This is a genomic window from Vreelandella rituensis, assembly GCF_003336665.1.
GTDB classification, from domain to species: Bacteria; Pseudomonadota; Gammaproteobacteria; order Pseudomonadales; family Halomonadaceae; genus Vreelandella; species Vreelandella rituensis.
The window spans coordinates 1-43,509 of record NZ_QPIJ01000041.1; the positions used below are offsets into that span (position 1 = coordinate 1).

Consider the following 43,509-nt stretch of genomic DNA (forward strand, 5'->3'; position numbering starts at 1 on the left):
GCAAAGCCAGCGCGCTTGATCTGGATGCGATGCCTGTCTATGAAAAAGGACAGACGGAAAAATACCGGTTCAGCGGACGGCGAGTAAAACGAGGTCTCTACCGTGCCTCCCAAGGTCGGCTTATCAATGCCGACGTGAACGGTAGCGCGAATATCATGCGAAAAGTAATCGGTGATGCGTGGGTCACCGCCCATCTCAAAGCCGGTAAGGGCGTTGTGGACACGCCCATGTCAATTACGCACATTGATCACCAATTGACATTAGAAGCTCGCCAACGAGCGAGTGAAACCACGTCTAACGGCGCAGCCGCTTAGGCGGGGTAGTTCATAACTTAAACATAGAGTGAGAGAGTGTCTGATTACCCGCCAGTGCGCAAGATTCGGGTCGGCACTCAGGCCTTGATCGCTTAGGCTGGCAGTATCAGCACATGGACAATCCATAACGCGGCGGTGAGTGAGGCGAAAATGAACGATTATGCGCGTATCGAAAAAGCCATGGCCTATATGGTGGCCCATGCGGCAGCGCAGCCTCAGCTGGAAACGGTAGCTGCTCACGTTCATTTAAGTGCTTTTCACTTCCAGCGGCTGTTCTGTCGTTATGTGGGTATTAGCCCCAAACGCTTTTTGCAGGCGCTCACCTTGGAGCGGGGCAAGCAGCTGATGCAGTCATCCTCCTCGCAGCTGGATATCGCTCATACATTGGGGCTAAGCGGCGGTTCTAGGCTTTACGATCACTTTGTGCAGCTAGAGGCGGTCACTCCCGGCGAGTATAAGCGCCAGGGTGAGGGGGTGGAGGTCGCTTACGGCATTCATGAAACGCCGTTAGGCAGTATGTTCGTCGCGGTAACGCCCCGGGGTATCTGCCGGATGGGGTTTGTCGATGCGACCAGTGCCGAAGAGCTGTTAGCACGGCTCGCCAAACAGTGGCCGCAAAGTGCTCTGCACTACCGCCCTGAGGCTACCGGCTACGCGGTGGAGGCGCTGTTTGCAAAGCCAGGAGAGAGAGCCGCTTCTTTGTCGTTGCACGTGTCCGGCACGAATTTCCAAATAGCGGTGTGGCGTGCACTGCTGACGATTCCCGACGGTCAACTGGCCAGCTACTCCCGTATCGCCCAAGCGCTGGGTACACCTAAATCGTCGCGGGCGGTGGGTAATGCGGTGGGCGCTAACCCAATCGCGCTGTGGATTCCCTGCCATCGGGTGATCCAACAAAGCGGTGCATTGGGCGGCTACCGCTGGGGTGTGGCGAAAAAGCAGATGGTGCAAGCTTGGGAACTGGCGTATCACTCAATGCTGTTAGCTGAAGAAGAACCGCCCGCTAACGCTTGAGTACCCGTCTGGATATGGCGTTTAACTCATGCGGGCGCCGCCGGCCTATCTGTTCAGCCTTTGGTCCCTAAACAGCGTCGCTAGAGTATCTCTCGGGTCACATCGAGCATTCGACCGTCGACCGTTCGCTGAATTTTGTCTTCTATCTCGCTACACAGGGATTCGACCTTTTGTGGCGAGGTGGCGGCCACCACGAAGGTCCATTCGCTGGCGTCGAGTTTGTCATGGTCGCCACTTTCGCAAACGGCGATGGAGGGGTTGCGCCCGAAACGTTCGTGAAGCCCGCCGACACGTTGACGTTTTTCCTTGAGTGAACCGCATCCCGGCAGGGAAATTTTCATGGTGAGGATGCTGATATGCATAGGTGTTGCCCCTTTGAAGGATAAGTTGCGTGTCTCGATTACCCGATGCCAGTAGCCGCTGATTTTCCCGGCCGAAACCCGTTCAATGGATATGCTAGGCTTTGCCTTTTGGCAGGGCATGCCGTTATGCCATTGCGTACTGTTAAGCCCGTTATTGAAGGTAATCCCATGAAAGTGATACATGTCAAAGCCGTGAAACAACGTGAGGCTTGCCTGGCGCGTTTATGTGCCGAAGTTTATGGCCAGCAAGCGGGGTTGACGCCATTGGTGATCTTCGCGGGCACAAGGCGCGTATTGTTCGCCCAAGAAGCCGCCCGCTTGCTGGCGCTGGTGGATAACCAGGGTGCTCCCCAAGCGCTAGCATTACTGGTGCTGGATGAAGCGGGAGAGGGCATGACCGTGCGGCTTTCCTGTTCGTTGAATAATGACATTGAGGCGCGGCGGCGGCTGATCAAGGAACTCTCGCTCAAGGCACCGCTGCGTGTCGAGATCGACGACCCGTATGATGAAGCTTTCTACCAATCCTGTGGCTTGACGCGTTGGTTTGATGGCCCGGATAACCAGCGAATTGGTCTCGGCGCGAAGCATCCTGCAAGCGATGCCAGCGAATTGACCAATACCTTGAGTATCGATGAACAGGCCATCCTGCGGAGTTTCAAACACGACGCTAAGAGTTTCGAGGAAGATAAACAGCGGTTTGTCGAAGGGTTAGCAGCGTTTCCTGAGACACTTTAGGCGCTTATTCCTACTTTCTGCGACCAAAGAATGACGTATACGTAAAGCGCAGCAACGACCGGGCGGGTTTGGATAAAAGCCCGCTTTATATAGCTATATTTCTATAAAAAGCCGCTATTTAGCTGCTTTTGTCCATGTTTGATCCTCGCCTGCCCGGTTCTCGGCAGCAGTCTTCGGGTAGCGTTTGTCTAAAGGTCGAATGTCGTCTTTTTAGCTGACCGCGTAAAACAGCACTCACTCAACAAGAACAAAACAATGGAGGTACACCGATAAACAAACAGAATGTGTGAGGTAACGACGTGCTGCAGAAACGCAAATACGGGGAAGAGCATCCCTATTGGCCACTCGGCCCATTCAAGCTCCGCCTGCCGTTTATCCATTTCCGCTGGGAAATTCCTGAAACCATCCAGGCACTGGTGATGTTCGTCATCGGTCTGGGCATGATTCCGCTGCTGGAACAATATCTGGGTCTGCCTTATGAGGTGGCGCTGGCCTATGTCGTGGTTTGTGGGGTGGGCTTCATGCTGCCGCCCTTGCTGGGCGTGCCTTTCATTGCGGGATGGATCACCCCGGCTATCCCGGTGGTACTGCTGTTTGTCGGCCAGTTCGAACCCGGCCCAGAAGCGATTCGTGCCATGGTGGCGCTGCAATTGATGGTCACCGCTATCTTCCTGATCATGGCGGTCACTCGGTTGGGTTCCAAGCTGGTCAATAATGTGCCTGATTCGATCAAGGCCGGGATATTGCTGGGAGCAGGTATCGCCGCCATCAGTGGCGAAATCAGCGTGGGTGGACGTCTGCATACCACGCCGATTTCACTGGGCATTGGCGGGCTGGTGACGTTGTACGTACTGTTTTCGTTGTCGTTTCGCGACATGACCGAGAAGTATCGCTGGGCGCGCAATATTGCCTCTTATGGGATGGTGCCGGGAATGCTGGTGACCATGGCGATTGGCTGGGGCGTGGCGGAATACCCCTTGCCCACCGTCGAGTGGGGCTTCGAGGCACCGGATTTTGCGGGTATCTGGGCCTATCTGCCGTTCAGCATCGGCTTCCCCGGCGTCAGCCTGCTGGTGGCGGCGATTCCCACCGCCATCATTGCTTACATCATTGCTTTTGGCGACATCATCGTCGGCCAGACATTGTTGAAACGTGTCGATCATTTGCGCCCGGATGAAAAGATTGAAGTGAATATCGACCGGGTCCACCTGATCACCGGGCTGCGCAACCTCATGCACTCTCTACTGGCGCCGTATCCCGGCCTGGCCGGTCCGTTGTTCACCGGGGCCATGGCGACGGTTGCCGAGCGTTATCGCTATGGTCGCAAGGCAATGGATACCATCTATTCGGGTGCGTCGGTCTTCTGGATCGTGGGCTTTCTGGCGCTGTTCATGCTGCCGTTGGTGACGTTGTTCCGCCCGGTACTGCCTATTGCGCTTTCCATCACCTTGTTGATTACCGGCTATCTATGCATTGCGGTAGCGGTCGAGCAGATCAAGAATGCCACCGCCATGGGCGTGGCGGGTATCATGGGCGTGGTGCTGGCCACTCATGGCGCAGCCTGGGGGCTGGGTGTCGGGCTGGCGCTGTATTTCTTGATCGAGCATCGCACCCGAGCCAACCAGGCGGGAGCGGCCCTGGATGAAGAGCCGATCCATGTCGAGGATGACATGGCGGTTGAAGAAAGTTCCGAAGGAAATGCGCAAGACGCGCGTTGATCTCAACCACAGTCAGGTCCGATATTGCCCCCGCTCGAATACCGAGCGGGGGCAATTTTTTAGTCAGCGCTCCAAGCCCCCGGCTTACTCAAGAAAGCGCCTCGACAAGACGGCTAAGTTCATCGCTGAGTTCCACCGGATAATCGGTTGCGCCCTCCTCAAGTTCTTTCATCGCATCGGGCATGTCCTTCAATGCAGCCTGGACCCGTTCTCGAGCGCTATCCGCCAAGGCCATGGCCTCATCGTCGAGGCGGCCATTGTTGACCAACTGCACCAGCAGGGCTTCGCCATCGGTCCGCTTTTCATCTCGGCAGGCAATGATATCCCCGGCATAGCGGCCCCGGGCATCGCGTCTCCGGTAGACCTGCTTACGCCCCGGCAGATTGATCTTGCCGCTGGAATGCTTGACCCGAGGACGTTCGGCGTATTCCACCAACTTGTAGGAAAGGTCGATCACCGGGGCATCCGCAGCAACCCCCATTTGCGTGCCGACACCGAAGGCATCGATGGGCGCACGGTCCTTGAGTAGTGCCTGAATCTTGTATTCATCGAGCCCGCTGCTGGCGATGATCTTTATCGTCTGATAACCGGCTTCATCCAGCATGGCCCTTGAACGATGCGCCAGATCGCCCAGATCACCGGAATCAAGACGCACGCCACTGACCTTGAGTTCGGGTTCTTCATCCATCAGTTCGATGACCATCTGCACACCTTTCAAGGTGTCGTGGGTATCCACCAGCAAAACGGTTTCAGGGTATTGCCTAGCGAAGGTGCGAAAGGCTTCGCGTTCATCATCGTGAGCGAGAATATAGCTATGTGCCATGGTGCCGTTCAGTGCCAGGCCATGGCGCAGCCCACCCAGTACATTGCTGGTGGCGGCGATACCGGCGGTGCGATAGGCACGCACCCCGCGCATGGCCGCATCCACGCCGTGCATGCGGCGCATGCCGAAATCCACCACCGGGCGATCGTCGGCGGCCATGGCGATGCGCACCGCTTTGGACGCCAGCACGGTTTCCGGTTGCACCAGGTTCATGATCAGGCTTTCCAGCAATTGGGCCTCCGCAATGGGCGCGTCCACTTCTAGAAAGGGTTCGTTCTCAAACACCGGCGTGCCTTCCGGCAGGGTCCAGATATCGCCACTGAAACGAAATGCTTCCAGCCATTCGAGAAAGCCATCATCGAATTTTCCGGTACCAGCGAGACGTTCCAGGTTTGCTTGGCTGAAACGCAATTGACTGACCAACGCTGCGGCATGTTGTTGGCCGCAGGCCAGCATGAAGCGTCGCGAGGGCGGAAGCTTGCGAAAGAACAGGCTGAACGTGGCCCATTCCTGCATGGACTCCTTCCAGTAGGCCTGGACCATGGTCAGCTGATAAAGGTCTGTCAGTAACAGGAGGTCATTGTCTTCGACCTGGGCGGGAACCGGTTCGCTCATGCTTGTACCTCAATGCCGATATCCTGAAGCTCGCGTGTGCAGTTGTCCCGGGCCTCGGGGGCCACCGGTTCGGTGAGTTCCGCCAGCAGAAGCACCTCGAAGCCTTCTTTGTGTGCATCCTTGGCGGTAGCTTGCACACAGACATCCATGGCCAAGCCACACACAATCACGCGTTTGATGGTTTTTTCACGCAGATAATTGCCCAGTCCGGTGCCGTCGAAGGCGGAATAGGCATCGGCATCGAAGGCGGTGGCCTTGCTGACGCGGATAACGTCGGAAGGGACGGCGAGGCCGGGATGAAAGGCGGCACCGGGCGTATCCTGAACGCAGTGGGGCGGCCATTCTCCGCCACGATGCTCGAAGCTGACATGATCGACCGGATGCCAGTCGCGTGAAGCGAACACCATGGCGCCGGCCTTGCGCGCCTTCATGATCTCCGCGTTAATCCCGGGTACCAGCGCAGCGCCACCTTCTACCGCCAAGGCACCGCCTTCGCAGAAGTCGTTTTGCATGTCCACTACCAGCAAGGCGTCTTGAGGTGCATAGTCGACTTGCGTCGGCATGGAAGACCTCCATAGTGTTTTTAGAAACAAGTACTCCTCAGCGTATGACCTGAACCGGGTTTTGTGTAGGTGAGATAACGATTTCGAGCCTGAATTCAAGTAATAGGTGCCGCGTCTCGATTGAGTTGCGAAGCGGTTGTGAGGTAATTTTCAATCTACTTGCATGGCAAGGGAGCCGATATGAATCAGCAAACTGCGCCTGAGGCACCTCGGCTGAAAGGGGTTCCGGAAGCAATCGATCTGGTGTTATTCGGTGCTCTGGGCGACTTGTCTCAGCACAAGCTTCTCCCGGCCCTTTATCAGCTTGACCGTGAACAATTGCTCGACGCCGATACTCGGCTGTTGGGCTTGGCCCGTCAGGCATTGGTGCTCGAAGGCTTCCGGGCCAGGGTGGAAAGCGTGCTGAGAACCCACGTGAAAGCCGAGGAACTTGACCCCGCCACGCTACAGCGTTTTCTGGGGCGGCTTGCCTATGGCCGGCTCGACTTTACCCAATTGGAAGGTTATACGGCGGTACGTGACTGGCGAGGGCGAGATGCGGCACGGCCGCTGGTGATTTACCTGGCGGTCGGGGCGAGCCTTTACGGCGATATTTGCCACCATCTTCAGGCCAGCAACAGTGTGGATGACAATAGCCGAGTGGTGGTCGAAAAGCCGATCGGCCACGACCTGGCTTCCTCGGAAGCTATCAACGATGCCATCGCTGCGGTATTTCCGGAATCGCGCATCTATCGGATCGACCATTATCTGGGCAAGGAGACGGTACAGAACCTGATTGCGCTGCGTTTCGCCAACCCCTTGTTCGGCACCCAGTGGAACCAGAATCATATTTCCCACGTCGAGATAACCGTGGCTGAAAAAGTGGGTATTGAAGGCCGCTGGGGCTACTTCGACCAAGCCGGGCAGTTGCGCGATATGGTACAGAATCACCTTTTGCAGCTGTTGTGTCTTACCGCCATGGACCCGCCTTCCAGCCTTGATGCCGATGCCATCCGTGACGAAAAAGTGAAAGTGCTCAAGGCACTGAAGCCGGTAACGGGGGAGGCGCTAGGGCGCGATGTGGTGCGCGGCCAGTATATTGCCGGCTTCAGTGACGGTAAAAGCGTGCCGGGCTACCTGGAGGAAAAGGGCGCCAACACCGAAAGCCACACCGAAACCTTCGTGGCCATGAAAACCGAAGTGGTCAATTGGCGGTGGGCGGGAGTGCCGTTCTACTTGCGTACCGGAAAACGGATGCCGGAAAAGTTGTCTCAGATAGTGATCCATTTTCGCCAGCAACCGCACTACATCTTTGACCCCGACCAGCGCAACTTGGCGGCTAACAAGCTGATCATTCGGTTGCAGCCGGAAGAGGGTATCGCCCTGCAAATACTCACCAAAGACAGCGGCTTGGATAAGGGCATGCGCCTGCGAACCGGCCCGTTGAACCTGGATTTCAACGATGCCTTTCCCAAGTCGCGGATTCCGGATGCTTATGAACGACTATTGCTGGAAGTGATGAAAGGGCAACAGTATCTATTCGTGCGCCGTGACGAAGTCGCCCACGCCTGGCGCTGGTGTGACCAGTTGATCACTGGATGGGAATCGCGTGAAACGCCGCCCCAGTGCTATCCGGCGGGCTCCTGGGGGCCGGTGGCTTCGATAGTCATGATCACTCAGGACAGGCGTAGTTGGTACGAGGACTATTGAGGTCAACTACCTCGCCCTAAAGGACGAGGCTTGTGAAAGCAAGCCCGGTTGACCAGGGAAAGCGGTAGCCAACCCGCTACGTTTGCAATAGGTCGTCAAGACCCACCGCCGAATGCTTCGCTCAGTTCGGCGCTCTGGAAGGTCAGGGTCATGCTGGTGAAAGGTAAAGCGCCGAAGGTTCTGGTCGCTACCGCAAGGTAGGAGCCGGTTGCAGACATTCCCGAGGGGAGACAGGTTGAAAGACCTGCGTCACCAGGCCCGTAAGGGTTCTATTTAAGAAGGAGATCGCATGGCGGTGTTCGTATTGGGAAAGAACAAGCAGCCGTTGATGCCGTGTAGCGAAAAACGCGCACGGCTGTTGCTGGAGCGTGGTCGGGCGGTGGTGGTGAACCTGACGCCTTTCGTGATCCGCCTGCGGGATCGCTGCCTGAGTGACTGCGCCTTGCAGCCGACATTGCTGGGCATTGATCCGGGCAGCAAGGAAACCGGGCTGACGCTGATGCGGCTGGAAAACAACGCAACGGAAGAAAAGGCACCGGCAACCCGCCATGGGCTTTGCCTGTTTCAGTTAGTGCATCGGGGCTTCCAGATTCGCCAAGCCTTGGAGCAACGTGCCGGTTTTCGGCGTCGGCGTCGCAGCAAGAATCTGCGTTATCGTCAGCCGCGTTTTGATAACCGCACGCGCAAGAAGGGCTGGCTACCACCCAGCCTGCAACACCGAGTCGATACGACCATGGCCTGGGTGGACAAGCTGTGCCGTTGGGCACCGGTGACTCATCTGAACATGGAATTGGTGCGCTTCGATCTACAGAAGATGGAAAACCCGGAGATTTCCGGGGTCGAGTACCAGCAAGGCACCTTGCTTGGCTATGAGGTGCGTGAATACCTCCTGGAAAAATGGGGGCGTGAGTGTGCCTATTGCGGCACCGGTGATACACCGCTGGAGATCGAGCATGTGGTAGCGAAATCTCGGGACGGCTCTAGCCGGGTGAGCAATTTGACCATCGCCTGCCATGAGTGCAACCAGGCCAAGGACAACCAGTGGCTTACTGACTTCTTTGCTACCGACAAGGGGCTCAAGAAACGATTGAAGGCTAATGGCCTGTCGGCCACCGTTCGGCTTGAGCGCGTCCAGCGCCAGCTCAAGTTACCACTGCGGGACGCCACTGCTGTCAACGCCACGCGCTGGACGCTGTTTGGCACCATGAAAGCCACTGGCCTGCCGGTCGCCGTGGGCAGTGGTGGTCGCACCAAGTACAGCCGTCAGCGGCTGGGCATTCCCAAGACCCATGCCCTGGATGCCGCCTGTGTCGGCAAGTTCGACACCCTGAAAGGCTGGCGGGCACCCACCCAGGTCATCAAGGCCATGGGGCGCGGCAGTTATCAGCGCACGCGCCTCGACAAGTACGGCTTCCCACGGGGCTATTTGATGCGGCAGAAGCAAGTGCAGGGCTTTCAGACCGGCGATAGGGTCAGGGCGGTGGTGCCCAGCGGCAAGAAGGCCGGGACACATACAGGGCGCGTGGCGATTCGCAAGACCGGCAGTTTCAATATTCAGACCGAACAGGGCGCGGTCCAGGGTATCTCCTGGCGCCACTGCACCCTGCTGCAACGCGGTGATGGCTACGGCTATCACCCACTACCCACAATCCAATCATAAAGGAGACGCGGACAGGGAACCCCGAGTCGTGCTGCGCACGAGGCGCTATCCCTCCCGGCGCTAAAGCAACCGGGTTTCCCGCGCAAAACGATGAACTATCCAAAGAACGATGACCACCAGAATCATACTCATCAAAACCATGCTCATCAGAACCGTGTCAGGCAACAGCTTGCCGATCAGCTGGCGGAAGCCGTCGCCGAAGCGCTGAAGACCGATCTGGCCGAGCAGGAGCGCGTACTGTTGGTGGTCTCCGGCGGCTCGACACCGGTGATGTTCTTTCAGGCGCTGGCAAAAAAGAGTCTGCCTTGGGAGCGAGTTGACATCACCCTGGCGGATGAGCGCTGGGTCGATGAGCAGGGCAGTGAGAGTAACGCTCGCCTGGTCCGCGAGCAGCTTGTGCAAGATAAAGCCTCGCCAGCGCGCTTCGTGCCGCTGACCAGCGCGGTCGTAACGCCCGAACAGGGTGTGGCCGAGGTCAGCGGCCGACTAAGGGGCCTGGCCTGGCCCGCCAGTGCCGTGGTGTTGGGCATGGGCGGCGATGGACATACGGCATCATTATTCCCCGATAGCCGCGAGCTGGATCTGGCGCTTTCCAGCGACGAGCCGCTGGTGGCCGTTCGTACCCCCAGCCAGCCGCAGCCACGTATCACTTTAAGCGCTGATCGCCTGCATCAGGCGCGGCGTCATTTTCTGCATATCACGGGAGAGGACAAGCGCGCTGTGCTGGCGAGAGCTCTGGCGGGGGATGATGCCCGTAAGTTACCGATTCGCGCCTTTTTTGCTTGTCCGCTGGCCATTTACTGGGCGCCCTGACATTCTGGGATACGTTGCGCTCACACTTTTTTTGGAGATGCATGCCCATGACGCTCGACAAGCAATTACCCTCTACGCGTACCGCTGAGCTCGATAGCATTTGCCTGAAGGCTGAAGTGATTCCCGTGATAACCATCGAGCGTCTCGAAGACGCCGTTCCCATTGGCCGGGCACTGGTGGAAGGTGGCTTGAACGTACTGGAAATCACCTTGCGTACCGATTGTGCCCTGGAGGCGGTCAAGCGCTTGCGCGATGCGCTTCCCGGCGCCAGCATCGGGGTGGGAACGGTGCTCACCCCGGCCCAGTACCGTCAGGCCGAGGAGGCAGGCGCCGACTTCGTGGTGACCCCCGGCGCGACGCAAGCCCTTTACCAGTATGGGGTGGAAAGCCCGGTGCCGATGCTGCCCGGTGTGGCGACTGTCTCCGAATTGATGAGTGGCTGGCAGTACGGTTATCGCCGCTTCAAGTTCTTCCCTGCCGAATCCAGCGGAGGAGCCCGAGCGCTCAAGGCATTTGCGGCCCCGCTACCCGAGGTGCGCTTTTGTCCCACTGGGGGCATCAACATGACCAATGCCGAAGAATACTTGGCGCTGCCCAACGTCATGTGCGTGGGCGGCACCTGGCTAACCCCCAAGGCGTTGATCGAAGCCGAGGACTGGGCGGCGATTCGCGATCTGGCCCGCCAAGCCGCCGAGCGTTTTCACCATTGAGCGAAGTGGACGTTGCTCAAGCGTCCTCTTCATGCATCTGATCGGTCTGGCGGGCCAGGTCATCCGCCTCGAACCCTCCCAATACCCCGGCGCCCTGTTCGGCGCCCATGGCCATATGCCGAAAACCGCCGAACAGCTCCCGCCCCAGGCCGACATGGTAGTGCGCCAAGTTGGCCATGACGGGGCGGCGTTGGGCCCATTCGCCGGCAGGCACCTTGACGTTCAACTCACCCTTGTCGGCATTCAGGTGAATCACATCACCGTCGCGCAATTTGGCTAGCGGCCCACCGTTGACGGCTTCGGGGGTGACGTGAATCGCCGCCGGTACCTTGCCCGAAGCGCCGGACATGCGCCCATCGGTGACCAGCGCAACCTTGAACCCCCGGTCCTGCAATACCCCCAGAAAAGGTGTCAGGTTGTGCAGTTCCGGCATACCGTTGGCCTTGGGGCCTTGAAAACGCACTACCACGATGACATCACGGTCCAGGTCGCCGGCCTCGAACGCCGCCTTGAGCTGGTTCTGGTCGTCGAACAGCTTGATCGGGGCTTCCACGACATGGTGTTCCTGGGCAACAGCCGACAACTTGATCACCCCACGGCCCAGATTGCCGTTCAGCACAATGAGCCCGCCGGTGGCGGCGAACGGTTCGGCTACCGGGCGCAGTACCTGGGTATCCAGGCTTTGCGCCGGGCCTTCGCGCCAGGCGAGTTTGTCATTCTCAAGGAAGGGTTCCTGGGTATAGGCGGTCAGGTCGGTGCCGAATACCGTGGGGATGTCGCCATGGATCAACCCCGCGCCCAGCAGTTCGCGAATCAGCAGACTCATGCCCCCGGCGGCCTGAAAGTGGTTCACATCCGCCTGACCGTTGGGGTAGATGCGGGTCATGCTCGGCACCACGCTGGAAAGGGCGGTGAAATCGTCCCAATCGATAGTGAGCCCCGCAGCGGCGGCCATGGCGACCAGATGGAGGCTGTGATTGGTGGAACCCCCGGAGGCCAGCAGGCCGACCATGGCGTTGACGAGGGCGCGTTCGTCGATCTGGCGGTAGAAAGGCCGGTACTCGCCTCCCGGCTCGCTGTTACGAATCGCCTGCTCCGCAGCGTAGCGGGTCAGGGCCTCACGCAGAGCGGTGCCGGGGTTGATGAAGGAAGCCCCCGGCAGGTGCAAGCCCATCAACTCCATCATTAGCTGGTTGGAATTGGCGGTGCCGTAAAACGTACAGGTGCCGGGGCTATGATAAGACTCGGATTCCGCCTCGAGCAGTTCGTCGCGGCCCACCTTGCCTTCAGCGAAAAGCTGACGGATGCGCGCCTTTTCCTTGTTGGGCAAACCGCTTTCCATGGGGCCGCCGGGCACGAAGATTCCCGGCAGGTGGCCGAATCGGGCGGCAGCGATGAAGAGCCCCGGCACGATCTTGTCGCAGATTCCCAGGTAGAGCGCGGCATCGAACATGTTGTGCGAGAGCGCCACCGCCGTGGCCATGGCAATCACATCCCGCGAGAACAGCGAAAGCTCCATCCCGGGCTGGCCCTGAGTGACGCCGTCGCACATCGCCGGAACGCCACCGGCAAACTGGGCGGTGGAGCCCATGATCTGAGCCGCCTGCTTGATGATGTCGGGAAAATTCTTGTAGGGCTGGTGGGCCGAGAGCATGTCGTTATAGGCGGAAACGATGCCCAGGTTGGCACTGTTCATCATTTTCAACTGCTGCTTGTCGGTGTCACCGCAAGCGGCGAAACCATGCGCCAGGTTGCCACAAGAAAGCTCGCCGCGGTGTACACTCCTTTTGTGCTGGTCAGCCATGCGACGCTCATACAGAGCGCGACGCTCGCTTGAGCGTTGGCGAATACGCTGAGTGACCTCGGCGACGGTGGGGTTGAGAGAAGGCGTTGCGCTGACCATGGGACACCTCAAACGCTTAGGTGATGGGGTGGAAAATTCTTGAACAAGGTGGGGTCGTCGCTGATGGCACTGGTGACTCCCCAGCCCCAGCGTGGCGCGAAAGCACTGGGATCGTTAACGGTGTAGCAGATCAGCGGATATCCCGCCTCGCTGATTGCCTTAGCCTGGGGGCGTTTGAGGCGTGGCCAATGCACGTGAACACTAAAGGCATCCACCGCCTGGCACTGGACGTGCCAGTCTCCAGGCAGGCTGCCGAAAAGCGCCCCCAGAGCCAAGCGGGAAGTGTCGGCATGGTCTCGGGCATGCGCCAGGGCGCCTTGGTTGAACGACGACAGGATCAGGCGCTGAGGGGAGAGTGCCTGCATGGCCCGAGGAAGGACGCTGTCGACCAGAGCGATAGGGTCCCGGCCCTTGTTGACCTTCAATTCCAGGTTGACGCCCATATCGAGTTCCACCAGTAGCGCCAGCATGGCCTCCAGACTGGCCATGCGTTCACCGCTGAAATGATCTCCGAACCAGCTGCCGGTATCCAGCGTGCAGGCCTGGGGCCAATCGTAACGGCGCAAGCTTCCACGTCCGTCTGAACAGCGTGACACGCCCAGGTCGTGCCAGATCACCGGGGTGCCATCTCCAAGCAGCTGAACATCCAGCTCCACCCAAGCGATACCAGCCTGGTGAGCGGCACGCACCGCCGATAAGCTGTTTTCCGGCGCCTGGCGGGAAAGGCCGCGATGGGCGATCAAGCGCGGTAGCGAAATAGTCGGATGCTTCATGGAATGCTTTCGTGACCCCCCAGTAAAGAATACCCGCTGTAAAAATGCGCTGAAGATCAGCCTATCATGTGAGTCGACCGAGACGCTGGCTGAGTTATCTAGAAACGCGTAATACCTCTTCCTGAGTCGCGTAGCGCGAAGGGGGATACAAGCGCGGCGTCCGAGAGGACGCCTTGTATTCTTACGTAAATGATACTAGGCTGTAAGCCATGAAAATCGAACGCGCCTACAAGTACCGATTCTACCCGACGCCCGAGCAGGAAATCCTGCTGGCGCGGACGTTTGGGTGCGTGCGGTTTGTCTGGAACGCGGTGCTGCGACATCGCACCGATGCGTTCTAGCAACGCCAGGAAAAGATCGGTTACAACGACGCCAGCGCGTTCCTGACCCAGCTGAAAAAACAGCCTGACACCGCGTGCCTGGCTGAGGTCAGGTCGGTGCCCTTGCAGCAATGCCTGCGCCATCAACAATCGGCCTTCAAGCACTTCTTTGCCAAGCGCGCTCGGCACCCGAGATTCAAGTCAAAGAAGCAGCGACAGTCCGCCACCTTTGCCAGTTCGGCGTTTGCGTATCGCAACGGCCAGATCACGCTGGCCAAGTGCCAGGCACCGCTTAACATCCGCTGGAGCCGCGTGCTTCCGTCAGCCCCCAGCAGCAAGCGCTGCCATGGCTGCGGGTTTGTCGTCGAATCCTTGCCGCTCGATGTTCGCACCTGGGACTGCCCGGACTGCGGCACCCAAGGCATCGACCGCGACATCAATGCCGCCCGCAACATCCTAAAAGCCGGCACCGCGCTGTTAGCCGGTGCTGAGAGTTGAAGCACTACCGAGGGGCACTCGGGAAGTTACGCCTGTGGAGTTTGTGTAAGACCGGCAATGCCAAGGCATTGAGGCGACGGACAACGAAGCAGGAACCTGGGAGGTAACGACCAGGGAATCCCCCTCCACAAGTGCGTTAGCGCTGAAGGTGGGGGAGGATGTCAACGCCTTGATTTCTCGCGCCTCACGCGGTTGGATAGCCGCACGATCCAAAAACCATAAAGGACATCCCATGAGTCAACGTATCCAATTTTCCCAGACCGGCGGCTCCGAGGTGCTTGAGCTGGCCGAGGCGGCACCGGCCGAGCTCGGCCCCGCTGACGTTCGGGTGCGCAACAAGGCGGTCGGCTTGAATTTCATCGACATCTATTTTCGCACCGGCCTGTATCCAGCACCGAAGATGCCCTCAGGCCTGGGAACGGAAGGCGCCGGCGTGGTGGATGCGGTGGGTGAAGAGGTTACCCATTTGAAGGTAGGGGATCGGGTGGCCTACGCTCAAGGCCCTCTGGGCGCTTATGCACAGCTGCATACCTTGCCCGCCGCAAAAGTGGTGGCATTGCCGGACTTCATCGAATTTGAAACTGCGGCGGCGAGCATGCTCAAGGGGCTGACCGTGCAATACCTGCTACGCCAGACCTGCCCCTTGAAAGGAGGCGAGACGATTCTGTTTCATGCCGCCGCCGGTGGCGTGGGCTCGATTGCCTGCCAGTGGGCCAAGGCGTTGGGCGTAAAACTGATCGGTACCGTAAGCTCCCAGGAAAAAGCCGACCTGGCGATGGCCAACGGCGCTTGGGCGACGATCGATTACACCCGGGAAAACGTGGCCGAGCGGGTACGCGAATTGACCGACGGCGAGATGTGCGACGTGGTGTATGACTCGGTGGGCAAGGACACCTGGGAGATCTCCCTGGACTGCTTGAAGCCGCGTTCCTTGATGGTCAGTTTCGGTAACTCTTCAGGCCCGGTCGAGGGCGTCAATATCGGGATTCTCAACCAGAAGGGGTCGCTGTTCGTCACGCGCCCGAGCCTGAATGGCTACGCCGATACCCGCGAACGCCTGGAAATGATGTGCGAGGATTTCTTCGCCATGCTGAAAAGCGGCAAGATCAAGATTGACGTGGCCAATCGTTATCCCCTGGCCGATGCCGGTAAGGCACAGGATGCACTGCAAGGCCGCAAGACCACCGGCTCGACGATCCTGTTGCCATGATCTGAAATGGATTGAACTGAATCAATCGATCTCGACATAAGCGCCCATGCGGCGCATGCGGGTTTCGAAATCGGCGACGTTGTCGACCAGCTGATTGGGGCCGAAAGCGACGCATTCGGCCAATATCGCCTCGATCAAGGTAATCGCCGAAAGAATCGACGGGAAAAAATGCGGCGTGGCGTTGGCCACGGTGAAAGTGAGCTGAGCGCCGGGTACCAGCGGGGAGCGCAGGGTATCAGTGACCACGATGGAACGCACACCGTTGGCGCCTGTCACCTCCAGCGCTTTCACCGTTTCGGCGCAATAGGGCTCAAAGCCGAAGGCCACCACCACGTCGTGCTCATCGAAGCGGTCCAGTTCGGTGAGCAAGCCTCCCTCCAGCCCTCGTATCAAATGAATGTCCGGCATCGCGATGCGCCCCACATAAGCGAAGTGGTAGGCGCAGGCGAAGGTGTCGCGAAACCCCACCACAGCGACTTTTCGCGCATCAAGAATCAGCCTGGCGGCGTCTCGCACTCGCGCCTGGTTATCGGCGGTGAACAGCTTGCCGATGTTGTCGAAAGCCGCGTCGCCCACATCGAGAAATATCGGGTCTTCGGTATGAGCCAGGTTGCGCAAGTGAGTGGCGCGTCCGGAAAGCTCGATCGGCCCCGCCTGTACCGCTGACTGAAACACGTCCCGAAACAGCTCATAGCTATCGAACCCCATGCGCTTGGCCAGCCGCACCAAGGTCGAGGGAGTCACCGCTGCTGCTGCGGCGGATTTGCGAATCGACTGAAAAGCGATATCCATGGGATGTTCGAGCACATAACCCGCAGCCAGCTTCAGCTGGGGGCTGAGCTCGGGATAGGCTTCAGCAAGCTGTCGATTGACGACGTCCAACCGGGTGGAGGAAGACAGCTCTTTGGTGAGGACTACTTCAAGCGGGTTGTCATGGGGGCTGGACGCTGACATTGCAGGCTCCTCAGGCAGATGAATGGGCGCATTGTAACGTAGGCCCTGAAGACTTATGCAGGCCCTGAAAACTTATAGAACGAACAAGACGCGTGAGGCTAAATCGGCACCTATGAAACATATGTATCTTTATTAATTTATATGGAAACGTATGTGTTGACTATACTTTACCCATTACGCTAGTCTTTGTGTCAATACATAAGTGATATTTGTATGCCAAAGAGAAACGTTTGTTTCATTCTGGCTTTCATTTCAGCTTTCTTTTTTATTCTGCAGACTGGATACCTCCATGCCTTCTGAATCCGCACCTTCTTCCTCACTTCCTCACTATGAAACGCTGCTGCTTCACCCGCAGGGCAACGTACTGGAAATTCGTTTCAACCGGCCGCATCGCCTCAATGCCGTGGTCGAGGCGTTCTACACCGAATTGCTGCAAGCGCTTGCATATGCCGAACGCAGCAGCGCGTTTCGCACGGTGATACTCACCGGGGAAGGGCGAGCGTTCTGTGTGGGTGCCGATATGAAAGAGCACGGCGGAGCCGAGCGTAGCTTGTTTCAACGTCGTCAATACCTGCAATTGGGTAACGATGTGTGTGAAGCGATCATGCGGCTGAAAAAGCCGGTGATCGCTGCGGTCAACGGCTATGCCTTGGGTGCGGGGGCGGAAATGGCGGTGGCCTGCGATTTCATCCTGATGGCGGAAGAGGCGCAGATCGGTTTTCCCGAAACCAGCATCGGTACCTGTGTCGGTGGCGGGGTTTCCAAGGTGTTGCCGCAACTGGTGGGGCTGAACAGGGCGCGCCAGCTGCTCTACACCGGGCGGCGCATCGATGGTGAAGAGGCCGCACGTATCGGCTTGGCAAGCGCGAGCTGGTCGGGGGATGTGCTGTTAAGCGAGGCGTATCGACTGGCTGCGGTGCTGGGCAAGCAAGCGCCAATTTCCATTGCCATGCTCAAGCGCCTGGTCAATGTGGGGGCGGGAAATGATCTGGATAGCCAGTTGCAGCAAGAACTGGATGCGGTCTTTACCTGCTCCACCACCGCCGATTGGCAGGAAGGCGTGAACGCCTTCGCCGAAAAACGCACCCCTGATTTCAAAGGCGAGTGAATCACCATGAATCCTATTGAAGGCCATCTTCAGACACGCAGCCCACTGCATGACATTCTCGCCCCCAAAGGCATCGCTGTGGTGGGAGCTTCCGCTGATCCAACCAAACGCGGCTATAAAGCCATGGTCGGTCTGATCAAGGGGGGTTATCGCGGCGATATTTACCCGGTCAATCCCAAGGCCGAGCTTATTCTTGGCGTGAAAGCCTGGCCGTCGGTAAGTGCCATTCCGGGTTCGCCTGAGCTTGCGTTGTTATGTACCCCCGCCGCGACCGTGCCCGGCTTGATTGCCGAATGCGGCCGGCGAGGCGTCAAGGGAGTGGTCATCCTGGCCAGCGGCTTTGGCGAAACGGGCCCCGAAGGGGCGGCGCTGGAGCGCGAAATGATGGCCAAGGCCGAGGCGCATGGGGTGCGCATCATCGGGCCGAATACCTCGGGCATCTTCAACCTGCACCACAATATCAACCTCCTGGCGCTGGATAACCTCAAGCCGGGAGATATCGGGATTGTGTCACAGTCCGGCAATATGCTGCTTTCGCTGGCGCTTGAAGCGCAGCACAACGGCCAGGTGGGGTTCAGTACCTATATCGGTCCGGGTAACCAGAGCGATATCGGCTTCAACGATTATCTGCGCTACCTGGGCGAAGATGAAAACACCCGAGTGGCCACGCTGTATGTCGAGGGGTTTCGCGACGGCCGAAAATTCCTTGAGGTGGCGCGCGATGTAACCGCCATGAAGCCGGTGGTGGTCTACAAGTCGGGCTCCACCGAACAGGGTCGCCAAGCGGCGAGTTCGCACACCGGCGCCCTGGCGGGCAGCTACCAGATGACCGTGGACCTGCTGCGCCAGTTCGGGGTGAGCGTGGTTCAGTATTCCGATGAAATCCTGCCGGTGGCCGAAGGGCTTGGGTTGTTGCAAAGGGCCGCCGGCAAGCGCGTTGCGGTAATCGCCGATGGCGGCGGCCAGGCGACTATCGCCTCCGACCGCCTGGCGGAAGCCGGCCTGGAACTTGCGGAATTGAGTGACACAAGCCGTGAGCGGTTGCGCGCGATTCTGTTGCCCCAAGCCTCCACGCGCAATCCCGTGGATGTGGCGGGCTCCTCCGACAGTCACCCGGCACTGCTGGCGGAATGCATGCGGATCGTCGCCGAGGATGACAATGTCGACAGCGTCCTTCTGGTGGGCATGTTCGGTGGCTACAGCCTGCGCTTTGCCGAATCGCTGCTGGGTGATGAAATGCGTGGTGCCGAGGCCATGGTGGACCTGTCGAATGCCACCGATAAGCCGCTGGTCATCTACAGTTTGTATGCGCCGATCAAACCCCCGGCACTGCGGCGGCTGCATGAAGCGGGATTGCCGATCTATGCCTCGATCGAGCATGCGGTGCGAGTGCTCGCCGCCCTGGGTGAGCGTGGCCTTTATCTGGCCCAGCAGGAAAAGCCGCTTGAACAGGGCGCCAGCGAGCCGAGCATGCTGCCCGTACCCAGCATGCGCGCGGTATTCGAACGCGCGCGTCAGGAAGGGCGCGACTTGCTGGAATACGAGGCCAAGGCGCTTCTCGCCGAGCACGGCATCGAGGTGCCCAAAGAGCAGGTGGCCATCAACCGCAGTGATCTGGTGGCGATCGCCGACGAATTCGGTGAGATCCCTCTGGCGATGAAAGTGGTCTCCCGAGATATTCTGCACAAATCCGATGCGGGAGGCGTGAAGCTCAACTTGGTCGGCAAGGCGGCACTTGCCGAGGCATTCGATCGGATCATGGCTTCTTGTCACGATTACGACCCGAATGCGGCGATCGAAGGCGTGCTGGTGACGCCCATGGCACGCAAGGGTGTCGAGGTAATTATCGGGGTTATTCGCGACCCGATCTTCGGCCCGGTATTGATGTTCGGCTTAGGCGGCATTTTCGTGGAAATCCTCGAAGACGTGGCATTCCGCTCGATTCCGCTGACACGTTACGATGCCGACTGCATGGTGGAACAGCTCAAGGCGAAAAAAGTGCTGGAAGGCGCGCGTGGCGAGGCCGGAGTGGATAAAGCCGCCCTGGTGGACTTGCTGCTCAAGGTGTCGCGTATCGTGCAGGCCTACCCGCAGCTTTCGGAGCTGGATCTCAACCCGGTGATTGCCTATCCGGATGGCTATGCGGTGGTCGATGCTCGGGTTATCGTGGAGCCTGGACAGTCAACTACCTCGCCCTGAAGGGACGAGGCTTGTGACAACAAGCCCGGTTGACCAGGGAAAGCGGTAACCAACCCGCTACGTTTGCAACAGGTCGTCAAGACCCACCGCCGAATACTTCACTCAGTTCGGCGCTCTGGAAGATCAGGGTCATGCTGGTGAAAGGTAAAGCGCCGAAGGTTCTGATCGCTACCGCAAGGTAGGAGCCGGTTGCAGACATTCCCGAGGGGAGACAGGTTGGAAGACCTGCGTCACCAGGCCCGTAAGGGCAATGTTTAGGAGGAGATCGCATGGCGGTTTTCGTATTGGGAAAGAAAAAGCAGCCGTTGATGCCGTGTTCGGAAAAACGCGCACAGCTGCTGCTGGAGCGCGGACGGGCAGCGGTGGTGAACCCGAACAGGGCGCGGTACAGGGCATCTCCTGGCCCTACTGCACTCTGTTGCAACGCGGTGATGGCTACGGCTACCACCAGATACCCACGACTCAACACTAAAGGAGGCGCGGACAGGGAACCCCGAGTCGCGCGGCGCACGACGCGCTATCCCTCCCGGCGCTAAAGCAACCGGGTTTCCCGCGCAAAATCTGATGAATCAAGGAGAACGCATGAACCTGCCACAGCCTACCCTGACCGATGCCGACCTGACGCTGGAAAACCGCGTGGCGACGCTGACCATGAACCGCCATGATGTGCGCAATGCCTTGACCGGCACCGCCCTGGTGGACGACATCGTTGCGGTGGCCGATTGGATCAACCATTGCGACGATGTGTCGGTATTGTTGATCACCGGTGCCGGCTCGGCTTTTTCCGCCGGCGGCAACGTCAAGGACATGGCCAATCGGGGCGGAGATTTCGCCGGTGATGTGGCTGAAGTCTCCGCGCGTTATCGGCAAGGAATCCAGCGTATTCCGCTGGCGCTGCAAGACGTCGAAGTGCCGATTATTGCGGCGGTGAACGGCCCGGCAATCGGTGCCGGTTTTGATCTGGCCAACATGGCGGATATGCGGCTGGCCTCGAGCAAGGCCAAGTTCGGTGAAACCTTTCTCAACCTGGGGATCATTCCCGGCGATGGCGGGGCCTGGTTCATGCAGCGCCTGATCGGTTATCAGCGTGCCTTCGAGCTGACCCTTTCCGGGCGAATCATTGATGCCGAAGAAGCCAAGGCATACGGCATCGTTCTGGATGTCTTCGAGCCGCAAGCCTTGATGCAAGAAGCCCAGGCATTGGCCGCACGCATTGCCGCTCAGCCGCCCAAGGCAACCCGCTTAACCAAGCGCCTGATGAAGATGGCCCAGCGCACCGAATTGAAGGATTTTCTCGATCTGTGCGCGGTCTTTCAGGGCATGTGTCATAACGAACCGGAACACCTCGAAGCGGTAAATACCATGCTGGAAAAAATGTCCAAATAATGTCGATAGCCGACAGCAGCTTGGTATTCCTCCTGCTGGGGGCAACTCTCGTGGCCTTCGTCTGGGGGCGTTTTCGCTATGACCTGGTGGCGCTGGCGGCACTGCTTGCCTCGGTAATGTTGGGCCTGGTCCCGGCGGAGCAGGCCTTCATGGGGTTCGGCCATCCCGCAGTGGTGACGGTGGCAGCGGTGCTGGTGCTGAGTCGCGGTTTCGAGCGTTCTGGGGTGGTGGATGCCATCGCCGATCAGGTGCTCAAGGTGGGAGATCGGCTATTTCTGCAACTGGCCGCTCTGACCGGCACCGTGGTGGTACTTTCCGGATTCATGAATAACGTCGGTGCCTTGGCGCTGCTGCTGCCGGTGGCCATGCGCCTGGCCCGGGAGCACGATACCTCGCCATCGCTGCTGTTGATGCCGTTGGCTTTCGGTTCCTTGCTGGGCGGTTTGACCACCCTGATTGGCACTCCGCCCAATATCATCATCGCCAGCTATCGCAGCTCGGTCACCGGTGAGTCATTCGGGCTGTTCTCTTTCTCGCCGGTCGGCGTGGTAGTGGCTCTTGCTGGGCTGGCCTTCATTTTGCTACTGGGCTGGCGGTTGGTGCCACAGCGCGCCGGTAAAGCCTCCACCGAGGAAATGTTCGATACATCGAACTATCTGGTTGAAGCCAGGGTCGATGAAAACTCGAAAGCGCTCGGCTGGACGTTACGTGAGCTGCAGCGTGAACTTGAAGATACCATCCCGGTATTGGCGGTGGTACGTGACGATCATCGCCAGGCGGGTCACGCCTTTCTGGGAACGCTGAGAGAGGGCGATATTTTATTGCTCGAAGCCGGTCCTGAAGAAATGAAGCAGCTTGAGGACAAGACGGGCTTGGTGGTGGGGATTGATCCAGAGGAATCCAGCGAAGAAGATGAAGAACCCTCCGCTGAAGGTGATGCCAAGCAAAGCAAAACCGACAAGAAACCAAGAGCGACGGGTGTCGATACGGAGGGGTTGGAGCTGGTCGAGGCGGTGGTGCGTAACGACTCCATGATGATCAATCGCACCGTGACCCAATTGCGTCTGCAAAACCAGTTCGGCCTGCATCTGGTGGCGGTGGCTCGCGACGGTAGCCGCCTCAAGCAGCGCCTGCATAAAATCCGCTTTCGCCCAGGCGATGTGTTGTTGATGCAAGGCGGGGAAAGCGAGCTCTCCGAAAGCTTGACGACACTGGGTTGCCTGCCGTTGGCCAATCGTAATCTGTCCATTGGTCAGCCGCGCATGCTGATGATCTCTCTGGCTATTTTCGCCTTGGCGATTCTCGCCATCCTGTTCGAACTATTACCCGCTGCGGTGGCGCTGACCAGCGCGGCCCTGGTGTCGCTATTGGTGGGGGTATTGTCGCTGCGTGACGGCTATCAGGCAATCGATGGACCGGTAATTGTCTTGCTCGCAGCGATGCTGCCGGTGGGCAATGCTCTGGAGACCAGCGGTGGAGCGGCGATGATTGCCGAAGGGCTGCTGAATCTTGGAAAGCAATGGCCGGTGATCGTCACTCTGGTGACGCTGTTCGTGATTACCATGCTGTTGTCGAACATCATCAACAACGCGGCGGCGGCAGTACTGATGGCGCCGATTGCCGCCAGCCTGGCCGAGGGTTTCGAAGCCTCGCTGGATCCCTTCTTGATGGTGGTGGCGGTGAGCGCTTCCTGTGCCTTCTTGACCCCCATCGGTCACCAGTCCAATACGTTGGTACTGGGGCCGGGGGGTTACCGTTTCGGTGATTATTGGAAGCTGGGCCTGCCCATCTCATTGCTGGTGTTGGCGGTAGGCATGCCGATGATCCTGTGGGTGTGGCCGCTGTAAACAAAACGCCCCGGCCATGTGGGCCGGGGCGTTTTGCTGTGACTGGTTGTTATGAATGGTTGATGTGCGTCAAGCGGCGTTATGATCGATCAGCGTTGCCTTGTCGGTGGCGAACTCATCGTAAGCGAAGTCATCGACAGTCAGCATCTCGAGTACTTTTGCTTCGAAAATCCCCATGAACTTGGCGTCCTCTTCGCTGATCAAGCCTTTTTCCAAGGCGGCCGTTACGCGCTGCTCGGGATGCAGGGCGGTCTCGGGAATTTCTCCCTTGGCGTAGGCCTTGTTGACGGTGCGATAGAGCTTCTCGGCATGCTCGTAATCCACCAGCAGCGCATTGTAACGAGCCAGGGGGTTGCTCACCTCGCCATCGTCGCTATCCCAGGTGTTTTCCAGCATCTTGCTGCGCAGAGCGCTATGCGTGGAGACCTTGCCGGCGATTTCACGGGCAAAATCATCGTGCGGCTTGTCCCAGCGGCGCCCGGTAGGCATCACGATCCATTTCAGGGTCTTGCCCAGCGGTCGGTTGGGCAGATTGTCGAAAACTTCGACGAAGGCCTGTTCAGCACGCTGGAGCAAGAAACGGCAGCTGTAATGCAGCAGGGCCTCTTCACCCTCGACTCGCTTGTCGTTCGCCTGCCACTGCTTGAGTACCATGGAGGCCAGATACAGGTTGGACAGCACGTCACCGAGGCGAGCGGAGAGCATTTCACGTTTTTTCAGGGCGGAGCCGAGGCTGGCCATGGCGGCGTCAGCACAGAGGCCAAAGCCCGCGGAAAGCCGTGCGATATCTTGCGCATAAACGGCTGCCGGGCCTTCAAAGGGTACCTTGGCCTTGCCTAGCCCTAACCCCAGGGTAAAGGCGCGGGCGGCGTTACCGAAGATCAATCCGGCATGACTGAAAAACGCCTTGTCGAATGCCTGGATGTCATCGGCATCCTTCGCCGCCAGTTCTTCGAGTACATACGGATGGCAGCGGATGGCGCCTTGACCGAAGATCATCAGGTTGCGGGTCATGATGTTGGCGCCTTCCACGGTGATCGCCACCGGGTTGGCACTGTAACCGATGCCCAGATAGTTGCGCGGGCCGAGTGTCACGGCCTTGCCTCCATGCACGTCCATGGCATCGCTCAGGATCACGCGCTGGAATTCGGTCAATTGGCTTTTCAGAATCGCCGAGGGCACGGCGGGTTTTTCGCCATGATCGATCAGGTTGGCGGTCTGATACACCGTCGCCTGGGAGATATAAGCCAACGCCGCCATGCGGGCCAGAGGTTCCTGAACGCCTTCCATTTCCGCGACAGGCACGTTGAACTGACGGCGAATGCGAGTAAAACCGCCGCTCCAGCCCAGGGCATAACGAGCGGTGCCGGTGGCGCCGGAGGGCAGCGTGATGCAGCGGCCGATGGACAGGCACTCGACCAGCATGCGCCAGCCCTGGCCGATCATCTCCGGGCCGCCGATGATGGTATCCAGCGGAACGAAGACGTCTCGGCCCTTGATCGGGCCGTTCATGAAGGGGCTGCCAATGGGGTGGTGACGACGCCCGATTTCCATTCCCGCCGTGTCGCGGGGAATCAGCGCCAGGGTAATGCCGCGATTGGCTTCGTCGCCTAGCAGGTGCTCCGGGTCGAACAGGCGAAAGGCCAAGCCCACCACGGTGGCAACCGGCGCCAGGGTGATCCAGCGTTTTTCGAAGTTCAGACGCAGGCCGATGACTTCCTTGCCGTCGATCATTTCCTTGCACACGATGCCGGTATCGGGCAGCGCGGTAGCGTCACTACCGGCGCGCGGACCAGTCAAGCCGAAACAGGGGATTTCACGCCCATCAGCCAGACGCGGCAGGTAGTGATCTTTTTGCTCTTCGGTGCCGTATTTGAGCAACAATTCGCCTGGGCCGAGGGAGTTGGGAACGCCCACCGTGACCATCAGGGTTTCATTGACCGAGAGTTTTTGCAGCACCAGCGACTGCGCCTTGGCAGAGAAGCCCAGGCCGCCGTATTGCTTGGGAATGATCAGGCCGAAGAAGCCTTCCCGCTTGAGCAGATCCCATAATTGCTGGGGCAGGTCGGCGCGCTCGCGGGTGATGTTCCAGGCGTTGCACATCCCGGCAGCCTTGGCGCACTGGTTATCGAGAAAAGCCTGTTCCTCCTGGGTAATGCCGTCATCGCGATAATCGAGCAGCCTGTTCCACTGGGGTTTCCCGGAAAACAGCTCCCCGTCCCAGGATACCGTGCCGGCTTCCAGGGCGGTACGTTCAGTGTCGGAGACCTTGGGCGCCACTTTCTTGAACATCGCGAACAAGCGCGGCGTGAGCCATCGGCGGCGCAGCATGGGCAGACCGGCAGCGGCGATAAGCGCGGCGCCAAGCAATAAGACGACACCGGTCAGCTCAGCGTCGAGTAATAGTCCGGCAATGCTCAGTACGCCCAGCACCGCAAGCGCCGATGTAGCCCCGGCCTCGCGGCGCATCACGACAAGCAGGCCGATCACGGCCAGCAGGATAAGCAATAGGGTGAGCATGGGGAATCTCCAGCAATGGTCAGGAAAGTTGCGCTGTATCGAACAGTTGTTTGAATATTGGCAGACAAGCTTGCCGTGATGCAAGCTTCTTGCCCAACTGGTGAGAGGTAACGCCGGATTCGGAAAACAAAACGCCGTGTCCCCTGATCGGGGATACGGCGTTGGGAGATGACGCTTGATCAGGCTCAGGCGGAATAGCTTTCCGAACGTCTGGCGGGCAGGCCGTCGGCGACGAAGTAATCCACCTCGGCACGCGGCAGCGGTGTGTGGCCGCGAATCCTGTCGGCGATCTTTTCCGCCAGCATGATGGTAGGGGCGTTGAGGTTGCCGGTGGGAATGAGCGGGAACAGCGAGGCATCCACCACACGCAGGCTTTCCACGCCGTGAACACGCCCTTCGCCATCGGTCACTGCCATGGCGTCTTCACCCATCCGGCAGGTTCCGCAAGGGTGGTAGGCGGTTTCGGCGTGCTGTTTGACGAAGCTATCGATCTCGGCGTCGGATTGAACGTCCGGGCCGGGTGAGATCTCAGGGCCTCGATAGGCATCGAAGGCGGGCTGGGCGATGATATCCCGCGTCAAACGAATGGCATCCCGGAATTCCTGCCAATCCTTCTCGGTGGACATGTAATTGAACAGGATGCTGGGAGCGGCATCCGGGGCACGTGAGGTCAGTCGAATACGCCCGCGGCTTTCCGAGCGCATCGAACCCACATGTGCCTGGAAACCGTGCGCCTGAACCGCGCTCTTGCCGTTATAGCTGATAGCAATCGGCAGGAAATGGTACTGAAGGTTGGGCCAGGCTTCGTCGTCGTTGCTGCGAATGAAGCCGCAGGATTCGAACTGATTGCTGGCGCCGACCCCGGTGCCCTTGAACAGCCACTCTGCACCGATCTTCGGCTGGTTGTACCATTTCAGCGCGGGATAAAGCGAGATCGGTTGCGTGCACTCGTACTGGATATACATCTCCAGATGATCCTGGAGGTTCTCACCCACGCCAGGCAGCGCGTGGACCAGCGGAATGTCGACGTCGCGCAGGTGCTCGGGGTTGCCGATGCCCGAGCGCTGCAGTATCTGCGGTGAGGCGATGGCGCCGCCGCATAGCAGCACCTCACGGCGTGCCTTGGCTACTTGCTGTTGTCCCTTGCGCGTATAGCGCACCCCCACGGCACGCTTGCCTTCGAATTCGATCACGTCGGTGGTGGCGTGGGTTTCGATGGTCAAGTTGGGGCGATTTTTGGCCTGATCCAGATAACCGCGAGCGGTGGAGGACCGACGGCCCTTGGGCGTCACGAAGCGATCCATCGGGCCGAAGCCTTCTTGCTGGTAGCCGTTGACGTCCTCGGTTTCCGGATAGCCCGCCTGAACGCCGGCCTCGATGAAGGTGCGGTACAGGGGGTTGTTGGTGGATTCAGGCGTGGTCACGCTGACTGGCCCATCGCCACCGTGATACGCATTGGGGCCGATGTCGCGGGTTTCGGACTTCTTGAAATAAGGCAGGCAGCTCAAGTAATCCCAGTCTTTTAGCCCCGGTTGTTGCGCCCAGTTATCGTAATCCAGGGCGTTGCCCCGGATGTAGCACATGCCGTTTATCAATGAGGAGCCGCCCAGCCCCTTGCCGCGTCCGCATTCCATGCGCCGACCGTCCATGTGCGGCTCGGGGTCGGTTTCAAACGCCCAGTTATAGCGTTTGCCCTGTAACGGATACGCCAGGGCGGCCGGCATCTGGGTGCGAAAATCCAGGCGGTAGTCCGGGCCGCCGGCTTCAAGCAGCAGCACGCTGACATCGGCGTCTTCGGTCAGGCGCGTCGCCAGCACATTGCCGGCGGAACCGGCGCCGATGATGATGTAGTCGAATTCATGTTGGGTCATTCAGGCCTCCTTAAAATACCGACTCAAAAGGCCCCATCTCGATCTGGATGGACTTGGTCTGGGTATAGTGGGCCAGCGTCTCGATACCATTTTCACGGCCGATGCCGGATTGCTTGTAACCGCCGACGGGCATTTCGGCGGGGGATTCGCCCCAGGTGTTGATCCAGCAGATGCCCGCTTCCAGTTGATGAATCACTCGGTGAGCGCGATTGAGGCTTTCGCTGAATACCCCAGCGGCAAGCCCGTAAACGGTATCGTTGCTACGCTGAATGACTTCGTCCTCGTTATCGAAGGCGAGAATCGCCATGACCGGGCCGAAGATTTCCTCGCGCACGATACGCATCTCGTCGGTGCAATCGGTGAAAACGGTAGGCGCGGCCCAGGCGCCTTTTGACCATTCAATTCCGCCCCTGTCGCCCTGATTCCAGGTTTCGCCGCCGGCGAGCAGCGTGGCGCCTGCCTGTTTGCCGAGTTCAATGTAGGAAAGTACCTTTTCCTGATGCTCGAAGCTCACCAGGGGACCGAAGTTGACCTTCGGGTCGAGGGGGTTGCCTGCCTTGATACGCGCCATGCGTTCGACCACTTTGGCTTCGAAGGCGTCCTTGACCGTGCGCTCGACGAACACCCGGGTGCCATTGGTGCAGATCTGCCCACTGGAATAGAAGTTGGCCATCATGGCGGCATCGGCGGCGCGGTCCAGGTCGGCATCGGCGAACACGATCAGTGGCGATTTACCGCCGAGCTCCATGGTAACGCCCTTGAGAGTGGAGCCCCCGGCGGCAGCCATGACCTTCTTGCCGGTGCCGACTTCGCCGGTGAACGTCACCTTGGCGATGCCGGGATGCTCGGTGAGCATCTGTCCCACGCGGCCATCGCCCTGGACCACGTTGAACACCCCATCAGGCAGGCCGGCTTCGGTGAAGATGTCGGCAAGCGCCAGGGCGGTAAGGGGAGTGACTTCGCTGGGCTTGAACACCATGGCATTTCCGGCGGCCAGCGCCGGTGCGGCCTTCCAACAGGCGATCTGGATCGGGTAGTTCCAGGCACCGATAGCGCCGATGACGCCCAGCGGCTCCTTGCGGGTATAAACGAAGGAGCTTTCACGCAGCGGAATCTGGCTGCCTTCAATGGCTGGCGCCAGCCCCGCGTAGTATTCCAGAGCGTCGGCACCGGTGACGATGTCGACGCTGGCCGTTTCACTGATGGGTTTGCCGGTGTTGAGTGTTTCCAGCTCGGCAAGTTCGTCGTTGCGTTCTCTCAATAGCGCTACTGCGCGTTGCATGATGCGGCCGCGCTGCATGCCTGTCATGGCGGCCCATCCGCGTTGGCCGCGTTGCGCTGCTTCAACGGCGCTATCGACATCCGCTTGGCTGGCTTGCTGCACTCTGGCTAGCAGGCTGCCATCAAAAGGGTTGGTAACGGTAAACGTCTCGCCGGAGCTAGCCCCCACCCGGCGGCCATCGATATAAAGTGGCTGCGTCTCGGAAAGGGTATCGAGAATTGACATGTCGGACTCCTTCAGGTGGATAGGGTTTCGGTCTGTTGAGTGCGTGTCTGTTGAGAGTCTAAACGTTGAGAGTTTGAACGTTGAGCGTATGTCTGTGGGGCCTGGTTGCGCTGGCCGTGATGAGCCAGGAGCTGGTCGAGGTATTGGTGCGCCAGGCGCCGCGCCTGGTCGGCATCCAGGCCTTCCGGCGTGAGTGCACCGCGTAGCCACAAACCATCGATCATCGCCGCCAGGCTGCGAGCGGCATTGCGCGCTTCATCGCGCGGCATGAGGCGGCAGAACTGGTGACAGAGGTTGGCGTACAAGCGCCGGTCGTTGACATATTGCAGACGCTGAAGCATTGGCTTGTGCATGCTGCTGGCCCAGAAAGCGAGCCAGGTCTTGGCGGCGGGCCCGGTCACCTGAGTGCGGTCGAAATTGCCTTCAATGACCGCCCCTATATGGGCTCTTGGCGAGTGGTCGTCGAGTGCGTGGCGTCGCGCGGCGACCGCATTGCCCAGGTCAGTGAGAATCTGGCGCATGGTGGCTTCGAGCAGCCCGTCCTTGCCTCCGAAATAGTGGCTGATAATCCCCGCGGATACACCCGCATGTCGCGCAATGCGCATCACCGTCGCTTCCGCGAGACCGACCTCATCAATCGCCGCCATGGTGGCTGCGATCAGCTGCTGACGACGAATGGGTTCCATTCCGACCTTGGGCACGTCTATCTCCTTGGGTTGCCACCTGCGCTTGAAACCAGGCGGTAGTCATGGTTACCTGTTTCATGATGACATTTTTTTATTGAACGTTCAATCAATAAAAAGAAGCCCAGTTCGATACTCAAATGCGATAAGTAAATCACTTCGGGCGGATGCCATCGCTGGTTCGTCAATCTCAGGAGAGCTTCATGAAAAAATTGCCTTTCACTCGAAAAATGCTGGCCGCTAGCGTGGCTATGGTAGGAACCGCAGCCAGCTTGCCCGCGATGGCGGAGCAGTGTGAAACGATTCGCTTCGCGGAAGTCGGCTGGACCGATATCACGGCCACCACGGCACTTGCCAGCGAAGTGCTTGAAGGATTGGGCTACACCGCAAGTATCGACACGGTGTCGGTGCCGATCGCCTATGCCGGTATGCGCAATAACGATTTCGATGTGTTTCTGGGCAACTGGATGCCTTCCATGGCCTCGATCAGCGACCCTTACATTGAAAAAGGTGAAGTGGATCGTCTGGGAGCCAACCTGGAAGGAGCCAAATACACCTTGGCGGTACCTCAGTATGTGCATGACGCCGGGGTAACGTCGGTTACCGATCTGGCTGACTATGCGGATGAATTCGAGCAGCGTATTCATGGCATTGAAGCCGGTAACGACGGTAACGAGCTGATCGAAAAGATGATCGAAGACGACGCTTACGGCCTGGGTGACTGGCAGGTGGTCAACTCCAGTGAAGCCGGGATGCTGGCAGAGTTACGGGCACGCGTTCCTAATGAGAAATGGATGGTGTTTCTGGGTTGGGAGCCACACCCGATGAACACCAACTTCGATATTGCCTACCTGGAAGGCATCGATGACTATTTCGGCCCGGAACTAGGCGGCGCCACGGTATATACCAATACCCGTGGCGGTTATGCCGAGGAATGCCCCAATGTGGCGACATTCCTGGAGAATCTTTCCTTCACCCTGGAAATGGAAAACCAGATCATGAGCGCGATCATGGATGACGGTGAAGCCCCGCGTGATGCCGCGCGTGACTATCTCCTGGCCAACGATGACGTGTTGGACGTTTGGCTGGAAGGCGTCACCACGCGCGAAGGGGAAGATGCCGCTGTTGCCGTGCGCGAAGCGCTAAGCAACTGAAGCCTGCCTTGCGTTTCTTCCAGGCAACTTGAAGGCTGATAGATAACCCAAAGGCAAACTGAAATCGGACTTGCCTTTGGGGGATGAGAAATGCATAATAAGCCCCCGCTGATGTCGGAAAGGCTACGTAGCTCAGCTGGTTAGAGCACATCACTCATAATGATGGGGTCCCCTGTTCGAATCAGGGCGTAGCCACCAACATCCGCTAGGTATCAACAAGATATCGCATTATGGTGGCCCCTTAGGTCCTCCCGCAATGCTAAGCCACGAACCCCGCCAGGCCCGGAAGGGAGCAACGGTAGTGGTGGTCGCGTGTGCCGGGATGTGGCTTTTGGGGCCACCACCATTTCTGATGTCGTTTCCAGTCCGTTTTGACACAAATTCCAGTCAAAATGACATAATTTGCGGTTTGTCGTGACATAACCTATTTTTGTAGTGATCCTACGAAATGGGGTGTTGTCATGTATAGGCGCAAGCTCCGTCACTCCCGTGTCAAAAGCCTCTACAAATTTGCTAGCTTTAAGACTGGCTGTACACACATTGTAGAGTCTTCCTTAGAGTTTGATGCCTGCTACCACTTTGAATACTCGTCCCAAGTTAAAGCTTTTTTTGCCCAGCCATTAGGTTTTACTTATTTATTTGATGGCAAAGCTAACCCCTATACACCTGATTTCAAAATTTTAAGTCATAGTAAAAAAACATCTTATATTGAAGTTAAGCCTCACAGTAAAACTCTCCATTCAGATTTTGTCAAAAAATTTCATGCTAAAAAAGAAGCAGCTTACCAGCTGGGTTTCGAACTGATATTAATAACTGATATTCAGATAAGAGAACTCCCGGCATTAAATAATTTTAAATTATTACACCGCTATGCTGGCTTTCACACTCATAGCGATGTGTATGACAATGTATATGATGTGGTAAAAAAATGCTGCCCTATCTATTTGAATGCAATTTTCGAATTCTTTGAAGATAATTGCCGTGCCGATGTTATTGCGTCAATCCTGTCGCTAATTGCTTCTGGAAAAATAAAGGCAAATGTTCGAGAAAAAAATATTAACGATAATCTGCTTCTTTGGATGTGAGGTTAATTATGTCAGACGACACTCTTTTTGATGAGTTTACGCTCGAGCCTTCTATTCCATGCAAAGAAAATTTCAAAAAAAATGATGGAGTTGAGGATGTAGCGTTCATAACTATAGATGATCTCGATGAGAAATTCGTAAAAAAAGCCTTATTCAGATATAAGGTGATAAGCCTCGTTAAAAAAAGAATTGTGGGTGGCTGGACGCAAAAAAAAATAGAACCTATTATTTGTGAATTGTTCGACGAGGGGGCTATAAATAAAAAGCCTAAATGGCGCAGTGTTGTTAGGTGGAATGCGAGATACAATGCCCAAAAAGACTTGATTTCTTTAGTTGATGTAAAAGCTATAGAAAATAATTCTTGTGAGCTGAAAAGTTTTACTAAAGATAGATTTTTTTGGGAGGCAGTCGAAAAAAAATATCTTACAAGGGTGAGAGGTTCTGTAGCAACTGCTTATCAGTTTTATAAATACTTAATTTTGGTGCATAATGATTTAAATCCAGATGAAAAGTTTAAGGGCGTTGGTAAAACTGCTTTTTATAATAGAGTTAAAAAAATTCCACCGTATGTTTGTGACTTGCAACGTTACGGAAAGCGGCATGCAGATAAAAAGTATAGATTAATAAATAGTTTTAAAAAATCCAGCAGGGTGATGGAGCGTGTTGAGATTGATCATACTGCTCTTGATCTAATTTTGCTTGATGATACTCTGAATATACCCATTGGAAGACCATTTATAACTGTTTTGATTGATGGCTTTAGTAAATGTATAGTGGGTTTTTATTTAAGTTTCAGGGGGCCAAGCTATAATTCTGTCAGATGTGCAATATTAAACGCGTGCTTGGATAAAGAAGATGTATTGAAAAAATATCCAGATGTCGAAAAAGATTGGCCATGTCAAGGGCGTATTGAAACACTGGTTGTTGATAATGGGGCAGAGTTTTGGTCGAATGATCTTGAGAAATTTTCCGCCTCAGTCGGTATGAGTATTGAGTTTAACCCAGTAGGAAAACCATGGAAGAAGCCTTTAGTTGAGAGAATATTCAATACTTATAATGCAAAATTTGTTGGCCAAATACCAGGAAAAACCTTTTCCAGTGCGAAAGATTTGGAGGGCTATGAGCCTGAAAAAGATGCCTTGCTTCCATTCTCAGAATTCTTGAATTTACTCTATATATGGGTTGTCGATATTTATAATCAGCAGCCAAATAGTCGCAAGACAAATATACCTGCTTTATCTTGGCAGGTTGGATGTAAGGACTTTCCACCCGTTACTTACCAAGGGCTTGAAAAACAGCGATTTAAAATAGAAAGTTTTCCTACGGTATATCGCAAGCTTCGTCCTATTGGTATAGAAATAGATTATATAAGCTATTGTAATGAAGCGTTGGTTGAGTTTAGAAAAAATAATCCTCCTCCCCCTGGGAAAAAAATACATAACCTTTGCGTAAAGCGAGATCCCTCTGACGTATCCTACGTTTATGTTTATCTGCCTGATGTGGGTAAATATCTCAAGGTTGAGACTACTAGCCAAGATTTTGTGTTGACAGGCGTGTCTATTTTTCAGTATCAGGTTCTAAGAAAATGTAGAAAAAACTACATAGAAGCTAACACCGATGATGAGGGGATCGCTTTTGCAAATCTTAAGTTGAGTAAAAGAATGGATGATATTAATAATATGGCTTCGGTAAAAAAGAGGGGGAAATTGAAAGGTATGAAGAGCGTTGCCGCTTTTGTAGGCGTGGATAGTGAGGGCGAGGCATCTTTTGAAAGTGTTCGTAATGATTTGAAAAATAGAGAAGATATCAGTTTGAAGGTTTCAGCAGGCGAAGGGGTAGGTAAACAGAAATTAGAAGCTGTAGACAACTGGCAAGATATTGCTGATGATGCGGAGCCGTACTAATGAACATTATTCTTTCTGAAGTTAATCGGAGCCAACTGTTTAAATTTCGAAATTGTTTTGTTAAACATGCAGCTTTGGCTAGAGCGATGAGCTCTTTGCATCGTTTAAAAAATAATCAACTATTGGGTGGTGAACAACAATGTATGCTGCTCGTGGGAGATACAGGTACTGGTAAAAGTAAATTGATTAATGAGTTTGCTTCAGCCTTTCCGGGCTACATAGATGGGAATGTATTTGTTAAACCAGTGCTTGTGTCTCGCATTCCAAGCAAGCCGGATGTTGAAAAAATGATGATTCAATTGATGAGCGACTTGGGGCAATTTGGTGCTGAAACGAGAAAAGAGCGAAAGCGGGAAGCTGGGTTGGCGGAGGCATTAGTAAAAGTTTTGAAGAAATGCAAAACTCAAATAATTATTATAAACGAGTTTCAAGAATTAATAGAGTTTAAATCGGTTGAGGATAGGCAGCGGGTTGCAAATAGGCTTAAGCTTATTAGTGAGCAGGCTGGCATACCTATCGTACTTGTAGGAATGCCTTGGGCTTCTGAAATATCAAATGAACCCCAGTGGGCTTCACGCCTAATGTGTTCCATAGAGCTGCCTTATTTCAAAATATTCAGCAAAAGTGATCGCATTGAGTTTGTTCGCTTCTTGAAAGGTTTGGCTATGAGAATGGGATTTGAAGAACCTCCTCAACTTCATAGCGACGAAATCTTATTCCCCCTTTTTTCTGCAACAAGAGGTGAGGTGAGAAAAATTAAGCATATACTAGATGAGGTGCTTTTCTTAGCTTTGTCTAGAGGTGAGAGCACTGTTAATAAACAGCTTTTTGTTGAGGTGCTGGATGATGTTTTTTTTGATAAAGATAATCCATTCAAGCTGCCCATCGATGAAGTGCCGCTGAGCGAGGTGTCAAAGTATGCTTCTTACAATCGTTATCCAGCGGTTGAGTCTGAAACGTTTATAGGTGCTCAGTTCAGTCGAAAAATTTCGACAAAAGAGTTATTTTCAAAAAATTAATCAATGCTTTAGGCAACTAATGTTCAGTTATAAAGATCTTGTGAGTTGTTAGTCATACTTTGTTGCATTTTTGATAAGAATCTCTTAGCATATTTTTCAGTCGTCTTGCGCTAGCCTAGCGGCTTTCGACGTCGCTAAGGTGCTTCATGAGCAGTCCGCTACCAGGTCGCTTGAAAGCCGCTAGGCAAGCTGCGGGTATGACGCAGAGGCAGTTGGGGGAATACCTCGGCATGGAGCCTAACTTGGCGAGTGCGCGTATGACACAGTACGAAAAAGGGCAGCATGCACCCAATTTTCAGATGTTGAAACGCCTTTCAGAAGTACTGAAGGTGCCGATACCCTATCTCTTCTGTGAGGATGATACGGTGGCAGAGCTGATTCTGGAGTTAGACAAACTGGATCAAGCAGAGCTGAAAAACCTGTTGGCCCAGCTCAGGGAAGGCACTGCTACGGGTAAAAATGGGAAGGGCGCTGCCGACTCGTAACCCTGTTGCTCTGTTTCACACAACTCGCTGATCCTCTACTTCCCTGATCCAAACCACAGTCGTGGGCATTTCATGACTTCTCCGTTTACCTACAACTCTGATCTCATTGGCGGCGGACTCATGGTGCGCGAAAGTCGCCTCGTCGCGAGTCTGATGCTCGATGCTGTCGATAATACCGCTTGGCATCACGCCATCATGGTAGAGAACTGTCTGCAGAAAAACCGTCCAGCCACCGCCAAGCGCATGGCGCAGGCAATTCGCAAACGGTTGGAACGGCTAGACCCCGATTTTTGGGCGGTGTTGCGTGAGGGGGATGACGAGCTGGCTGCTCAGGTTTCCTTCTGTGCAGCGATGGCGCGCAATTTGTTGCTGGTCGAATTTCTGGAAACGGTGGTGGCTGATGCAGTCACGACCCAGGCAGAAAGCTTACCCCATTACCTATGGGATGAATTTTTAGCCGAGCGTGCCTATCGAGACCCGGCTATTGCAGGCTGGCAGCCCAGTTCCGTGCAGAAAATGGGCCAAGTGGTTTCGCGTATGCTCGTGGATATTGGTGTCTTGAATTCAGCCCGTAGTCGCAAGCTGATGCCCCTCATACTGCGTCCAGAACTTGTGGCGTTATTAGAAAAACATCGCTATGAGCGACTGCATCGCTGTTTATTAGCCCTGCGCTAGTTCCTCTTTTCTGTTTAGCACCTTCCTGTTATTGCTGCTTTAGTAGTGCTCTGCATCACGTTGGGGCTTAGGGGCCTCATAATTTAGAATTGCCTACCTGCTGAGCTACCACGTAACCTGTCGCTACTTCTGTACATGTCATCAACAAGGACGCGAATGCATGTCATCCCTTGAAGCGAACGATAGCGCCTCTATGCCCTCATTCCCCCGCAGCGGCGATGAGCAGCTTCAAGCGCGTCTCAATCAAGTGTCGGAAAAGATAGCTCGCCCTGAATTTCTAGCCGGCCAAGGCTTAGGTAACGAAATAGGCTTTTGGATTTTCGATTACCTTCCTGAGCAGGAGCTTCAGGTGCGTGAGTACCTGGAATTTCTGCCCGCCTTGATGGAAAGACAGCACCCCGAGCTTCGGGTAGCGCAAGTGAACTTGCTGCGCGTCGTGCGTGACTACCTCAACGAGCGGGGGTTTCTGGACAAAGCCATCAAGATGCAGCAAAGCAAGGGGGATGCCGCCCTGCTGAAAGCACTGCGTGGCCCGCTGCACATGGATAAGTTTGCTCCCTATCTCATACGACACTCCTTGTCGCATGACCCTGATATCGTCCTGCTGACCGGCGTAGGCAGCATTTGGCCGATGATGCGGGCGCACAATCTGCTCAATGCGCTGCACGGGCCGCTAGGGCACAAGCCTCTGGTGTTGTTCTATCCCGGCCGATACGACGGTCAGTCATTGACCTTGTTCAATCAGATTGCCAGCAACCACTATTATCGGGCCTTTGCCCTGGTGCCGTGAAAGGGGAGCGCTGGCCGTTATTGCGCCGCTCGCCAACGACCGATTCTCGCCCACGGATAAATGGCCCTGCCGCTGAGTGGATGGCCCAAGTATAGGAACAAGTACAGGAACGCTATGCGCATTCAAGAGCTCTTTTTAAAACCGCTAAGCCGCTCGATCAATGGGGTGGTCAAAGCCGACCAGCGCGATGACGAGACCGTCTATCAAGAGCTGGACGAGTACGTGGTCACCAACGAACTTGAAAAGCATTTCCGTGCGTTTTTCGAGTCCTACGCCACACGGCTGGATGACCCCTCGATTGCCAATCGCGTCGGCGTATGGATCAGCGGCTTCTTCGGCTCGGGTAAATCGCACTTTCTGAAAGCGCTCTCCTATCTGTTGGCCAATACGGAAGCACGCGATGAGCAGGGCAACGCCAAGCGAGCCGCCGACTTCTTCGATGAACTCAAGCTGCATGACCCTACCATTCGTGCCGACATCACCAGGGCTGTGCAAGAGCCTGCCGATGTGATTCTGTTCAACATCGACAGCAAGGCCAGCTCCAACGACGCGGGCAATTCGATTCTCAACGTCTTCCTGCGCGTGTTTAACGAATACCAGGGCTTTAGCGCGGACTACCCGCACATTGCTCACATGGAGCGCCACTTAGCCAAGCGCGGCGTGTACGACCGTTTCCGCGGGGCCTTTCAAACCGCCAGCGGCATGGCCTGGGAAAAGGAGCGCGATGGCTATCAGTTCTATCAGGACGATATCGAGCAGGCCATCAGTGAAGCCCTCGACCTTTCCCCCGACGCTGCGCACAAATGGTTTGAAGAGTCCGAAGAGACCTTCAGCGTTTCGGTCGAGAACTTCTGTGGCTGGGTGAAGGAGTTTCTGGAGGCGCAATCGCCCACCCGGCGCATGGTGTTCATGGCCGATGAAGTCGGGCAGTTTATCGGTAGCGATACGCGCCTGATGCTGACGCTGCAAACCCTCACCGAAAACCTGGGGACTATCTGCGGTGGCCGCGCCTGGATCGTGGTCACCTCGCAAGCGGATATGGACGCCGTGATTGGCGAGATGACCGCCTCCAAAGCCAACGACTTCTCCAAGATTGCCGGGCGTTTCAAGACGCGGCTGTCGCTCTCAAGCTCCAACTCCGATGAAGTCATCCGCAAGCGCCTGCTGGTCAAGACCGACGCTGCCTGTGATGAACTGAACCAGGTATTTGAAGCCAAGGGGTCGATTCTGCGCAATCAGCTGACGTTCGATCGCTCGGGACCGACGCTGAAAAATATCGAGGGCGCCGAAAGCTTTATCGCCAACTACCCCTTTGTGCCGTATCACTTCCAACTGGTACAGAAGGTCTTCGAGGAGATCCGCAAGGTGGGGGCCACCGGGGCGCACCTGGCCTACGGCGAGCGCTCGATGCTCGATGCGTTCCACATGGCGGCTAAAGCCGTGCAAGAAAAGCATGTCGGCGCCCTGGTGCCCATGCACTGCTTCTACACCGCCGTGGAAGGGTTCCTGGATACCGCCGTCAAGCGCACCATTGATCAGGCGAGCGAAAACCCCATCCTTGAGCCGTTCGACGCGGAGATCCTGCGTACCTTGTTCATGATTCGCTACGTGGATCTGGTGAAAGGCACCCTGGACAACCTTGTCACGCTGTCGCTAACACAGATCGATGATGACCGCCTGGCCATTCGCGAGCGCCTGGAAGCGACCCTGGCGCGGCTGGAAAAAGAGAGCCTGATCACCCGCAACGGGGATGACTATCAGTTTCTGACCAACGAAGAGCGCGACATCACCCGCAAGATCAAGTCGACGGAAGTGACCAGCAGCGATGAAAACAAGGAACTGGCCAGCCTGATCTTCAAGGATCTGCTGCGCGATCGAAACAAGTATCGCTACCCCGTCAATAAAACCGACTACAGCATTGGCCGCTACCTGGACGGGCATACCCCGGATGGCCGCTACCAGAGCCAGTTGCGCATCGAAGTGGTTTCCCCGCTGGATATCGACTACGGCCAGTACAGCGAAGCGGGCTGCATCCATAAAAGCGGCGACAACGGCGGCCAAGTGCTGATCAAGCTGCCCGACGACAAGCGTTTTACCGATGAGCTGCGCACGCTGCTGAAAACCGATAAGTTTATCCGCCTGAACGCCGCTGCCAACGACAACAGCGTCGAGCGCATCCTCGCCGACCGTGGCCGCGAAAACCAGGAGCGTAAAAAGCGCCTACGCGTGCGTCTTGAAGAGATGCTGCTGGACGCGGACGCCTACGCCCTGGGGCAGAAGCTGGACCTTAACCGCAGCCAGCTCAACATCCGCCTGGATGATGCGTGCCGCTACCTGCTGGAAAACACCTACAGCAAACTCGGCCAGCTGATCGTGCTGACGGCTGAGCCGATGCGCGAGCTGCAGGCGGTGTTGACCATGGATGACGTGGGCCAGCTGGGCATTGACCTGGAGGGAGAGGAGGGTAACGCTCAGGCGGTACGTGAGGTAGAACAGTACATCGGCCTGCACGGCGGCGAGCCGGTGGCGCTCACCCCCTTGATCGAGCGCTTCAGCAATCGCCCCTTTGGCTGGCCGGAAGGCGAGACATTGCTGATTCTCGGGCGCCTGCACGCGGTCGGGCGGCTAACCTTCCATACCGCCGGCCCGGCGCTGAGTGGCAAGGAAGCCTTCGAGCTGCTGAACAATGCCCGGCGGCGTAGCGAAGTGCGGCTGCAGAAAAAGCGCCAAACCGAAGAGGCCGTGCTGAAAAAGGCGCGCAACCTCACCAAAGACCTGTTTGGCCAGCTGGGCCCCACCAGCGAAAAAGAGCTGTTCGCGTTTTATCAGGACCACTTTGCCCGGTGGCAGCACAACCTGGAAGCCTACAAGAGCAAGACGGATGTCAGCCGGTTTCCAGGGCGAAGCGTGATCGACACATCGCTGCGAGAAGTCGGGCGCCTGGTGCGTCTGGACGACAGCTTTGATTTCTTCAAGGACGTAGCCGCCAAGCAGGATGAGCTGCTCGATCTGGAAGAGAACTACCGCGACCTGCACGAATTTTTCACCAAGCAATTGACCACATGGCAGCAACTTTCTCAGGCGCTGACGCGGTTTGCCGCCAACCGCCTGGAGCTGGAAAAACACCCCGAGGCGAAACGGGCCTTTGACGACCTGGAGCGCATTTACAACGCCGAAGCTCCCTACAGCATGCTGCAGAAGGTGGCCGGCCATATTCGCACCCTGGATGAGGTCAACGACCGCCTGGTCGCCGACAAGCGTGAGCATGCCATCACGCGGATCGACAAGCGCATCGACAACCTCAAGGCGGAAATCGCAAAAAGTGGCATCGCCACGCCGGCGCTCAGCAATCGCCTGCTGCATCCGCTACAGCAGCTTAAAGAGTCGATTAACGCCTCGGTCAGCATTGCCCAGATCTACCAGCTGCAAACCGAAACCGCCGCCGAGCGCGAAGAGGCCAGCCTGGACGCCCTGCATCATGAGCAGGCAGACGCCGCCAAACGCCCTCAGACGGTGGTATCGCCACCGTCAGGTGGTAAGAAGCCGCCTTCGTCCAGCCCTGGCTTCTCACCCCCCGGGGATGATGAGCTTAATGTGGTGCGTGAACCTGGCCCGGTCAGCGCACCCAAGCCAGTGGCGAACGTCAGCGTTACTCAAGTGCTTGGCCGCGTGCATGAAGGGGTCTACCTGGAAAGCCAGCAAGAAGTCGACGCCTTTATCAACGCATTGAAAGACGAGCTGAACGGTGCCATTAGCGCAAACAAGCGCATTCGGGTGCGATAGCCGTGTTAGCGCGGTGAAACCAATGCAGTAACACGGTGGGCGATAATCGGCCACGGCTAGCGTCGAGGGTGATGCTCAAGACCCGCCTCGGCACAGTTAAAGATCAAGGATTCGACATGAACACCAAAAACATCAAGCGCTATGCCCCCCAGGCTCGCACCCGCTTTATCGAGACCATGACCCGCCAGGCGGCACGGTTTGGTATTGCGCCGGGGCAGCGGGGGGAGGCCGAGATCGCGCCGGTGGAGACGCGCGGCGATGTCATGGTGATCACCCCCAAGGATGGCCAGACCCACACCTTTCCGGCACGGCTGTCCGGTGCGCGGGAAGCGCTGGCCCAGTGGGTGAAGCGTGAGGGCTTTACCCAAGCCATTGAACAGGCTGCTTACAGCTGGTTCAACCGCCTGTGCGCCATTCGCTACATGGAAATTCACGGCTACCTGGAGCATGGCCGCCGCGTGCTCAGCGGTGCCAATGGCGAGGCGGGACAGGCGCAAATTCTGGATGAATGCCTGGAAATCGACCTTCCCGGGCTGGATAGCGCTCGTGTGCGTGAACTCAAGCTGGATGGCAACCAGGATGAAACCCTCTACCGCGAGCTGCTGCTGGCCCAGTGCCATGCCTTGCATGATGCCATGCCGTTTCTGTTCGAGCCGCTGGACGACGCCAGCGAACTGCTGTTGCCCAACAACCTGACCAAGACCGACTCATTAATCCGTGAGTTGGTGACGGAGATACCGGAAGAAGACTGGCAAGACGTCGAGGTGATCGGCTGGCTCTACCAGTTCTATATCTCCGAAAAGAAGGACCAGGTGATCGGCAAGGTGGTGAAGAGCGAGGACATTCCCGCCGCCACCCAGCTGTTCACCCCCAACTGGATCGTCCAGTACCTGGTGCAGAACTCGGTGGGCCGCCAGTGGCTGCAGACCTACCCGGACTCGCCCCTCAAGGCTGAAATGCCGTATTACATCGAGCCCGCCAAGCAGGAACCCCAGGTACAGGCTCAGCTGGATGCCATTACCCCGGAAAGCATCGACCCCGAAACCATCAAGGTGCTCGATCCCGCCTGCGGCTCCGGCCACATTTTGGTGGAAGCCTACAATGTGCTGAAAGCCATCTACGAAGAGCGCGGCTTTCGTACCCGCGACATTCCCAAACTAATTCTGGAAAATAACCTGTTCGGTCTGGATATCGACGACCGTGCCGCCCAGTTGGCGGGCTTCGCGCTGTTGATGAAAGCGCGTGAGGACGACCGGCGGATCTTTAGCAGGGGCGTGCGCCTGAATGTACTGGCGATGCAAAGCAGCCAGCACCTGGATGCCAGAACGCTGTGGCGCGATCTCAACCTGACCGGCGACTGGCACCAGGGCCAATCCCAGAACCTGTTCGAAAGCGCGCAGCAGGACATTTCCACCAACGACAGTACCTATCAAACCATTGTCGACCTGATCGACCGTTTCCAGGATGCCAAGACATTCGGCTCACTGATCGAAGTGCCCGCAAGCTTCGAAGAACCGCTCAAGACCCTGCTGGATGAGCTGACCGAACTCAGCAACAGCGGCGACACCATGCAGAAGACCGCCGCCCAACAGCTTGCGCCCATCGTGCAGCAGGCGTGGGTATTAGCGCAGCGCTATGACGCGGTAGTGGCTAATCCGCCTTATATGGGCAGTAAGGGGATGAATTCTTATCTAAAAGAGTTTGCTAAAAATCATTATCCAAAAAGTAAGGCTGATTTATTTTCTATTTATGTGGAAAGATGCCTGAGATATGGCACACACAAAGCTAAGCTTGGCCTCGTCACTCCCTATGTTTGGATGTTCCTGGCAACTTATACGAACTTAAGGGAAAGAATTGTTAGTGAGCATACTTTGGTGAGCCTAATCCAGTTGGAGTATAATGCATTTGAACCAGCATGTATTCCAGTATGTAGTTTTCAAATTGATAAGCATCATGTAGAAGGATATGTAGGTTCCTTTATTAGTTTGTCTGAGTTTAAAGGCCACCAAAATCAAGCGCCTAGAACAATTGAAGCTATAAAAAATAGAAGCTGTGGATGGTTTCATACTTCAAAGCCTGATGATTTCAAGAAAATTCCGGGTAGTCCAATTGCTTATTCAATCCCGGATTCTTTAATTCAAGTTTTTGAAAACAACCACACGGTCAGCAAATATGCTTCTCCAAAACATGGAATAACCACAGGCAATAATGAAGCTTACATTAAGAGCTGGCATGAAGTGAATTTTGATAATATTTGCTTTGATGCAAAAAACTTGGATGAAACTCTGGTCCGAAATGAAAAATGGTATCCAGTTGTAAAAGGTGGGGCGTATAGAAAATGGTATGGAAATCATGATTTAGTCCTTAATTATAAGTATCAAGGCTATGACATGAAAACCAAAAATGCTGCTGGGGATAACCCTGGCTTCCGGCATGATGGGAAAAATTATTTCTTCAGAAAAGGAGGGAGTTGGTCATATATAACATCAGGACCTCTATCAATGAGACTTTTCGATGAGGGATTTACTTTTGACCACAAAGGCTCTGGAATTTTTCCAAAAAATGATGTGTGCGCCGAAGAAATTATAGCATTCTTTAATAGTTCGGTCTGTAAATACATATTGAAAATATTGTGTCCCACGCTTGATTATAGTGGCGGGCCGATAGGGCAAGTTCCTTATAAAAATATTAAATCAGAATCCCCCTCTGTCAGCCTAGTTGTCCGGTTGGCGTTATCGCCTAAATCAAATCCAGAGGGAGCGGCATGGAGTCCATGTGCCACGTTATTCCGAAGAACGTAAAGCAGCCGTCCTGAAAAA

Annotated in this window: 35 protein-coding genes, 1 tRNA gene, 1 other RNA gene and 1 pseudogene; 26 read left to right on the top strand and 12 right to left on the bottom strand. The window is 56.3% G+C overall.

Features of this window, described 5'->3' with window-relative positions:
• Both DU506_RS15040 and DU506_RS15045 read left to right on the top strand, forming a co-directional pair.
• A partial coding sequence (locus DU506_RS15040; RefSeq protein ID WP_220254404.1) for a hypothetical protein occupies window positions 1-314 on the top strand: 314 nt, incomplete at its 5' end.
• A gap of 150 nt (window positions 315-464) precedes the next feature.
• Window positions 465-1,328 (top strand): bifunctional transcriptional activator/DNA repair enzyme AdaA, encoded by an 864-nt coding sequence (locus DU506_RS15045; RefSeq protein WP_114487724.1) that lies wholly within the window; start codon window positions 465-467, stop codon window positions 1,326-1,328.
• 80 nt (window positions 1,329-1,408) lie between these two features.
• On the opposite strand, the gene DU506_RS15050 is transcribed toward DU506_RS15045, so the two are convergent.
• Entirely contained in the window at window positions 1,409-1,690 is a 282-nt protein-coding gene (locus DU506_RS15050; protein WP_114487725.1) for a DUF503 domain-containing protein, read from the bottom strand.
• A 168-nt stretch (window positions 1,691-1,858) separates the two neighbouring features.
• Here DU506_RS15050 and DU506_RS15055 point away from each other — a divergent pair, with 168 nt between their 5' ends.
• A complete protein-coding gene (locus DU506_RS15055) occupies window positions 1,859-2,425 on the top strand; it encodes a hypothetical protein (RefSeq protein ID WP_114487726.1) in 567 nt (188 codons plus the stop codon).
• 299 nt (window positions 2,426-2,724) lie between these two features.
• Entirely contained in the window at window positions 2,725-4,143 is a 1,419-nt protein-coding gene (locus DU506_RS15060; protein WP_114487727.1) for a xanthine/uracil/vitamin C permease, read from the top strand.
• Between the two features lie 88 nt (window positions 4,144-4,231).
• Here DU506_RS15060 and DU506_RS15065 read toward each other — a convergent pair whose 3' ends face one another.
• Window positions 4,232-5,581 carry a nicotinate phosphoribosyltransferase gene (locus DU506_RS15065; protein ID WP_114487728.1) on the bottom strand — a complete coding sequence of 450 codons (1,350 nt, stop codon included), beginning with the start codon at window positions 5,579-5,581 and terminating at the stop codon, window positions 4,232-4,234.
• Window positions 5,578-6,144, bottom strand: a complete 567-nt coding sequence (locus DU506_RS15070; protein WP_114487729.1) for an isochorismatase family protein — start codon at window positions 6,142-6,144, stop codon at window positions 5,578-5,580. The genes DU506_RS15065 and DU506_RS15070 overlap by 4 nt, the downstream gene beginning before the upstream one ends.
• Before the next feature lie 180 nt (window positions 6,145-6,324).
• Between DU506_RS15070 and zwf the strand changes: the two genes are divergently transcribed.
• The gene (zwf, locus tag DU506_RS15075) at window positions 6,325-7,833 is read left to right on the top strand and encodes a glucose-6-phosphate dehydrogenase (RefSeq protein ID WP_114487730.1); all 1,509 of its coding nucleotides are present in this window, start codon (window positions 6,325-6,327) and stop codon (window positions 7,831-7,833) included.
• Between the two features lie 95 nt (window positions 7,834-7,928).
• Here zwf and DU506_RS22535 read toward each other — a convergent pair whose 3' ends face one another.
• Window positions 7,929-8,051 (bottom strand): hypothetical protein, encoded by a 123-nt coding sequence (locus tag DU506_RS22535; protein ID WP_268877331.1) that lies wholly within the window; start codon window positions 8,049-8,051, stop codon window positions 7,929-7,931.
• A gap of 71 nt (window positions 8,052-8,122) precedes the next feature.
• Between DU506_RS22535 and iscB the strand changes: the two genes are divergently transcribed.
• The 3 genes from iscB to DU506_RS15090 all read left to right on the top strand — a co-directional run bounded on the left by iscB (window position 8,123) and on the right by DU506_RS15090 (window position 11,016).
• Complete coding sequence (iscB, locus tag DU506_RS15080) at window positions 8,123-9,493, top strand: RNA-guided endonuclease IscB (RefSeq protein ID WP_114487731.1); 1,371 nt, start codon at window positions 8,123-8,125, stop codon at window positions 9,491-9,493.
• A 90-nt stretch (window positions 9,494-9,583) separates the two neighbouring features.
• Complete coding sequence (gene pgl, locus DU506_RS15085; RefSeq protein ID WP_114487732.1) at window positions 9,584-10,306, top strand: 6-phosphogluconolactonase; 723 nt, start codon at window positions 9,584-9,586, stop codon at window positions 10,304-10,306.
• A gap of 47 nt (window positions 10,307-10,353) precedes the next feature.
• On the top strand, window positions 10,354-11,016 hold the full coding sequence (locus tag DU506_RS15090) for a bifunctional 4-hydroxy-2-oxoglutarate aldolase/2-dehydro-3-deoxy-phosphogluconate aldolase (protein ID WP_114487733.1): 663 nt from the start codon (window positions 10,354-10,356) through the stop codon (window positions 11,014-11,016).
• Window positions 11,017-11,032: 16 nt separating this feature from the next.
• Here DU506_RS15090 and edd read toward each other — a convergent pair whose 3' ends face one another.
• Window positions 11,033-12,919: a phosphogluconate dehydratase gene (gene edd, locus DU506_RS15095; RefSeq protein WP_114487734.1), complete on the bottom strand. Its 1,887-nt coding sequence runs from the start codon at window positions 12,917-12,919 to the stop codon at window positions 11,033-11,035.
• Window positions 12,920-12,927: 8 nt separating this feature from the next.
• Window positions 12,928-13,692, bottom strand: coding sequence for a glycerophosphodiester phosphodiesterase family protein (locus DU506_RS15100; RefSeq protein ID WP_114487735.1), 765 nt, complete (start codon window positions 13,690-13,692; stop codon window positions 12,928-12,930).
• A gap of 209 nt (window positions 13,693-13,901) precedes the next feature.
• On the opposite strand from DU506_RS15100, the pseudogene DU506_RS15105 reads away from it, so the two are divergent.
• Window positions 13,902-14,510 (top strand): annotated as a pseudogene (locus DU506_RS15105) (RNA-guided endonuclease InsQ/TnpB family protein).
• Window positions 14,511-14,742: 232 nt separating this feature from the next.
• Window positions 14,743-15,720: an NADPH:quinone reductase gene (locus DU506_RS15110; protein WP_114487736.1), complete on the top strand. Its 978-nt coding sequence runs from the start codon at window positions 14,743-14,745 to the stop codon at window positions 15,718-15,720.
• A gap of 21 nt (window positions 15,721-15,741) precedes the next feature.
• On the opposite strand, the gene DU506_RS15115 is transcribed toward DU506_RS15110, so the two are convergent.
• The gene (locus DU506_RS15115) at window positions 15,742-16,674 is read right to left on the bottom strand and encodes a MurR/RpiR family transcriptional regulator (RefSeq protein WP_114487737.1); all 933 of its coding nucleotides are present in this window, start codon (window positions 16,672-16,674) and stop codon (window positions 15,742-15,744) included.
• A 289-nt stretch (window positions 16,675-16,963) separates the two neighbouring features.
• Here DU506_RS15115 and DU506_RS15120 point away from each other — a divergent pair, with 289 nt between their 5' ends.
• Window positions 16,964-17,782, top strand: coding sequence for an enoyl-CoA hydratase/isomerase family protein (locus DU506_RS15120; RefSeq protein ID WP_114487738.1), 819 nt, complete (start codon window positions 16,964-16,966; stop codon window positions 17,780-17,782).
• 6 nt (window positions 17,783-17,788) lie between these two features.
• Window positions 17,789-19,981 carry an acetate--CoA ligase family protein gene (locus tag DU506_RS15125; protein WP_114487739.1) on the top strand — a complete coding sequence of 731 codons (2,193 nt, stop codon included), beginning with the start codon at window positions 17,789-17,791 and terminating at the stop codon, window positions 19,979-19,981.
• Window positions 19,982-20,057: 76 nt separating this feature from the next.
• Here DU506_RS15125 and DU506_RS22540 read toward each other — a convergent pair whose 3' ends face one another.
• Window positions 20,058-20,180 carry a hypothetical protein gene (locus tag DU506_RS22540; RefSeq protein WP_268877332.1) on the bottom strand — a complete coding sequence of 41 codons (123 nt, stop codon included), beginning with the start codon at window positions 20,178-20,180 and terminating at the stop codon, window positions 20,058-20,060.
• Window positions 20,181-20,289: 109 nt separating this feature from the next.
• Here DU506_RS22540 and DU506_RS22260 point away from each other — a divergent pair, with 109 nt between their 5' ends.
• From DU506_RS22260 to DU506_RS15140, 3 genes are read left to right on the top strand one after another with little or no spacing between them, the layout of a single operon-like run.
• Entirely contained in the window at window positions 20,290-20,517 is a 228-nt protein-coding gene (locus DU506_RS22260; protein WP_235825674.1) for a hypothetical protein, read from the top strand.
• 46 nt (window positions 20,518-20,563) lie between these two features.
• Entirely contained in the window at window positions 20,564-21,367 is an 804-nt protein-coding gene (locus DU506_RS15135) for an enoyl-CoA hydratase-related protein (RefSeq protein WP_114487740.1), read from the top strand.
• Window positions 21,367-23,214, top strand: a complete 1,848-nt coding sequence (locus DU506_RS15140) for an SLC13 family permease (protein ID WP_114487741.1) — start codon at window positions 21,367-21,369, stop codon at window positions 23,212-23,214. Before DU506_RS15135 ends, DU506_RS15140 begins: the two co-directional genes overlap by 1 nt.
• A 69-nt stretch (window positions 23,215-23,283) precedes the next feature.
• On the opposite strand, the gene DU506_RS15145 is transcribed toward DU506_RS15140, so the two are convergent.
• The 4 genes from DU506_RS15145 to betI form a co-directional block, all read right to left on the bottom strand.
• A complete protein-coding gene (locus tag DU506_RS15145) occupies window positions 23,284-25,734 on the bottom strand; it encodes an acyl-CoA dehydrogenase (protein ID WP_114487742.1) in 2,451 nt (816 codons plus the stop codon).
• A 185-nt stretch (window positions 25,735-25,919) separates the two neighbouring features.
• Window positions 25,920-27,605: a choline dehydrogenase gene (betA, locus tag DU506_RS15150; protein ID WP_114487743.1), complete on the bottom strand. Its 1,686-nt coding sequence runs from the start codon at window positions 27,603-27,605 to the stop codon at window positions 25,920-25,922.
• A 10-nt stretch (window positions 27,606-27,615) separates the two neighbouring features.
• On the bottom strand, window positions 27,616-29,112 hold the full coding sequence (gene betB / locus DU506_RS15155; protein ID WP_114487744.1) for a betaine-aldehyde dehydrogenase: 1,497 nt from the start codon (window positions 29,110-29,112) through the stop codon (window positions 27,616-27,618).
• A gap of 11 nt (window positions 29,113-29,123) precedes the next feature.
• Window positions 29,124-29,813: a transcriptional regulator BetI gene (gene betI, locus DU506_RS15160; RefSeq protein ID WP_181870782.1), complete on the bottom strand. Its 690-nt coding sequence runs from the start codon at window positions 29,811-29,813 to the stop codon at window positions 29,124-29,126.
• A gap of 233 nt (window positions 29,814-30,046) precedes the next feature.
• Between betI and DU506_RS15165 the strand changes: the two genes are divergently transcribed.
• The 11 genes from DU506_RS15165 to pglX all read left to right on the top strand — a co-directional run bounded on the left by DU506_RS15165 (window position 30,047) and on the right by pglX (window position 43,491).
• Window positions 30,047-30,949, top strand: coding sequence for a choline ABC transporter substrate-binding protein (locus DU506_RS15165; protein ID WP_415843688.1), 903 nt, complete (start codon window positions 30,047-30,049; stop codon window positions 30,947-30,949).
• A gap of 121 nt (window positions 30,950-31,070) precedes the next feature.
• Window positions 31,071-31,147: transfer RNA gene (locus DU506_RS15170), tRNA-Met, on the top strand.
• Window positions 31,148-31,189: 42 nt separating this feature from the next.
• Window positions 31,190-31,286, top strand: an RNA gene (ffs, locus tag DU506_RS15175) — signal recognition particle sRNA small type.
• Between the two features lie 124 nt (window positions 31,287-31,410).
• A complete protein-coding gene (locus tag DU506_RS15180) occupies window positions 31,411-32,034 on the top strand; it encodes a TnsA endonuclease N-terminal domain-containing protein (protein WP_114487746.1) in 624 nt (207 codons plus the stop codon).
• 8 nt (window positions 32,035-32,042) lie between these two features.
• Window positions 32,043-33,938: a Mu transposase C-terminal domain-containing protein gene (locus tag DU506_RS15185; RefSeq protein ID WP_114487747.1), complete on the top strand. Its 1,896-nt coding sequence runs from the start codon at window positions 32,043-32,045 to the stop codon at window positions 33,936-33,938.
• On the top strand, window positions 33,938-34,957 hold the full coding sequence (locus tag DU506_RS15190) for a TniB family NTP-binding protein (protein ID WP_114487748.1): 1,020 nt from the start codon (window positions 33,938-33,940) through the stop codon (window positions 34,955-34,957). The genes DU506_RS15185 and DU506_RS15190 overlap by 1 nt, the downstream gene beginning before the upstream one ends.
• A gap of 146 nt (window positions 34,958-35,103) precedes the next feature.
• Window positions 35,104-35,442, top strand: a complete 339-nt coding sequence (locus tag DU506_RS15195; protein ID WP_114487749.1) for a helix-turn-helix domain-containing protein — start codon at window positions 35,104-35,106, stop codon at window positions 35,440-35,442.
• Between the two features lie 72 nt (window positions 35,443-35,514).
• A complete protein-coding gene (locus DU506_RS15200; protein WP_114487750.1) occupies window positions 35,515-36,117 on the top strand; it encodes a DUF1819 family protein in 603 nt (200 codons plus the stop codon).
• Between the two features lie 160 nt (window positions 36,118-36,277).
• Window positions 36,278-36,907 carry a DUF1788 domain-containing protein gene (locus DU506_RS15205; RefSeq protein ID WP_235825672.1) on the top strand — a complete coding sequence of 210 codons (630 nt, stop codon included), beginning with the start codon at window positions 36,278-36,280 and terminating at the stop codon, window positions 36,905-36,907.
• A gap of 114 nt (window positions 36,908-37,021) precedes the next feature.
• A complete protein-coding gene (gene brxC / locus DU506_RS15210; RefSeq protein ID WP_114487751.1) occupies window positions 37,022-40,690 on the top strand; it encodes a BREX system P-loop protein BrxC in 3,669 nt (1,222 codons plus the stop codon).
• 116 nt (window positions 40,691-40,806) lie between these two features.
• Window positions 40,807-43,491, top strand: a complete 2,685-nt coding sequence (pglX, locus tag DU506_RS15215; protein WP_114487752.1) for a BREX-1 system adenine-specific DNA-methyltransferase PglX — start codon at window positions 40,807-40,809, stop codon at window positions 43,489-43,491.
• The last annotated feature ends 18 nt before the right edge of the window (window positions 43,492-43,509 follow it).

What these genes read in the sequence shown, in the direction of transcription:
- DU506_RS15135 (WP_114487740.1), top strand. Translation starts at nt 20,564, where the DNA reads ATGAACCTGCCACAGCCTACCCTGACCGATGCCGACCTGACGCTGGAA.
- DU506_RS15055 (WP_114487726.1), top strand. Translation starts at nt 1,859, where the DNA reads ATGAAAGTGATACATGTCAAAGCCGTGAAACAACGTGAGGCTTGCCTG.
- edd (WP_114487734.1), bottom strand. Translation starts at nt 12,919, where the DNA reads ATGGTCAGCGCAACGCCTTCTCTCAACCCCACCGTCGCCGAGGTCACT.
- DU506_RS15120 (WP_114487738.1), top strand. Translation starts at nt 16,964, where the DNA reads ATGCCTTCTGAATCCGCACCTTCTTCCTCACTTCCTCACTATGAAACG.
- zwf (WP_114487730.1), top strand. Translation starts at nt 6,325, where the DNA reads ATGAATCAGCAAACTGCGCCTGAGGCACCTCGGCTGAAAGGGGTTCCG.
- DU506_RS15185 (WP_114487747.1), top strand. Translation starts at nt 32,043, where the DNA reads ATGTCAGACGACACTCTTTTTGATGAGTTTACGCTCGAGCCTTCTATT.
- DU506_RS22540 (WP_268877332.1), bottom strand. Translation starts at nt 20,180, where the DNA reads ATGTCTGCAACCGGCTCCTACCTTGCGGTAGCGATCAGAACCTTCGGC.
- DU506_RS22260 (WP_235825674.1), top strand. Translation starts at nt 20,290, where the DNA reads ATGCCGTGTTCGGAAAAACGCGCACAGCTGCTGCTGGAGCGCGGACGG.
- DU506_RS15115 (WP_114487737.1), bottom strand. Translation starts at nt 16,674, where the DNA reads ATGTCAGCGTCCAGCCCCCATGACAACCCGCTTGAAGTAGTCCTCACC.
- DU506_RS15045 (WP_114487724.1), top strand. Translation starts at nt 465, where the DNA reads ATGAACGATTATGCGCGTATCGAAAAAGCCATGGCCTATATGGTGGCC.
- DU506_RS15125 (WP_114487739.1), top strand. Translation starts at nt 17,789, where the DNA reads ATGAATCCTATTGAAGGCCATCTTCAGACACGCAGCCCACTGCATGAC.
- DU506_RS15065 (WP_114487728.1), bottom strand. Translation starts at nt 5,581, where the DNA reads ATGAGCGAACCGGTTCCCGCCCAGGTCGAAGACAATGACCTCCTGTTA.
- betA (WP_114487743.1), bottom strand. Translation starts at nt 27,605, where the DNA reads ATGACCCAACATGAATTCGACTACATCATCATCGGCGCCGGTTCCGCC.
- DU506_RS15200 (WP_114487750.1), top strand. Translation starts at nt 35,515, where the DNA reads ATGACTTCTCCGTTTACCTACAACTCTGATCTCATTGGCGGCGGACTC.
- DU506_RS15145 (WP_114487742.1), bottom strand. Translation starts at nt 25,734, where the DNA reads ATGCTCACCCTATTGCTTATCCTGCTGGCCGTGATCGGCCTGCTTGTC.
- DU506_RS15110 (WP_114487736.1), top strand. Translation starts at nt 14,743, where the DNA reads ATGAGTCAACGTATCCAATTTTCCCAGACCGGCGGCTCCGAGGTGCTT.
- DU506_RS15195 (WP_114487749.1), top strand. Translation starts at nt 35,104, where the DNA reads ATGAGCAGTCCGCTACCAGGTCGCTTGAAAGCCGCTAGGCAAGCTGCG.
- pgl (WP_114487732.1), top strand. Translation starts at nt 9,584, where the DNA reads ATGAACTATCCAAAGAACGATGACCACCAGAATCATACTCATCAAAAC.
- iscB (WP_114487731.1), top strand. Translation starts at nt 8,123, where the DNA reads ATGGCGGTGTTCGTATTGGGAAAGAACAAGCAGCCGTTGATGCCGTGT.
- DU506_RS22535 (WP_268877331.1), bottom strand. Translation starts at nt 8,051, where the DNA reads ATGTCTGCAACCGGCTCCTACCTTGCGGTAGCGACCAGAACCTTCGGC.
- DU506_RS15050 (WP_114487725.1), bottom strand. Translation starts at nt 1,690, where the DNA reads ATGCATATCAGCATCCTCACCATGAAAATTTCCCTGCCGGGATGCGGT.
- brxC (WP_114487751.1), top strand. Translation starts at nt 37,022, where the DNA reads ATGCGCATTCAAGAGCTCTTTTTAAAACCGCTAAGCCGCTCGATCAAT.
- DU506_RS15100 (WP_114487735.1), bottom strand. Translation starts at nt 13,692, where the DNA reads ATGAAGCATCCGACTATTTCGCTACCGCGCTTGATCGCCCATCGCGGC.
- DU506_RS15165 (WP_415843688.1), top strand. Translation starts at nt 30,047, where the DNA reads ATGGTAGGAACCGCAGCCAGCTTGCCCGCGATGGCGGAGCAGTGTGAA.
- DU506_RS15070 (WP_114487729.1), bottom strand. Translation starts at nt 6,144, where the DNA reads ATGCCGACGCAAGTCGACTATGCACCTCAAGACGCCTTGCTGGTAGTG.
- DU506_RS15140 (WP_114487741.1), top strand. Translation starts at nt 21,367, where the DNA reads ATGTCGATAGCCGACAGCAGCTTGGTATTCCTCCTGCTGGGGGCAACT.
- DU506_RS15180 (WP_114487746.1), top strand. Translation starts at nt 31,411, where the DNA reads ATGTATAGGCGCAAGCTCCGTCACTCCCGTGTCAAAAGCCTCTACAAA.
- DU506_RS15190 (WP_114487748.1), top strand. Translation starts at nt 33,938, where the DNA reads ATGAACATTATTCTTTCTGAAGTTAATCGGAGCCAACTGTTTAAATTT.
- DU506_RS15090 (WP_114487733.1), top strand. Translation starts at nt 10,354, where the DNA reads ATGACGCTCGACAAGCAATTACCCTCTACGCGTACCGCTGAGCTCGAT.
- DU506_RS15205 (WP_235825672.1), top strand. Translation starts at nt 36,278, where the DNA reads ATGTCATCCCTTGAAGCGAACGATAGCGCCTCTATGCCCTCATTCCCC.
- betB (WP_114487744.1), bottom strand. Translation starts at nt 29,112, where the DNA reads ATGTCAATTCTCGATACCCTTTCCGAGACGCAGCCACTTTATATCGAT.
- pglX (WP_114487752.1), top strand. Translation starts at nt 40,807, where the DNA reads ATGAACACCAAAAACATCAAGCGCTATGCCCCCCAGGCTCGCACCCGC.